38 protein-coding genes, 3 rRNA genes and 2 pseudogenes (1 of these 43 cut by a window edge) are annotated in these 57,671 nt (G+C 68.6%); 19 read left to right on the top strand and 24 right to left on the bottom strand.

Going from position 1 to position 57,671, the window contains the following annotated elements:
- Positions 1-151: 151 nt before the first annotated feature.
- The 11 genes from RV986_RS42955 to RV986_RS42905 all read right to left on the bottom strand — a co-directional run bounded on the left by RV986_RS42955 (position 152) and on the right by RV986_RS42905 (position 13,303).
- Positions 152-625 carry a bifunctional nuclease family protein gene (locus tag RV986_RS42955; protein WP_006123076.1) on the bottom strand — a complete coding sequence of 158 codons (474 nt, stop codon included), beginning with the start codon at positions 623-625 and terminating at the stop codon, positions 152-154.
- Positions 626-712: 87 nt separating this feature from the next.
- Positions 713-1,477: a transcriptional regulator FtsR gene (gene ftsR, locus RV986_RS42950; protein ID WP_475922560.1), complete on the bottom strand. Its 765-nt coding sequence runs from the start codon at positions 1,475-1,477 to the stop codon at positions 713-715.
- Positions 1,478-1,519: 42 nt separating this feature from the next.
- Positions 1,520-2,485 (bottom strand): FHA domain-containing protein, encoded by a 966-nt coding sequence (locus RV986_RS42945; protein ID WP_475922559.1) that lies wholly within the window; start codon positions 2,483-2,485, stop codon positions 1,520-1,522.
- A 61-nt stretch (positions 2,486-2,546) separates the two neighbouring features.
- Entirely contained in the window at positions 2,547-3,389 is an 843-nt protein-coding gene (locus tag RV986_RS42940) for a DUF881 domain-containing protein (RefSeq protein ID WP_475922558.1), read from the bottom strand.
- 5 nt (positions 3,390-3,394) lie between these two features.
- Positions 3,395-3,727, bottom strand: a complete 333-nt coding sequence (locus RV986_RS42935) for a small basic family protein (protein WP_003988855.1) — start codon at positions 3,725-3,727, stop codon at positions 3,395-3,397.
- Entirely contained in the window at positions 3,724-4,560 is an 837-nt protein-coding gene (locus RV986_RS42930; RefSeq protein WP_475924643.1) for a DUF881 domain-containing protein, read from the bottom strand. Before RV986_RS42930 ends, RV986_RS42935 begins: the two co-directional genes overlap by 4 nt.
- A 159-nt stretch (positions 4,561-4,719) precedes the next feature.
- Positions 4,720-7,215, bottom strand: a complete 2,496-nt coding sequence (locus RV986_RS42925; RefSeq protein WP_475922557.1) for a sugar phosphate nucleotidyltransferase — start codon at positions 7,213-7,215, stop codon at positions 4,720-4,722.
- Positions 7,216-7,331: 116 nt separating this feature from the next.
- A complete protein-coding gene (clsA, locus tag RV986_RS42920) occupies positions 7,332-7,940 on the bottom strand; it encodes a cardiolipin synthase ClsA (protein WP_475922556.1) in 609 nt (202 codons plus the stop codon).
- A 189-nt stretch (positions 7,941-8,129) separates the two neighbouring features.
- A 5S ribosomal RNA gene (rrf, locus tag RV986_RS42915) occupies positions 8,130-8,246 on the bottom strand.
- Positions 8,247-8,341: 95 nt separating this feature from the next.
- Positions 8,342-11,465 (bottom strand): 23S ribosomal RNA (locus tag RV986_RS42910).
- Between the two features lie 313 nt (positions 11,466-11,778).
- Positions 11,779-13,303: ribosomal RNA gene (locus RV986_RS42905) — 16S ribosomal RNA — on the bottom strand.
- Together the 16S, 23S and 5S rRNA genes form the textbook arrangement of a ribosomal RNA operon.
- A gap of 694 nt (positions 13,304-13,997) precedes the next feature.
- Between RV986_RS42905 and RV986_RS42900 the strand changes: the two genes are divergently transcribed.
- Both RV986_RS42900 and ptsP read left to right on the top strand, forming a co-directional pair.
- The gene (locus RV986_RS42900; RefSeq protein ID WP_475922555.1) at positions 13,998-14,447 is read left to right on the top strand and encodes a PTS sugar transporter subunit IIA; all 450 of its coding nucleotides are present in this window, start codon (positions 13,998-14,000) and stop codon (positions 14,445-14,447) included.
- 82 nt (positions 14,448-14,529) lie between these two features.
- On the top strand, positions 14,530-16,200 hold the full coding sequence (gene ptsP / locus RV986_RS42895) for a phosphoenolpyruvate--protein phosphotransferase (protein WP_475922554.1): 1,671 nt from the start codon (positions 14,530-14,532) through the stop codon (positions 16,198-16,200).
- A 69-nt stretch (positions 16,201-16,269) separates the two neighbouring features.
- On the opposite strand, the gene RV986_RS42890 is transcribed toward ptsP, so the two are convergent.
- Positions 16,270-17,163: a hypothetical protein gene (locus RV986_RS42890; RefSeq protein ID WP_475922553.1), complete on the bottom strand. Its 894-nt coding sequence runs from the start codon at positions 17,161-17,163 to the stop codon at positions 16,270-16,272.
- A gap of 22 nt (positions 17,164-17,185) precedes the next feature.
- The gene (locus RV986_RS42885) at positions 17,186-18,394 is read right to left on the bottom strand and encodes an MFS transporter (protein ID WP_475922552.1); all 1,209 of its coding nucleotides are present in this window, start codon (positions 18,392-18,394) and stop codon (positions 17,186-17,188) included.
- 111 nt (positions 18,395-18,505) lie between these two features.
- Here RV986_RS42885 and RV986_RS42880 point away from each other — a divergent pair, with 111 nt between their 5' ends.
- Positions 18,506-19,825, top strand: a complete 1,320-nt coding sequence (locus RV986_RS42880; protein ID WP_475922551.1) for an aminotransferase class I/II-fold pyridoxal phosphate-dependent enzyme — start codon at positions 18,506-18,508, stop codon at positions 19,823-19,825.
- Here RV986_RS42880 and RV986_RS42875 read toward each other — a convergent pair whose 3' ends face one another.
- The gene (locus RV986_RS42875) at positions 19,826-21,793 is read right to left on the bottom strand and encodes an acetoacetate--CoA ligase (protein ID WP_475922550.1); all 1,968 of its coding nucleotides are present in this window, start codon (positions 21,791-21,793) and stop codon (positions 19,826-19,828) included.
- 204 nt (positions 21,794-21,997) lie between these two features.
- Here RV986_RS42875 and RV986_RS42870 point away from each other — a divergent pair, with 204 nt between their 5' ends.
- Positions 21,998-24,364: a glycoside hydrolase family 31 protein gene (locus RV986_RS42870; protein WP_475922549.1), complete on the top strand. Its 2,367-nt coding sequence runs from the start codon at positions 21,998-22,000 to the stop codon at positions 24,362-24,364.
- Positions 24,365-24,404: 40 nt separating this feature from the next.
- Here the strand turns inward: RV986_RS42870 and RV986_RS42865 are convergent, their stop codons facing one another.
- Both RV986_RS42865 and RV986_RS42860 read right to left on the bottom strand, forming a co-directional pair.
- Entirely contained in the window at positions 24,405-24,941 is a 537-nt protein-coding gene (locus RV986_RS42865; protein WP_475922548.1) for an NUDIX domain-containing protein, read from the bottom strand.
- A gap of 124 nt (positions 24,942-25,065) precedes the next feature.
- Positions 25,066-25,875, bottom strand: a complete 810-nt coding sequence (locus RV986_RS42860; protein WP_475922547.1) for a M15 family metallopeptidase — start codon at positions 25,873-25,875, stop codon at positions 25,066-25,068.
- Between the two features lie 316 nt (positions 25,876-26,191).
- Here RV986_RS42860 and RV986_RS42855 point away from each other — a divergent pair, with 316 nt between their 5' ends.
- From RV986_RS42855 to glpK, 5 genes are all read left to right on the top strand, one after another.
- A complete protein-coding gene (locus RV986_RS42855) occupies positions 26,192-26,617 on the top strand; it encodes a Zn-ribbon domain-containing OB-fold protein (protein ID WP_475924642.1) in 426 nt (141 codons plus the stop codon).
- A gap of 31 nt (positions 26,618-26,648) precedes the next feature.
- Positions 26,649-27,839 carry a lipid-transfer protein gene (locus tag RV986_RS42850; RefSeq protein WP_475922546.1) on the top strand — a complete coding sequence of 397 codons (1,191 nt, stop codon included), beginning with the start codon at positions 26,649-26,651 and terminating at the stop codon, positions 27,837-27,839.
- Between the two features lie 172 nt (positions 27,840-28,011).
- On the top strand, positions 28,012-29,637 hold the full coding sequence (locus RV986_RS42845) for an EAL domain-containing protein (protein WP_475922545.1): 1,626 nt from the start codon (positions 28,012-28,014) through the stop codon (positions 29,635-29,637).
- Between the two features lie 584 nt (positions 29,638-30,221).
- The gene (locus RV986_RS42840; protein WP_475922544.1) at positions 30,222-30,962 is read left to right on the top strand and encodes an MIP/aquaporin family protein; all 741 of its coding nucleotides are present in this window, start codon (positions 30,222-30,224) and stop codon (positions 30,960-30,962) included.
- 42 nt (positions 30,963-31,004) lie between these two features.
- Positions 31,005-32,525, top strand: coding sequence for a glycerol kinase GlpK (gene glpK, locus RV986_RS42835; RefSeq protein WP_475922543.1), 1,521 nt, complete (start codon positions 31,005-31,007; stop codon positions 32,523-32,525).
- Between the two features lie 133 nt (positions 32,526-32,658).
- On the opposite strand, the gene RV986_RS42830 is transcribed toward glpK, so the two are convergent.
- From RV986_RS42830 to RV986_RS42810, 5 genes and pseudogenes are all read right to left on the bottom strand, one after another.
- Positions 32,659-33,264: a GTP-binding protein gene (locus RV986_RS42830; protein WP_475922542.1), complete on the bottom strand. Its 606-nt coding sequence runs from the start codon at positions 33,262-33,264 to the stop codon at positions 32,659-32,661.
- Positions 33,245-36,875 (bottom strand): annotated as a pseudogene (locus RV986_RS42825) (hydantoinase B/oxoprolinase family protein). The gene RV986_RS42830 and the pseudogene RV986_RS42825 overlap by 20 nt, the downstream one beginning before the upstream one ends.
- A gap of 24 nt (positions 36,876-36,899) precedes the next feature.
- Positions 36,900-37,295, bottom strand: a complete 396-nt coding sequence (locus RV986_RS42820) for a DUF742 domain-containing protein (protein ID WP_475922541.1) — start codon at positions 37,293-37,295, stop codon at positions 36,900-36,902.
- Between the two features lie 9 nt (positions 37,296-37,304).
- Entirely contained in the window at positions 37,305-37,745 is a 441-nt protein-coding gene (locus tag RV986_RS42815; RefSeq protein ID WP_475922540.1) for a roadblock/LC7 domain-containing protein, read from the bottom strand.
- Positions 37,742-40,702, bottom strand: coding sequence for a nitrate- and nitrite sensing domain-containing protein (locus tag RV986_RS42810; RefSeq protein ID WP_475922539.1), 2,961 nt, complete (start codon positions 40,700-40,702; stop codon positions 37,742-37,744). Before RV986_RS42810 ends, RV986_RS42815 begins: the two co-directional genes overlap by 4 nt.
- Before the next feature lie 747 nt (positions 40,703-41,449).
- On the opposite strand from RV986_RS42810, the gene RV986_RS42805 reads away from it, so the two are divergent.
- Entirely contained in the window at positions 41,450-42,115 is a 666-nt protein-coding gene (locus RV986_RS42805) for a hypothetical protein (RefSeq protein ID WP_475924641.1), read from the top strand.
- A gap of 90 nt (positions 42,116-42,205) precedes the next feature.
- On the opposite strand, the gene RV986_RS42800 is transcribed toward RV986_RS42805, so the two are convergent.
- Both RV986_RS42800 and RV986_RS42795 read right to left on the bottom strand, forming a co-directional pair.
- The gene (locus RV986_RS42800; protein ID WP_475922538.1) at positions 42,206-43,465 is read right to left on the bottom strand and encodes an NAD(P)/FAD-dependent oxidoreductase; all 1,260 of its coding nucleotides are present in this window, start codon (positions 43,463-43,465) and stop codon (positions 42,206-42,208) included.
- The gene (locus RV986_RS42795) at positions 43,462-43,821 is read right to left on the bottom strand and encodes a bifunctional 3-phenylpropionate/cinnamic acid dioxygenase ferredoxin subunit (RefSeq protein WP_475922537.1); all 360 of its coding nucleotides are present in this window, start codon (positions 43,819-43,821) and stop codon (positions 43,462-43,464) included. The genes RV986_RS42800 and RV986_RS42795 overlap by 4 nt, the downstream gene beginning before the upstream one ends.
- Before the next feature lie 215 nt (positions 43,822-44,036).
- On the opposite strand from RV986_RS42795, the gene RV986_RS42790 reads away from it, so the two are divergent.
- From RV986_RS42790 to RV986_RS42750, 9 genes and pseudogenes are all read left to right on the top strand, one after another.
- Positions 44,037-44,864 (top strand): IclR family transcriptional regulator, encoded by an 828-nt coding sequence (locus tag RV986_RS42790; RefSeq protein WP_475922536.1) that lies wholly within the window; start codon positions 44,037-44,039, stop codon positions 44,862-44,864.
- A gap of 317 nt (positions 44,865-45,181) precedes the next feature.
- Positions 45,182-46,267: an S-(hydroxymethyl)mycothiol dehydrogenase gene (locus RV986_RS42785; RefSeq protein ID WP_475922535.1), complete on the top strand. Its 1,086-nt coding sequence runs from the start codon at positions 45,182-45,184 to the stop codon at positions 46,265-46,267.
- Entirely contained in the window at positions 46,264-46,692 is a 429-nt protein-coding gene (locus tag RV986_RS42780; protein WP_475922534.1) for an MBL fold metallo-hydrolase, read from the top strand. Before RV986_RS42785 ends, RV986_RS42780 begins: the two co-directional genes overlap by 4 nt.
- 40 nt (positions 46,693-46,732) lie before the next feature.
- Positions 46,733-49,261, top strand: a complete 2,529-nt coding sequence (locus RV986_RS42775; protein WP_475922533.1) for a GcvT family protein — start codon at positions 46,733-46,735, stop codon at positions 49,259-49,261.
- A 56-nt stretch (positions 49,262-49,317) separates the two neighbouring features.
- Positions 49,318-50,472 carry an N-methyl-L-tryptophan oxidase gene (gene solA, locus RV986_RS42770; RefSeq protein ID WP_475922532.1) on the top strand — a complete coding sequence of 385 codons (1,155 nt, stop codon included), beginning with the start codon at positions 49,318-49,320 and terminating at the stop codon, positions 50,470-50,472.
- A gap of 11 nt (positions 50,473-50,483) precedes the next feature.
- Entirely contained in the window at positions 50,484-51,629 is a 1,146-nt protein-coding gene (locus RV986_RS42765; RefSeq protein ID WP_475922531.1) for an aromatic ring-hydroxylating oxygenase subunit alpha, read from the top strand.
- A gap of 26 nt (positions 51,630-51,655) precedes the next feature.
- On the top strand, positions 51,656-53,122 hold the full coding sequence (locus RV986_RS42760) for an aldehyde dehydrogenase family protein (RefSeq protein WP_475922530.1): 1,467 nt from the start codon (positions 51,656-51,658) through the stop codon (positions 53,120-53,122).
- Positions 53,123-53,226: 104 nt separating this feature from the next.
- Positions 53,227-54,786: an APC family permease gene (locus RV986_RS42755; RefSeq protein ID WP_475922529.1), complete on the top strand. Its 1,560-nt coding sequence runs from the start codon at positions 53,227-53,229 to the stop codon at positions 54,784-54,786.
- 52 nt (positions 54,787-54,838) lie between these two features.
- Positions 54,839-56,388, top strand: a pseudogene (locus RV986_RS42750) (GMC family oxidoreductase).
- On the opposite strand, the gene RV986_RS42745 reads toward RV986_RS42750, so the two are convergent.
- Positions 56,385-57,671 carry the 3' portion of a hypothetical protein gene (locus RV986_RS42745; RefSeq protein ID WP_475922528.1) on the bottom strand. The gene runs 3,447 nt beyond the window's last position, so the window shows 1,287 of its 4,734 coding nt (coding positions 3,448-4,734); its start codon lies beyond the right edge, outside the window; its stop codon occupies positions 56,385-56,387. The pseudogene RV986_RS42750 and the gene RV986_RS42745 overlap by 4 nt on opposite strands.

Below are 57,671 nucleotides of genomic sequence, written 5' to 3'. Positions count from 1 at the left end.
TCGAAACCCCTCCGCTCCGAGGGTCTCTCACGGGGCGGTGCCACGCCTTCGACGACCCCGGATCCTCAATGGTCCTCGGTCCTCGAAGAACCCCGGAGTCCGATCGCCCACCCGGTGGACGACCGGTCCCGTCACGGGCCGACCGGCCCCTTCACTGGCTGTTGGTCCCGAAGTCCTCGGGCGAGATCTGGTCGAGGAACTCGCGGAACTTCTCCACCTCGTCCTCCTGCTCGTCCGGGATCGCGATGCCCGCGTCGTCGAGTACCCCGTCGCTGCCGTAGATCGGCGTTCCGGTGCGCAGCGCCAGCGCTATGGCATCGGACGGGCGGGCACTGACCTCGACCCCGCTGGCGAACACCAGCTCCGCGTAGAAGACGCCCTCGCGCAGATCGGTGATGCGCACTTCGGTGAGCTCCTGGCCGACGGCTTCCAGCACGTCCTTGAAAAGGTCGTGGGTCAGCGGTCGCGCGGGGGCCATGCCCTGCTGGGCGAAGGCGATCGCCGTCGCCTCCCCCGGTCCGATCCAGATGGGGAGGTAACGGTCGCCTCCCACTTCACGCAGGAGCACGATCGGTTGGTTGGAGGGCATCTCGACCCGGACACCTACGACATCGAGCTCGTTCACACAGCAACCCTAGGCCGTGCCCGGGACGTTTGGGTAGTCGGGCACAGAACGGGTGGCCGATCCGGGCTCCCGACCGAGCGCTCGCGGTCAGGGCAGCCGCACGCCGAGCGCGGTCTGCACCAGGGCCGCGTGCAGCTTTACCGTGAGCCCCGCCAGTTCCTTCGTACGGGCTTCCGCATGCGCCCTGGTCTGCGGATTGCGGTGCCGCCGCAGCGGGGCCACCACCTGGTCCACGAGCCCCGCGTCCCGCTCGGCCGCGGCCTTCATCGCACACAGATGGCGCGGCTCGATCCCGAACCGCCCCAGCTCGACGACGAGCGCGGCGACCGTCACCGCCTCGGCGTCATACGCCCCGTCCGGCAGCGGGGCGACCAGCCCGTACGACTCCCACTCCTGAAGTTCCTGCTCACCGATCTCGGCGGCGGCCAGCAGCTCCGCACGGCCCACCCGGGCCGCGGTGGGCGCCTCCGGCTCCCCGAAGAGATCACCGAACGCGCCGAGCGGCTCTCCGTCGCCGGAGTCGCGCTGCCGCCCCACGGACGGCAGCCGCACCGGTTCCCCGCGTTCCAGGGCGTCCAGGTACTCACGGATCACCTTCAGCGGAAGATAGTGGTCCCGCTGCATCCTCAGTACGTGGCCGAGGCGCTCCACGTCGGCCGTGCTGAACTTGCGATACCCCGAGGGGGTCCGCTGCGGCTCGACGAGCCCCTCCGACTCCAGGAACCGAATCTTGGAGACCGTGACTTCGGGAAACTCGTCGCGCAGCGCGTTCAGCACCGCGCCGATGCTCATCAGCCCACTGTCCACTGCGGCGGTACCGCTCCCGGCACCGCCGCTCGGTGATCGAAGCATGGACCTTCCTGGGGGTCCCCCCGGACGGAGTCCGGGGGAGGGTCAGATACCCCGCTGGCTCGCGTAGAAGACCAGCCGGTACTTACCGATCTGCACCTCGTCGCCGTTCGACAGCGGGACCGAGTCGATCCGCTCCCGATTGACGTACGTGCCGTTCAGGCTGCCCACGTCGGCGACCGTGAACGAGCCGTCCGCGGCGCGACGGAACTCCACATGGCGGCGCGACACGGTCACGTCGTCCAGGAAGATGTCGCTCTGCGGATGACGCCCGGCCGTGGTCAGCTCGCCGTCCAGCAGGAAGCGGCTGCCCGAGTTCGGACCGCGGCGCACCACCAGGAGCGCCGAGCCGAGCGGCAGCGCGTCGACGGCCGCCTGTGCCTCCGGAGAGAGCGTCGGCATCTGCGTCTGGCCGGTGATCTCGGCATCGTAGGCCTCAAGGCCGGAAATGGAGATCGTGGACGTCGTCTCGGACGCACGCTCCGGTACCGCTCCGGGCCGCAGCGGCGCGCCGCAGTTGGAGCAGAAGCGGCTGTTCTCCGCGTTGCGGTTACCGCACCTCGTACACACCAGGGCCGACATGGACGGATCCTCCTGCCGCGGCTGCCCTCCAGGGGCATGGGACGCATACGGGTCGGAGGCGAACCCTCCACCCGTACTTGAGGTTGACGGTTCCCCGAAACCTATGCGTCCGGACTGGGCAGGGTCAACAGACGGCGCGCCCTGACCACCGGAAATGTCTCCGACCTGGTCCCTGAACAGCGGGCGCTCGCCGCTCTGGCCCTCGGCGTCTCCATGGCGTGGTGCACGGTGTCGAGCAGTCGCGTTGTCGCTGCCCTCTCCTCGTGCGCTCTTGCCGAACAACTTCGCAAACAACTTCACGGGCGATTCCCCTTGACCGAAACAGACCCGCCCGTGGGGCAGGACGAACCCTGATTGAACACACCGGTCGACCCGGACATCCTCACAACGTCCGTATCCACCAGACAGTTTCCACCACGCACCACCCATTCGGTGCGCCGACCCCCCGCAACCTCATGCCCTCGCCGGGCGGCCCCCATGCACCCCCGGTTCACCGGGAGGACGACCGAGCGTAGTCAGGCTGCTCTGCCGCTCGCAAGGCATCCACAATGATCTTCGTCGCACGCTCCACCGTGACGGTGGCCTGCTCCTTCTCAAGAGTCTGCACCACCCCTCCGGGGATGTTGAGTGCCGGCTCCAGGTCCTGCGGCTTGCCGATGACCTTGAAACGATAGGGCTGGGTGATCTTGTTCCCATCCACGCTCACGCCCTTGCCGGAGTCGCTCAGATAGGTGCTGGCGACAACCCGTACGCCGTTCACCTGGATCGCCTCCGCGCCGGCCGCGCGCAGCTCCTGGATCGCGTCAAGCAGCATGTCCGCCTTGACCGTCCCCTTCGTGTCGTTGATCGTCAGCGTGATGCCGGGTCCCTGCGCCGCCACCGTGCCCGCCAGAATGCCGAGTTGCCTCTCCTTCTCGACCGTCTGCTTGCGCGCCTCGGCAGCCTGGTTCGAGCTGTTCTCCAGCTCGGTGCGCTGATCTTCGAGACCCTGCTTCTCGTCTTCTAGACGCTGCGTACGGTTGTCGAGTTCATCGAGGATGCGTACGAGATCTTCCTGACGTGCACCGCGCAGGGCACTGCCGCTGTCACTGTTGGAGGCCACCTGGACGGCCAGACCGAAGCCCAGGCCGAACAGGAGCAGCGCGACGATGAGTTGCGCCCGTGTCACCCGCGGCGGCCACACGCCCTTCGCGAGCCGCTGCCGCCCGGTCAGCGAGGGCTCGCCCGGCGCTTCCTCCTGCTCGGATCCGGAATTCTCGGGAGCCGCGGCCGGAACCTCTTCGGGAAGTTCCTTGCGCAGCCGGTTCTCGGGTGTCTCGTCCTCGCTGCTCATCGGCCTCACGCCCGGAACACGTGCCGGCGGATCGCCGCGGCATTGGAGAAGATGCGGATACCGAGGACGACCACGACGCCGGTGGAGAGCTGGGCACCCACACCCAACTTGTCGCCCAGGAAGACGATCAGCGCGGCGACGACCACGTTCGACAGGAAGGAGACCACGAAGACCTTGTCGTCGAAGATGCCGTCGAGCATCGCCCGCAGGCCTCCGAAGACGGCGTCGAGCGCCGCCACCACGGCGATCGGAAGATAAGGCTCGACGACCGCCGGAACCTCGGGCCGGACCAACAATCCAGCCACGACTCCCACGACGAGGCCCAGTACGGCGATCACGATGTGCCCTTCCCTGTGCTCGGCTGCGCTGTACGTACGATCACACTCGGTGCTGCGGACAACCGGACGTCGTCCTCGACGGAAATGGCGGTCCGGATGCCGAAGTTCTCCTGCAGGGCGTGCAGATACAGCCCGTCGGCACTGTTCTGGAACCTGGTGCTGAGCCGCTTGCCGTCCCCCACCGCCAGCACCGTGTAGGGCGGCACGAGCGGCTTGTTGTCGACCAGTATCGCGTCACCCGCGGCCCGGATCGCCGACAGCGCCGTCAGCCGCTGTCCGTTGATCGAGACGGCCTCCGCACCGGACTCCCAGAGCCCGTTGACGACACGCTGCATGTCACGGTCGCGGACCCGTCCGGTGTCGGAGAAATCACTGGTCTCGCGGGGATCGCCGTCACCGCCCTGGGTGGCTTCCTTGGCGTCGTTCACGACGAGTTTCACCCCGGGCCCATGCACGGCGACGGCACCCGACAGAATGTCCACCAGGTCGGCCTGGTCGCCGCCCCCCTGTTTCTTCAGCGCCTCGCGCTGCCGGGCGCTCACGTCGGCGCGCAGGGTGTCGACCCCGCCCTCCAGCTTGTCCGCGGACGCGGTCTCCCGCTCGATGCGGTCGATGAGCTCCTGACGCTCCTTGGCCACGACCGGGGCCGAGATCCGTGCGTTCGCCGCTCCCACGGTCACCACCAGCGCCGCGAGGACGAGACCGACCGCGAGACCGAGCTTCGCCCGCACCGTCTTCGGCATGCCGCCGGTGCCCTCGGCCTCCTTGCGGGCGGCCGCCTCGGCATATCCGTCGTCGAGGCTGTGGTCCATGACGTTGGTGAGCAGCGACATGGAGGCGTCCGGGCGCGAGGGGCGCGGAAGTGTGCTCCGAATGGGGGGCTGCTGCGGCATGCCGCACATCGTCGCACGTGGCGGGCCCTACCTCCGAATGGCCCCACCGACGTGCCGGACAGGCCCCCTTGGGGGCACTTGTCCGGCACGCGCGCGTGGCTAGCGCCCGGCGCTGTCCACGACAGCCGCCCACTCGTCGAGCAGCGCCTCCGCGGAAGCGTCGTCAGGGCCTTCGGCCCACAGATGCGTCACCGCCTCGGCGGGGTCGGGCAGCACCATCACCCAGCGCCCGTCGGTCTCCACAACCCGTACGCCGTCGGTCGTGTCCACGAAACGGTCCCCGGCCGCCTCCACGACCCGGCGCATCACCAGTCCCTTGACGGCCCACGGAGTGGCGAGATCACGCTTCAGGACATGCGCCCTCGGAATCCGCGCGTCGATCTGGCTGAGCGTGAGCTGCGTCCGCGCCACCAGCCCGATCAGTCGTACGAATGCCGCCGAGCCGTCGAAGACGCTGCTGAATTCCGGAATGATGAACCCGCCGCGCCCGTCACCGCCGAAGATCGTCGACTCGTCGCGCCCGACCCGCGTCAGGTCGTCCGGCGACGTCGTCGTCCACTCCACCTGGGTCCCGTGGTACGCCGCCACCTGCTCGGCGATCCGCGTGGTGGTCACCGGCAGCGCCACCCGCCCGCTGCGCCGCTCCGCGGCCACCAGGTCGAGCATGACGAGCAGGGCCCGGTCGTCCTCGACGATCCGCCCTTTCTCGTCGACCAGCGAGAGCCGCTCGCCCACCGGGTCGAAACGGACCCCGAACGCGGCCCGCGCGGACGCCACGATCTCACCGAGCCGCACCAGACCGGCCCGCCGCGTGTCCGCCGTCTCCGTGGGCCTCGACTCGTCGAGACCGGGATTGATGGTCAGCGAGTCCACCCCGAGCTTGCCCAACAAACTGGGCAGCACGAGCCCGGCACTCCCGTTCGAGGCATCCACGACCACCTTGAGCCCGGATTCGGCGATGCCCGTGGTGTCGACATTCCGCAGCAGCGACCCGGTGTACGAGTCGAAGACGCTGGCCGGGAAGTGCAGATCCCCGATCTCGCCCGGGAACGCGCGCCGGTACTCCTGCCGCGCGAACACCCGGTCCAGCTTCCGCTGTCCCCCCTGCGACAGATCGGCGCCCTGACCGTCGAAGAACATGATGTCGACCGAGTCCGGCACTCCGGGGGACGTCCGGATCATGATCCCGCCGGCGCTTCCCCTGGCGGTCTGCTGTCGCGCCACGGGCAGCGGTACGTTCTCCAGGTCACGTACCTCGATGGCACTGGCCTGCAGCGCCGAGATGACCGCCCGCTTCAGCGCGCGGGCGCCACGGGAGTGATCGCGGGCCGTCGTGACGGTGGACCCCTTCTTGAGCGTCGTCGCGTACGCCCCCGCGAGGCGCACGGCGAGCTCCGGAGTGATCTCCACATTCAGGATCCCGGAAACGCCACGGGCACCAAAGAGATGCGCCTGACCGCGCGACTCCCAGATCACCGAGGTGTTGACGAAGGCGCCGGCCTCGATGGTCTTGAACGGATAGACGCGTACGTTTCCCTGAATGATCGATTCTTCACCGACGAGACATTCGTCGCCGATGACAGCGCCGTCCTCGATCCGCGCGGCCCGCATGATGTCGGTGTTCTTCCCGATCACGCAACCGCGCAAATTGCTGTGCTGCCCGATGTACACGTTGTCGTGCACCACGGCCCGGTGCAGGAAGGCACCGGTCTTGACGACGACATTGGAGCCGACGACGGTGTGCTCGCGGATTTCGGCGTCCGCCTCGACCTTGGCGTAGTCGCCGATGTAGAGAGGACCCCGCAGCACGGCATCGGGGTGTACTTCGGCGCCTTCGGCGACCCACACTCCCGGAGAGATCTCGAACCCGTCGATCTCGACGTCGACCTTGCCCTCCAGGACGTCTGCCTGGGCCTTCACATAGCTCTCGTGGGTGCCGACGTCCTCCCAATAGCCCTCGGCGATATAGCCGAAGACCGGCTTGCCTTCCTTCATCAACTGAGGGAAGACATCGCCGGACCAGTCGACGGAGACATCGGCCTCGACATAGTCGAAGACCTCGGGCTCCATGACGTAGATACCCGTGTTCACCGTGTCCGAGAAAACCTGGCCCCAGGTCGGCTTCTCCAGGAAGCGCTCGACCTTGCCCTCTTCGTCCACGATGGTAATGCCGAATTCGAGGGGGTTCGGTACACGCGTCAAACAGACGGTGACCAGTGCACCCTTTTCTTTGTGGAAATTGATGAGATCGGTGAGATCGAAGTCGGTCAGGGCATCACCGGAGATCACGAGGAAGGTGTCGTCCTTCAACGCCTCCTCGGCGTTCTTGACGCTCCCGGCGGTACCGAGTGGCTTCTCCTCATTGGCATAGGTGAGCTCCATGCCGAGCTCCTCGCCATCACCGAAGTAGTTCTTGACCAATGAGGCCAAGAACTGGACAGTAACGACGGTCTCGTTGAGCCCATGCCTTTTGAGCAGCCGTAGCACGTGCTCCATGATCGGGCGGTTGACCACGGGTAGGAGCGGCTTGGGCATGCTTGAGGTCATGGGACGAAGGCGTGTGCCTTCGCCTCCGGCCATCACGACGGCCTTCATGTCGGAAGCGTCCTCCTTGAAGAGACGACGGTCTAGCCGACTTCACCCGCCTTCATTGTCCCGCAGCTTTCGAGCGCGGGCCATCGGGGCACTTCAGCCGCCCAATCGGGCCGAGCTCAATCGGCCATGGCGTCCGCCCTGAGAAGCCGGCGGACCTGCACCACGTAGAGGACTCCTGCCCACCAATAGAGGGTTGTACCCCATCCGGCGAACGCCCATCCGAAAATCGCAGCAAGTGACGCAAGCCATCCACTTCCGTCACTGAGCAGCAAGAGCGGAAAGGCGTACATCAGGTTGAAGGTGGCCGCCTTCCCAAGGAAGTTGACCTGCAGGGGCGGATAGCCGTGGCGCCGGAGGACGGCCACCACAACCAGCAGCATCAGCTCGCGCGCCAGAAGTGCAGCCGTCAACCACAGCGGAAGAATCTCGCGCCAGGTGAGGCCCACGAGGGTGGACAGAATGTAGAGCCGGTCGGCCGCGGGGTCGAGCAGCCGGCCGAGGCTGCTGATCTGGTTCCAGCGACGTGCGAGCTTTCCGTCCAGGTAGTCGCTGATGCCGCTCAGCATGAGCACGAGCAGCGCCCAGCCGTCGCTCTTGGGACCGCCGAACTCCGGCCTGAGGATCAGCCACAGGAAGATGGGCACGCCGACCAGGCGCGCCATGCTGAGGATGTTCGGGATGGTGAGGACCCGGTCCGTCTGGACACGGGTCTCCTGGACCTCCACCCGGGGGCCTCCTGTGGGAAACGAGCCAACGATGCCCCCTGACCTTACCCGCAGCTCTCACACCGCGGCGCGGAGGGGTGCGACCGCAACCGGGAAACAATCCTGGAGCCAAACTCACGAGGCTGTCGGTGAAAACAAAAAAGCTCCGGCTCTCGGGCTGTATGCCCAAGAGCCGGAGCTCTAAAAGAAGTTCGGCGGCGTCCTACTCTCCCACAGGGTCCCCCCTGCAGTACCATCGGCGCTGTAAGGCTTAGCTTCCGGGTTCGGAATGTAACCGGGCGTTTCCCTCACGCTATGACCACCGAAACACTATGAAACTGTAACTACCGCACCATACCCAGTGGCCCCGGGGCATGGGGTTGTTCGTGGTTTCAGAACCAACACAGTGGACGCGAGCAACTGAGGACAAGCCCTCGGCCTATTAGTACCAGTCACCTCCACACCTTACGGTGCTTCCAGATCTGGCCTATCAACCCAGTCGTCTACTGGGAGCCTTAACCCCTCAAAGGGGGTGGGAATACTCATCTCGAAGCAGGCTTCCCGCTTAGATGCTTTCAGCGGTTATCCCTCCCGAACGTAGCCAACCAGCCATGCCCTTGGCAGGACAACTGGCACACCAGAGGTTCGTCCGTCCCGGTCCTCTCGTACTAGGGACAGCCCTTCTCAATATTCCTACGCGCACAGCGGATAGGGACCGAACTGTCTCACGACGTTCTAAACCCAGCTCGCGTACCGCTTTAATGGGCGAACAGCCCAACCCTTGGGACCGACTCCAGCCCCAGGATGCGACGAGCCGACATCGAGGTGCCAAACCATCCCGTCGATATGGACTCTTGGGGAAGATCAGCCTGTTATCCCCGGGGTACCTTTTATCCGTTGAGCGACGGCGCTTCCACAAGCCACCGCCGGATCACTAGTCCCGACTTTCGTCCCTGCTCGACCCGTCGGTCTCACAGTCAAGCTCCCTTGTGCACTTACACTCAACACCTGATTACCAACCAGGCTGAGGGAACCTTTGGGCGCCTCCGTTACTCTTTAGGAGGCAACCGCCCCAGTTAAACTACCCATCAGACACTGTCCCTGATCCGGATCACGGACCCAGGTTAGACATCCAGCACGACCAGAGTGGTATTTCAACGACGACTCCCACACGGCTGGCGCCGCGCTTTCAAAGTCTCCCACCTATCCTACACAAGCCGAACCGAACACCAATATCAAACTGTAGTAAAGGTCCCGGGGTCTTTCCGTCCTGCTGCGCGAAACGAGCATCTTTACTCGTAGTGCAATTTCACCGGGCCTATGGTTGAGACAGTCGAGAAGTCGTTACGCCATTCGTGCAGGTCGGAACTTACCCGACAAGGAATTTCGCTACCTTAGGATGGTTATAGTTACCACCGCCGTTTACTGGCGCTTAAGTTCTCAGCTTCGCCAAGACGAATCTTGACTAACCGGTCCCCTTAACGTTCCAGCACCGGGCAGGCGTCAGTCCGTATACATCGCCTTACGGCTTCGCACGGACCTGTGTTTTTAGTAAACAGTCGCTTCTCGCTGGTCTCTGCGGCCACCCCCAGCTCAAGGAGTAAATCCTCTCACCAGTGATGGCCCCCCTTCTCCCGAAGTTACGGGGGCATTTTGCCGAGTTCCTTAACCATAGTTCACCCGAACGCCTCGGTATTCTCTACCTGACCACCTGAGTCGGTTTAGGGTACGGGCCGCCATGAAACTCGCTAGAGGCTTTTCTCGACAGCATAGGATCATCCACTTCACCACAATCGGCTCGGCATCAGGTCTCAGCCTCAATGTGCAACGGATTTACCTATCACACGGCCTACACCCTTACCCCGGGACAACCACCGCCCGGGATGGACTACCTTCCTGCGTCACCCCATCACTCACCTACTACAGGTCTGGACCGTCGGCTCCACCACTTTCCATTCCCCGAAGGGTCCGGAACGGCTTCACGGACTTAGCATCGCCTGGTTCAATGTTTGACGCTTCACAGCGGGTACCGGAATATCAACCGGTTATCCATCGACTACGCCTGTCGGCCTCGCCTTAGGTCCCGACTTACCCTGGGCAGATCAGCTTGACCCAGGAACCCTTAGTCAATCGGCGCACACGTTTCTCACGTGTGTATCGCTACTCATGCCTGCATTCTCACTCGTGAACCGTCCACCACTGCCTTCCGGCGCGGCTTCACCCGGCACACGACGCTCCCCTACCCATCCATACAGGCGTTGGCCCTATTGTATGAATGACACGACTTCGGCGGTACGCTTGAGCCCCGCTACATTGTCGGCGCGGAATCACTAGACCAGTGAGCTATTACGCACTCTTTCAAGGGTGGCTGCTTCTAAGCCAACCTCCTGGTTGTCTCTGCGACTCCACATCCTTTCCCACTTAGCGTACGCTTAGGGGCCTTAGTCGATGCTCTGGGCTGTTTCCCTCTCGACCATGGAGCTTATCCCCCACAGTCTCACTGCCGCGCTCTCACTTACCGGCATTCGGAGTTTGGCTAAGGTCAGTAACCCGGTAGGGCCCATCGCCTATCCAGTGCTCTACCTCCGGCAAGAAACACACGACGCTGCACCTAAATGCATTTCGGGGAGAACCAGCTATCACGGAGTTTGATTGGCCTTTCACCCCTAACCACAGGTCATCCCCCAGGTTTTCAACCCTGGTGGGTTCGGTCCTCCACGACCTCTTACAGCCGCTTCAACCTGCCCATGGCTAGATCACTCCGCTTCGGGTCTTGAGCGCGCTACTAAAACGCCCTATTCGGACTCGCTTTCGCTACGGCTTCCCCACACGGGTTAACCTCGCAACACACCGCAAACTCGCAGGCTCATTCTTCAAAAGGCACGCAGTCACGACGCACCGAGTAAACTCGATGCGCGACGCTCCCACGGCTTGTAGGCACACGGTTTCAGGTACTATTTCACTCCGCTCCCGCGGTACTTTTCACCATTCCCTCACGGTACTATCCGCTATCGGTCACCAGGGAATATTTAGGCTTAGCGGGTGGTCCCGCCAGATTCACACGGGATTTCTCGGGCCCCGTGCTACTTGGGTGTTTCTCAAACGAGCCGTTGACATTTCGACTACGGGGGTCTTACCCTCTACGCCGGACCTTTCGCATGTCCTTCGCCTACATCAACGGTTTCTGACTCGTCTCACGGCCGGCAGACCGTAAAAGAGAAATCCCACAACCCCACATACGCAACCCCTGCCGGGTCTCACACGCATATGGTTTAGCCTCATCCAGTTTCGCTCGCCACTACTCCCGGAATCACGGTTGTTTTCTCTTCCTGCGGGTACTGAGATGTTTCACTTCCCCGCGTTCCCTCCACATACCCTATGTGTTCAGGTATGGGTGACAGCCCATGACGACTGCCGGGTTTCCCCATTCGGAAACCCCCGGATCAAAGCCTGGTTGACGACTCCCCGGGTACTATCGTGGCCTCCCACGTCCTTCATCGGTTCCTGGTACCAAGGCATCCACCGTGCGCCCTTAAAAACTTGGCCACAGATGCTCGCGTCCACTGTGCAGTTCTCAAACAACGACCAACCACCCACCACCCTGCCGCACACGGCAAGTTCACTGGGGCGGCACTGAAGGCAGCCATGATCGGCCGAACCCTCAGACACCCAACAGCGTGCCCGGCACCCCTGCCGCTTCCCTCATTCGTTCCACGCCCCGAAGAGCAGTACTGGAAGGAGAAGACAGTCAAGTGCACCGAATAATCAACGTTCCACCCATGAGCAACCACCGTCGAACATCTGCCGACGTAATGGCCCTGGACCACCGGGCAAGCCCGGCAGCCTAGATGCTCCTTAGAAAGGAGGTGATCCAGCCGCACCTTCCGGTACGGCTACCTTGTTACGACTTCGTCCCAATCGCCAGTCCCACCTTCGACAGCTCCCTCCCACAAGGGGTTGGGCCACCGGCTTCGGGTGTTACCGACTTTCGTGACGTGACGGGCGGTGTGTACAAGGCCCGGGAACGTATTCACCGCAGCAATGCTGATCTGCGATTACTAGCAACTCCGACTTCATGGGGTCGAGTTGCAGACCCCAATCCGAACTGAGACAGGCTTTTTGAGATTCGCTCCGCCTCACGGCTTCGCAGCTCATTGTACCTGCCATTGTAGCACGTGTGCAGCCCAAGACATAAGGGGCATGATGACTTGACGTCGTCCCCACCTTCCTCCGAGTTGACCCCGGCAGTCTCCTGTGAGTCCCCATCACCCCGAAGGGCATGCTGGCAACACAGAACAAGGGTTGCGCTCGTTGCGGGACTTAACCCAACATCTCACGACACGAGCTGACGACAGCCATGCACCACCTGTACACCGACCACAAGGGGGCGACCATCTCTGGCCGTTTCCGGTGTATGTCAAGCCTTGGTAAGGTTCTTCGCGTTGCGTCGAATTAAGCCACATGCTCCGCTGCTTGTGCGGGCCCCCGTCAATTCCTTTGAGTTTTAGCCTTGCGGCCGTACTCCCCAGGCGGGGAACTTAATGCGTTAGCTGCGGCACCGACGACGTGGAATGTCGCCAACACCTAGTTCCCACCGTTTACGGCGTGGACTACCAGGGTATCTAATCCTGTTCGCTCCCCACGCTTTCGCTCCTCAGCGTCAGTAATGGCCCAGAGATCCGCCTTCGCCACCGGTGTTCCTCCTGATATCTGCGCATTTCACCGCTACACCAGGAATTCCGATCTCCCCTACCACACTCTAGCCTGCCCGTATCGACTGCAGACCCGGGGTTAAGCCCCGGGCTTTCACAACCGACGCGACAAGCCGCCTACGAGCTCTTTACGCCCAATAATTCCGGACAACGCTTGCGCCCTACGTATTACCGCGGCTGCTGGCACGTAGTTAGCGGCGCTTCTTCTGCAGGTACCGTCACTTGCGCTTCTTCCCTGCTGAAAGAGGTTTACAACCCGAAGGCCGTCATCCCTCACGCGGCGTCGCTGCATCAGGCTTTCGCCCATTGTGCAATATTCCCCACTGCTGCCTCCCGTAGGAGTCTGGGCCGTGTCTCAGTCCCAGTGTGGCCGGTCGCCCTCTCAGGCCGGCTACCCGTCGTCGCCTTGGTGAGCCACTACCTCACCAACAAGCTGATAGGCCGCGGGCTCATCCTTCACCGCCGGAGCTTTCAACCCACCCAGATGCCCAGGCAGGTATTATCCGGTATTAGACCCCGTTTCCAGGGCTTGTCCCAGAGTGAAGGGCAGATTGCCCACGTGTTACTCACCCGTTCGCCACTAATCCACCCCGAAAGGCTTCATCGTTCGACTTGCATGTGTTAAGCACGCCGCCAGCGTTCGTCCTGAGCCAGGATCAAACTCTCCGTGAATGTTTTCCCGTAATCGGGACGACACCACGAGAGCGGAACCCCCCGAGGAATAATCGGAAGGTTCACAGCGTCCTCGCTGTGCGCCTACCGGACAATGCCCGGCAGGACTTTTTCAAAGGAACCACGCCCCGACCGATCGGCCGGAGACGGGGTATCAACATATCTGGCGTTGATTTTTGGCACGCTGTTGAGTTCTCAAGGAACGGACGCTTCCTTTGTACTCACCCGAGAGAATCTCTCAGGCTTTCCTCCGGGCGCTTCCCTTCGGTCTTACTGTCTTGCTTTGTTCTTGCGTTTCCGACTCTATCAGACCGTTTCCCGACCCGATTTCCTCGGTGCTTTCCAGGTTCCCGCTTTCGCGTTTCCCTTTCCGGCGGTTCCAAACACTATCAGCGATTTTCCGTCTCTCTGACCATGGCCCTGCGAACATGCAGAACCAGACCCCGAGATAGGATCTGACAAGTTGGGTGCTGCCAGGCCACGACACTTGATCGCGTCGCTCGGCCCCAGGCAGGGATACAACTGTACAGGGGGGTTTGGAGCGCGCGCAAATCGATTGCGCGGTGGTCCGGGGCCGCCAACCGGGTCCACTCGTGCGGAACCGGTAGTTCATATGACATACCCTGCTCAGCAGTGCGCCGTCCGGGACAGGCAGTGACGGCCCATATGTATCTCCACCCCTGGGAGGCTTCCCATGACCACCGTGACGTCCCCTCTTGCCGGACGCGCCATTGGACTCACCGCGGTACCGGACCCCGTCTTCTCCGGGGCGATGGTAGGCCCCGGCACGGCGATCGACCCCGTGCGTGAGCCCGCGGAGGCTGTTGCCCCTGTGGACGGAGTGATCGTCTCGCTTCACCCCCATGCCTTCGTCGTCGTCGACGGGCAGGGCCACGGCGTACTCACTCACCTGGGTATCGACACCGTGCAGCTCAACGGCGAGGGCTTCGAGCTGCTCGTCAACAAGGGGGACACCGTAACGCGCGGTCAGGCGGTCGTGCGCTGGAACCCGGCCGCCGTCGAGCAGGCCGGCAAGTCCCCGATCTGCCCGATCGTGGCACTTGAGGCGACCGCCGACTCTCTCTCCGATCTCCGCGAGGACGGCGATGTGAAGGCCGGCGACACGCTCTTCGGCTGGCAGTGACATCAGCAGCACTGCCGTCGTAGACAGCAGGTTCGAAACCACCGCGGCGGCGGGACCCGCCGCACTATCGGAGACGGGTGAAATGGAGACAACGTTGCGAGGCGTCGGCGTGAGCCACGGTGTGGCGATCGGCGAGGTTCGGCACATGGGAACGGCGGTTCTTGAGCCGCCTGCCAAGCAGATCCCGGCGGAGGACGCGGAGCGCGAACAGGGGCGCGCCCGCAAGGCCGTCGAGGCTGTGGCGGCCGACCTGATGGCGCGCGGCAACCTGGCCGGGGGCGAAGCCCAGGCGGTGCTCGAGGCTCAGGCCATGATGGCCCAGGACCCCGAACTGATGGCGGACGTGGATCGGCGTATCGCCGTCGGCAGCACCGCCGAGCGTGCGGTCTACGACGCTTTCGCCTCGTACCGCGCGTTGCTGGCGGGTGCGGGTGAGTACCTCGCCGGTCGTGTGGCCGACCTCGACGACGTGCGGAACCGTATCGTCGCCCGGCTGCTCGGGGTGCCCATGCCGGGTGTCCCGGACAGCGATGAGCCGTACGTCCTTATTGCTCGTGACCTCGCGCCCGCGGACACGGCGCTGCTCGACCCCACGCTCGTCCTCGGTTTTGTCACCGAGGAGGGCGGCCCGACCAGCCACAGCGCGATCCTGGCGCGGGCACTCGGTGTGCCCGCCGTCGTCGCGCTCCCCGGCGCCGGTGAACTCGCCGAGGGCACGGTGGTCGCCGTGGACGGCAGCACCGGTGAGATCTTCGTGGAGCCGAGCGCCGAGAAGAAGGCACAGCTGGAGGCCGCGGCGGCGGAGCGGAAGGCGGCGCTGTCGGCCTCGACCGGTCCGGGTGCCACCTCCGACGGGCACAAGGTGCCGCTGCTGGCCAACGTCGGCGGGCCCGCCGATGTACCGGCCGCCGTGGAGGCCGGGGCCGAGGGTGTGGGTCTCTTCCGCACCGAGTTCCTCTTCCTGGACGACAGCAAGCAGGCACCGTCCGAGGAGAAGCAGGTCGAGACGTACCGGAAGGTGCTCGAAGCGTTCCCCGAGGGGCGCGTCGTGGTGCGTGTGCTGGACGCGGGCGCCGACAAACCGCTCGACTTCCTCACTCCCGCCGACGAGCCGAACCCGGCACTGGGTGTGCGGGGTCTGCGCACCCTGCTCGACCACCCCGACGTACTGCGCACCCAGCTGACGGCGCTCGCGAAGGCCGCGGAGGGGCTGCCGGTCTACCTCGAGGTCATGGCTCCGATGGTCGCGGACCGTACCGACGCCAAGGCGTTCGCGGACGCGTGCCGTGCCGCCGGTCTGAAGGCGAAGTTCGGCGCGATGGTGGAGATTCCGTCGGCCGCGCTGCGGGCTCGGTCGATCCTGCAGGAGGTCGAGTTCCTGTCCCTCGGGACCAACGACCTCGCTCAGTACACCTTCGCCGCCGACCGGCAGGTGGGCGCGGTGTCCCGGCTGCAGGATCCGTGGCAGCCCGCGCTGCTCGACCTGGTTGCCCTGTCCGCCGAGGCGGCGAAGGCCGAGGGCAAGAGCTGTGGTGTGTGCGGCGAGGCCGCGTCCGACCCGCTGCTCGCGTGTGTGCTGACCGGTCTGGGGATCACCTCCCTGTCCATGGGTGCCGCGTCGATTCCCTATGTCCGGGCGACGCTCGCCAAGTACACGCTGGCGCAGTGCGAGCGGGCGGCCGCGGCCGCCCGTGCCGTGGACACGGCCGAGGAGGCACGCACGGCGGCTCAGGCGGTGCTGTCCGGCGAATAACCGAGACAGCTCGTCGATCGACGAGTGCGGAGGGGCGCTCCACCTGCGGGTGGGGCGCCCCTTTGGTGTTCAGTGCGTGTGCCCCGGCGTCTCCCCTTCGGTTCCGAGATCGGGTGGTGCGCAGTAGTCGACGCCTGATTCCGGGGAGACGAGGTCTCCGGACTCGACATCGGTGCAGTAGGCGTCGAAGACCTCGCCCGCGGTGAGGGGGGCGAGGCCTTCTCCTCGCAGCCGCCATCCGTAGACGCGGTCGGTCGCATCAGGAGCGGTGGTGCGCATGACGAGTCCTCCGGCACTGCCCGTGGCGATGCCGAGGGCGAGGACGGTGGTGAATTCGAGGGCTTCTGCCTCGTCGAGGCGGGTGGTGCCTTCGGCGTCGTCGTCGGCTCGCAGCACGGCGACGAGTGTTTCCGGCGTCGCCGAGACGCTGCACACAAGATGGCGCTCGCCGGGGCTCGCGGTGTCGAGGACGCGGGTGAGCAGGTGGGAGGCGTGGGCGAAGGACGCGCGGCCGATGTCCTCTCCGCAGGACGCGCAGTTGCCGATGCGGGCCAGGAGCGTGGTCGCGTACTCCCAGGTCGCTTTGCGGACGGCTTCGTCGACGAGGTCCGGGACGAGCTCCGCGAGGGGCTGTCCCTCGTACGGAACGGTGGGGCCCGTGGCTGCGAGTTCGGCGGTGAAGCGCGTACGGCTGGCGGCGGCGTCGGGTTCCAGGCCGCTGTGGGCGCAGAACTCCGCGTATTCCTCGGGATCGAAGAGTGCCACGGTCGTGTGGCTGCCCTGGGCCGCCAGGGTCCGGAGCAGGGATTCCACCTGTTGGAGATAGGTCATGTGGTCGTCGAAGGTGAACGTGCGGTAGCGCCGCATCACCGTGAAGTCGTGCTCGTCGGTCAGCAGACCGATGGTGCCGGCGATTTCGCGGCGCAGGACGCGCCGCATGGTCTGGTGCTCGGTGTGCGCCATGTTTCCCCCTGTGCGCAGTCGATCAGTGCTCACTCACAGTAACTGGCGGCACTGACAATGCCGTGCGGGCAAGGTGGTCGCGCACCAGTCGGTGCTGGAACAGGCTGGTCACGGCGATGGTGGCGCCGAAGGCGGTCCAGCCGAGGGGGCCTGTCGCGATGGCCGCGGTGACGGCGAGTGGCCCGATGCTGCGTTGGGCGGACTGGGCGAGTCCGTGGACGCCGAGATGGGCGCCCTGGGCCGTGTCGGGTGCGAGGGTGACGGAAAGTTCCCAGGAGACGGTGGCGTGGAGCATCTCCGCCACCGTGAAGGCCGCCGCGGAGGCGGTGAGGAACAAAGTCGCGGCGACGGCTCCGCCGGTGGCCGAGAGCGCCATGGTGACGCCTCCCAGGGCGAAGACGACCGAGAGGGGGAGCAGCAGGTTGCGTGCCGCCGTGGTCGTGGCGCCGAGGCGGGCGAGGGGAACCTGGAGGGCTACGACCATGACGTTGTTGAGGACCATCAGCAGCGGGGCGAGGCCGTGCGGTGCGTGGGCGGAGTGGGCGATCCACAGGGGCAGGCCGACCTTGAACACGGCGTCGTCGAGGAAGAGGACCGTCTCCGTGGCGACGTACGCGAGATAGGTGCGGTCACGCCAGGGGCCTGCCGGTCTCGACGTGGGTGCGGGGTCCTTCGATGTGGCGATCACGCGGTTCAGGGACGGCGGTTCGGCGCAGCGCACCGTGAGGAGTGCGGCGGCGGCGAAGGAGACGGCGTCTCCTGCCAGGAGCCACTGGTAGGCCGTGGTGGTGCCGATGGTGAGGGCCGCCGCGGCGGCGAGGCCGCCCAGTGCCCAGCCGGCGTTGGCGACCGTCCTGTTGGCGGCCTGGTAGCGGACGCGGTCCGGTCCGGAGACGCGGGTGGCGTACAGCTTGGTGAGGACGTTGGCCGCGCGGTCGCCGAGGCTGCCGACCGCGGAGAAGGCCAGCAGCAGGGCGTAGTTGTGGGTGGTGAGCAGTGCGAGGGTGGCCAGGGCGCGCAGGATCTGCAGGGCGATCAGGACGCGGGTGAGGGGCAGGCGGTCGGCGATACGGCCGCCGAGTGGTGCTCCGGCGATTCCGATGGCTCCCGAGATCGCGGCGAGGGTGCCGACCTGGGCCAGGGACAGCCCTGTGACGTAGGTGAAGTATAGGACGGAGACGGACGCCCACAGACCGCTGCCGATCCGGTCGACGAGGGCGATCCAGAGCATTCTTCGGCCGTCGGAGCCTCCTGGGATACGTATCGACCATGCGGCTGCGCGGCGGATGGGTCCCACCGTTCCCCCTTGCTTCCATTTATGTATTGATACATATTTGGCAACGTGGCAACACAATATGGGATCAGTGGTACGACGGCCAAGGGGATTGCCTCGTCCGTCGAACGGGGCGTGGCCGAAGGGGCATTGGGGCCGGGAGCGGCGCTGCCTCCGGTACGCAGGCTCGCCGACGAGCTCGGCGTGAGCCCTGGGACGGTCGCGACGGCGTACAAGGAACTGCGACGGCGCGGGATCGTCGTGACACGCGGGCGCGGCGGGACCGTGGTCGCGGCGGCGCCCGCGGTGGCGTCGCGGCGCCCCCCGAAAGTGCCGGACGGACTGCGCGACTTGGCGGGGGGCCACCCGGACTCGGAACTGCTGCCGCACGTGGTGCCGCCTTCACGGCTCTCCCCCGGCGCGCGGTCGCATCGCAGCGCGCCCCGTCTGGCACGGCTGGAGGAGGCGGTGCGCGACTGGCTGGGGCCGGACGAAGTTCCGGCGGACCATGTGACGTTCGCGCACGGCGCGCTGGATCTCATCGGGCGGCTGTTGTCGGTGGAGCTGCGCCCCGGGGACGCCGTCGCCATGGAGGACCCTGGTTACCACCATCTGCTGGATCTGGTCACGGCCCTGGGATTGCGTACGGTCCCGGTCGCCGTGGATGACGAAGGGATGCGCCCCGAGGCGCTACGAGATGCCTTGCGGGCAGGTGTACGAGCGGTGGTGTGCAGTCCGCGCGCGCAGAATCCGTACGGCGGATGCTTCTCGGCAGCGCGCCGGGACGCGCTGGTCGACGTGCTCCAGAAGGAGGCCGATGTCCTGGTCGTGGAGAACGACCACGCGTCCGCCGTCGCCGATGCGCCTCTTCATACGCTCACCGCGGGCGGCCTGGCGCGCTGGGTGCATGTGCGGACGGTGAGCAAGTTCCTGGGGACCGATCTGCGGTGGGCGGCGGCGGCCTGCGATCCGACGACTCTGGGCCGGCACGACGGCCGGATGCTGCTCACCTCCGGATGGGTCAGTCATCTGCTCCAGGAGACGGTGTTCGGGCTGCTGACCGACGACGGCACGCGCGCGTTGGTCGTACGTGCCCAGGACACGTACGCGCTGCGGCGGAACACGCTCCGCCGCGAGCTCGTGGAGCGGGGCATCGAGGCCCACGCCGTGAGCGGAATGAACGTCTGGGTACCGGTGCGGGACGAGTCGGCCGTCGTGAACGGGTTGCGGTCGTACGGATGGTGGGTCGCGGCGGGTGCGCGGTTCCGGCTCGCTTCCGGGCCCGGTGTCCGGATCTCGGTCGCGGAGCTCGGACCCGCCGACGCGGTACGCCTGGCCTCGGACTTCGCTGCCGTGCTCGGCGAGTCCGAGGCCACCTACGGGGGTTGATCAGCTGCGCTCGCGGGCCAGGTCTTCGTAGAAGCGCAGTAGCTCCACGTTGTCCACGGAGCCGACGTTGACCGCCTTCTCCAAAGGTGCCCCCTGGAGCAGGCGTTTGACGGGGACCTCGATGCGCTTGCCCGTGAGGGTGTGGGGTACACCCGGGACCTCGATGACCTCGTCGGGGACGTGACGCGGGGAGAGCTGTTCGCGGATGGTCTGCTTGATGCGGTTCAGAAGGGCCTCGTCGAGCGCGGCTCCGGGGGCGAGGTGGACGAAGAGGGGCATCCAGTAGCCGCCGTCGGGCTGTTCGATGCCGATGACGAGCGACTCCTTGATCTCGGGGAGGCGTTCGACGGCTTCGTAGATGTCGGCCGATCCCATGCGCACGCCCTGGCGGTTGAGCGTCGAGTCGGAGCGGCCGTGGATGACGACGGAACCCCGCGAGGTGACGGTGATCCAGTCGCCGTGCCGCCACACTCCGGGATACGTGTCGAAGTAGCTGTCGTGGTAGCGGCTGCCGTCGGGGTCGTTCCAGAAGTGGATGGGCATGGACGGCATCGGGTTGGTGACCACCAGCTCACCGACTTCGTCGGTGAGGGGCTTGCCGCTCGGGTCCCAGGACTGGAGGTCGGTGCCGAGGCCGGCCGCCTGGAGTTCGCCGACGTACACCGGGAGCGTGGGCACGGCGCCCGCGAAGCAGGAGCACACATCGGTGCCACCGCTGACGGAGGCGATCCACAGGTCGTCGCGGACCTCGTCGTGCAACCAGCGGAAGCCGTCGGGCGGCAGGGGTGAGCCGGTGGTCGCGACGCACTGGACGCGCGTGAGATCGAAGTCGCGGGAGGGGTGGACGCCCGCCTTGCGGCATGCCATGACGTACGCGGCGGACGTGCCGAAGAGGGTGGCTCCCGTGCGTTCGGCGATGCGCCACTGGGCGCCTGTGTCGGGATGGCCGGGGCTGCCGTCGTACAGGACGATCGTGGTGCCCGTGAGCAGGCCGGAAATGAGGAAGTTCCACATCATCCAGCCGGTGGACGTGTACCAGAAGAAGCGGTCCTCGGGGCCCAGGTCGCAGTGCAGGCCCAGCTGTTTGAGGTGCTCGACGAGAATGCCGCCCTGCGACTGGACGATGGCCTTGGGGAGGCCGGTCGTGCCGGAGGAGTAGAGCACCCACAAGGGGTGGTCGAAAGGCACCTGTTCGAAGACGGGCGGCACGTCCGCCGCGATCAGGGCCGACCAGTCCAGGGTGCCTTCGGGGGCCTCGGTGCCGAGCAGCGGGATGTGTACGACGGCGCGCAGGGTGGGCAGTTCGCGGCGCAGCTCGGCGACCACGTCGCGGCGGTCGTGCTCCTTGCCGCCGTAGCGGTAGCCGTCGACCGTGAAGAGCACGACGGGTTCGACCTGCTGGAAGCGGTCGAGGACGCTGCGTGCGCCGAAATCGGGGGCGCAGGACGTCCACACGGCTCCCACGGCGGCCGTGGCGAGCAGGGCGACCACGGCCTGCGGAACGTTCGGGAGATAGCCGCTGACGCGGTCTCCCGGACGTACGCCCAGGGCGCGCAGCTCGGCGGTCAGGGAGCCGACCTGGCGGCGCAGCTCGGACCAGCTCACCGGGGTCGGCTCGTGGGTCTCGTCGACATACAGGAGTGCTGGTTCGTCCGTGCGGGTCTCGGCCGCGCGCAGGGCGTGTTCGGCGTAGTTCAGTGTCGCCCCGGGAAACCATGCGGCGCCGGGCATCGAGCGGTCGCCGAGCACGCGCGCGTAGGGGGTCGAAAACCGTACGTCGAACCATTCGGTGACGGCTTTCCAGAAGGTGTCCAATTCGTCCACCGACCAGCGGTGCAGCGCCGCGTAGCCGCCGTAGGACGGTGCTCCGTGGTGCTCGGCCGCCCAGGCCTGGAACTTCGTGATCTGCGCCTGGGCGACGCGTTCCTCGGCGGGCTGCCAGAGCGGCGAGGGGTTCGCGGTGGACATGAAGCGGCTCCCGGACTGTGGGCGTCGGTCGCGCACGAGCTGGGGTGTGCGCGTCACGCGGCTGACACGGACGATGCCATGTGATCGACTTCCGCACCAGGGTGCGCCATAGATCGTCGCGGGGGTGAAGAAGTACCCCCGCCACGGGTGAACGGGAGTTGAACGACTCACTCATTTGGCGCAGGCAATGGCAGGGTGAGCAGCATGAACGGTCGTGACCTGGTGCGTTCGATGAAGACGGTCGGTTCGACGGGGGCGGCCCAGGGGTTGCGTACCGTGCGGGCCGCATGGCGAAGGAGGCGTGCCGACGCCGTCGGTCTGCCGCGGCGTGGTGCCGAGCGCGCGCGGGTACCGGGCCCCGTGCAGGGTGTCGAGCCGGGGCCGGGGGGCGGTCTCGTGCGGTTCGCCCGGTCCGAGCTGCGGATCACGGTCGCGGTGAGCGGAGCGGTGTTCTGGGGCTGGGACGGAGCGGGTCCGGAGCCGTCGTACGCGCTCGCGGGCCGTTGTCCGGAGCCGGACCCGCGGGCCGTCCTGGAGCCCGACAAGGACGGTGGCTGGCGGGTCGTGGCCGAACGGGTGACGGTCGTCGTCTCGCGGCACGGCTCGGTCGAGGTGCGTACGCCCGGGGGTGTGATGCTGCGCCGCGATCTCCCGCCCCGCTGGTGGGAGCCGGTCGAGGGAGGCGGCGCACGCTGGATGCAGCGCTCCGAAGTGGGCGCCGACGCACGGTTCTTCGGCCTGGGCGGGCGCGCGGCGGGCCCCAGGCTGCGCGACGGGACGTACCGGCTGTGGAACACGGATCCCGGGCACGCCTTCACACCGGGTGACGATCCGCTGTACATCACGATGCCCGTGCAGATGGTGGTCGCCGACGCGGGCACACACCTTGTGTTCCACGACACCTCGTGGGACGGCACGGTGGCCCTGCGCGGGGGCGAGGAGGGCGCGGGCTCGGGGCACGACCGGGCCGGGACGTGTGAGCTGCGGATGGACGGCGGCCCGCTGCGCTGCTGGGTGGTGGTGGGCACCCCCGCGCGCGTGCTGCACGCCTGGGCCTCGCTCACGGGGGCGCCCGCGCTGCCGCCCGCCTGGGCCCTGGGGCACCATCACGCGCGCTGGGGCTTCGGCAGCGAGCAGGAGGTGCGGCGGATCGTCGCGGGCTATCAGGAGCGCGGTCTGCCGCTCGACGCCGTCCATCTGGACATCGACCACTACGACGCCCACCAGGTGTTCACGGTCGACCGGGAGCACTTCCCGAAGCTGCCGGCGCTCGCCGAGGAGCTGCGCCGCGACGGTGTCCGGCTGGTGTCGATCGTGGACCCGGCGGTCAAGGCCGAGCCGGGCAACGCGGTGTACGACAGTGGCCTCGCCGAGGACGCCTTCGTGCAAGACGCTTCGGGACGGCTGGTACGGGGTGTCGTGTGGCCCGGGGAGTCGGTCTATCCGGACTTCACCAGCGCACGCGCGCGTGCGTGGTGGGGGCGTCTCTACGAGGAGCGGCTGGCGCAGGGGTTCGCGGGGTTCTGGCACGACATGAACGAGCCCACGTCGTTCACGGCGTTCGGGGAGTCGACGCTGCCGCGGTCGGCGCGGCACTCCCTTGAGGGACGCGGCGGTGATCATCGCGAGGCGCACAACGTGTACGCCCTGGGCATGGCCCGGGCGGCGTACGAAGGCCTGCGTGAACTGGCCCCCCAGGAGCGGCCGTTCCTCTTCTCGCGCTCCGGGTGGGCCGGGATGCAGCGCTACGGAGGGACCTGGTCCGGGGACGTGGCAACGGGCTGGCCCGGACTGCGGGCGTCGCTGTCGCTGGTGATGGGGCTCGGGCTGTGCGGGGTGCCGTATTCGGGTCCGGACGTGGGCGGTTTCGACGGAAGCCCCTCGCCCGAGCTGTATCTGCGGTGGTTCCAGCTGGGCGCGTATTTGCCGCTGTTCCGTACGCACGCGAGTCTGCGGGCCGGGCGCAGGGAGCCGTGGGAGTTCGGCGACGACGTCCTGGGGCACGCGCGCGTGGCGCTCCTTGAGCGGAAACGGCTGCTTCCGTACTTCATGACGCTGGCGCATCTCGCGCGCCGCACCGGTGCGCCGTATGTGCGGCCCGTGTGGTGGGGCGCGCCCGAGGACCGGGCGCTGCGCGACTGCGAGGACACCTTCATGCTCGGCGACTGTCTCCTTGTGGCGCCTGTGCTGGATCACGGGGCGGACCGGCGCGCGGTGCAACTGCCACGGGGGCGTTGGTACGACACGCTCACGGAGGAGGCGTACGAGGGGCCTGCCCAGGTGTTGATCGACGCCCCCTTGTCGCGGATTCCGGTGCTGGCCCGCGCGGGTGCGGTGCTGCCCGTCAGGGGCGACGACGGCGGTCTGGAGCTGGAGGTGTGGGCTCCGGCGCGCGGGCGGGTCGGGGGCGGGCTCGCCGTCGCGGACTCGGGTGACGGCTGGAACGAGCCGGAGGTCGAACGCTATGTGGCGCGCTGGGAGGGGCAGCGCGTGGTCGTACGACGGAACGGAGAGGGCGGCCCGAGCGAGCCTGCCTATCCGGTCCGGGTGCGAGGGCTCGGGGCGTCGTGACGAGGCTCTGAGGACGGCTACGGGCTCCCTCGGGCTCTCCTCAGACGTACCGTCCCCCGAACCAGGCCCGCACCGCCAGGGTGTGCAGCGGGAAGGCGAGTTCGGCCGGCCTGCGCAGCAGCTGCCAGCCCTCGGTCTCGTCCGTCGCGACGGACGGCGGCAGTTCGGCGGCCGGGCGCTCCGGGAGGAGCCCGAAGAGCAGCAGGTGGCCGGCGGGCGAGCTCATCGCGTCGGCGAGCCGCACCTCGCGGCTCGCCACGTCGATACCGGTCTCCTCCTTGAGTTCCCGGACGACGGCGTGCCGCCAGTCCTCCCGGTGGTCGATGAAACCTCCGGGCAGCGCGACGCCCCCGCGCGCGGGGGCGATGGTCCGGGTGATGACCACCAGGGCCGCGCCCCTGGCGTCGTACACGGGCTGCAGGGCCACCGCGACCGGCAGCGGATTGCGGTAGGCCACGGTGCCACAGACGGCGCAGGTGCGGGGCCAGCCGGAGATGCCCTCTCCGTAGAGGGCTCCGCAGCTCGAACAGTGCGAGTCCGGCGCGAAGTCGGCGGGTGGATGTGGGGTTGCGGACACGCCGCGGACTGTAGCCGATCACTCCGGGGGAGTCTTCAGGTGTGTCATCACGAACGTCTTCGTATGGGGCCCGCCCGTCTCATGTGAAGGCCCGCCCCGTCGTCACGGGGCGGGCCGGCCCGTGTCAGGGGGACGAAGTCAGTGACGCCCTGGACACCGGGAAGTCGAAGTAGGTGTCCGGATACGGCTCGGGCTTGTACGTGTAGTGCCACCACTCCTCGGCGAGGTTCACGAATCCGAGGTTTTCGAGGGTGCTCTTCAGGAGCAGCCGGTTGGCGAGCTGCACGCCCTGTACGCGCGGGTCCAGGGTGTGGGCGAGGGTGTCGAAGCAGTCGAAGCCGGTGCCCATGTCCACGGAGTTGTCGGGGAAGCGCTCGCCCTGGGGCGCGAAGCAGGGCACAAGGGGCTCTCCGGGGACGTACGGCCTGGTCGGCTTCGCCGGAAGCCTGACGATCGTGAGGTCCATCGTCGAGCCGCGGCTGTGTCCGGACTTCTCCGCGATGTAACCGTCCTCGAACAGACGGGTCTTGTCCACCTGCGGATAGAACTCGGGCTTCATCGTCTGGTCGTCGAGGTCCTCGGCCCAGCGGACGAAGTGGTCGACGGCGCGCTGCGGCCGGTAGCAGTCGTACACCTTGAGCGTGTAGCCCTCGTGCACCAGCGCTGTTTGAGCCTTGTGGAGCGCTTCGGCGGCGGGCCGGGTCAGGATGCAGATCGGCTGCTGGTAGCCGTCGATGCGCTCCCCCACGAAGTTGTGGGGCGTGAAGTAGCGCATCTCCTGGATGATCGTGGGGTCCACGGAGCTCAGGGCCACGAAGTCCTCGGGGGCCTTCGGCTCGGGCGTCGCGGTGGCGGTGGCCGAGGCGGCGGTCAGGGCCAGTAAGGCGGCGAGCGTGGTCACCAGGGCACGCGCGGCGGTGGAGAGTCGTGTCATGTCCTGGTGACTATCAGGTGCGCGGTCCGTCTGGGAAGGGATCACATACGGTCGGGCGCCATGGAGTGACGAAGGTCGACGATGTCCCTGAAGGGACGGGCGAGAACCTTACCCGTGGGGATCCAGGAGTGGCTGCCGCGGAGGTACGGCCGGAACCACCCCCGTGGGCCCCGGCCGTACCTCCCGATACTCCGACGCCCAGGAGGCCTGTGCGGTTCTCGCCATCGCGCTGCCTATTTTCCGATGCCCGTGGCACACTTCTGACGTTCCGTCAGATCCGGGTCATGGAGGGGTCTTGTCGCGTACACGCACACCTGTGGTCACCGGATGGTTCGCCGGGGAAGGAGGCGAATTCCATCTCCTCGGCACACGCTGCTCGGCGTGCGCCTCGGTCTTCTTCCCCCGCGAGGACGCCTTCTGCCGCAATCCGGGCTGCCGGGGCGGTGAACTCACCGAGGTCCCCCTGTCCCGGCGCGGCCGCGTCTGGTCGTACACGGACAGCAGATACCGGCCACCGTCACCGTATGTGACCGACCCGGAACTCTCCTGGGAGCCCTACGCGTTGATCGCGGTGGAGCTGGAATCCGAACGGATCGTCGTACTGGGCCAGACGGTTCCCGGGATCACCGTCACCGATCTGACGGTGGGCATGGAGGTGGAGGTCGTCCCCGGTGTGCTCAACGAGGACGAGGAGACGACCTGGACGACGTGGCACTGGCGGCCGACGGGGGTGCCGGCGTGAAGGGCATGGGACGCACGGGAGGGGTGACGTCATGAGCGGCGACGTGGCGGTGCTCGGTGCGGGCATGCACCCATGGGGCAAGTGGGGGCGCGGCTTCGTCGAGTACGGGATCGTGGCGGCGCGCGCGGCGCTGGCCGACGCGGGGGTCGACTGGAGGGATGTCGGATCCGTCGTCGGCGCCGACACCGTGCGCGGCGGCTATCCCGGGTATGTGGCGGGAGCGACGTTCGCGAAGGCCCTGGGCTGGCAGGGAGCCCGGGTCACGAGCGTGTACGCGGCGTGCGCGTCGGGGGCACAGGCCATCGGTACGGCGCGGGCGCAGATCCTCTCGGGCCTCGCGGACGTGGTGCTCGTGGTGGGCGCGGACGCGGCGCCCAAGGGGTTCTTCCGCCCGGCGGGCGGGGACCGGCCGGACGATCCCGACTGGTTGCGGTTCCGGGTCCTCGGGGCGACGAATCCGACGTACTTCGGGCTGTACGCGCGGCGGCGGATGGCCGTGCACGGGGACACCCCGGAGGACTTCGCACAGGTCAAGGTGAAAAACGCCGCCCTGGGGGCACTGAATCCGAACGCGCGCTACCGCAAGAGGGTCACCGCCGAGGAGGTGGCGGGCTCCGCTGTCGTCGCCGATCCGCTGCGACTGCTGGACATCTGCGCGACCTCCGACGGCGGCGCCGCCCTGGTGCTGTCGAGCATGGAGTTCGCGCGACGGCACGCAGCCGCGGACCCCGTACGGATCCGCGCGGTCTCCACGGTGACGCCGCGCTACCCCAACACCGTGCTCGATCTGCCCGACATCGCCACGGACTCCGCGGTCTCGGTGGAGCCCGCGGCCGACACCTTCCGGGCCTCGATCGCGCGGGCGGCGTACGAGGAGGCGGGCATCGGTCCCGAGGACCTCTCGCTCGCCGAGGTGTACGACCTCTCCACGGCGCTGGAGCTGCAGTGGTACGAGGACCTGGCGCTGTGCGGGGAGGGCGAGGCCGCGAAGCTGCTGAGGGAGGGCGCAACGGCACTCGGCGGGCGCATACCGGTGAACGTCAGCGGCGGACTGGCCTCCTTCGGAGAGGCGGTTCCGGCGCAGGCCATAGCCCAGGTGTGCGAGCTGACATGGCAGCTTCGGGGCACCGCGGGTGACCGGCAGGTCGCGGACGCGCGCGTGGGGATCACGGCGAACCAGGGACTGTTCGGTCACGGGTCGTCGGTCATCGCCGTCCACTGAGGCGGCAGCCGGTCGCGTGCAGTGGGTGAACAGCCGTCGCGCACCCCGGCGATCGCCCTCCGCGGACGCTCGCCCCGGAGGCGGTCCGTACTCGGTGTGACGAGCTCGGAATGGTGCGTGAACAGCTTATGAATCGCGCCCGGGCGTACGCGGGTGGCGCCAGTATGCTTCCGTGCCCTCCTGGACGGATACTGTCCGCTTCGCCTTCCAACCGGTCGTCAATCTGACGACCGGAGGGGTCGCGGCGCTGGAGATACTCGCCCGTCCGGAGTCCGGTGACATCCTCGCGCAGGCCCGCCGCGATCCCGAACTCGACGGCCGACTGGCGGCGTTGGCGATCCGCGCGGCGGTCCGCAGGGAGACGATGCTGCCGCTGCACGTGAATGTGTTCGCCGGAACGCTGGCCGATCTCGGCGGGCTCACCGCACTGCGCGAGGCGGTCCGCGCGGCCGGACGGCTGCCGTGGGAGGTGACCGTCGACATCGGTCCGCCGTACACCCATGTGCCGCAGCACGCACTGCTGGAGGCCGTGACCACCATACGGAGCGAGGGCTTTCGGATCTGTGCGGACGGGGTGGGCGACGGTGACATACCCCTGCGGTTGCTCACGGATCTGGCGCCCGAGTTGGTGAAGCTCGACGTGTCCCTGCTGGCCAGGCCCGCGGCGGTGCGGGCGATGCGAACGCTGTGCGAGCAGTTGGGCGCGCTGCTGTCCGTGGAGGGCGTGGAGACGGAACTGCAGTGTGCTGCGGCGGTGTCGGCGGGTGCGCAGTTGGCACAGGGCGAGTTGTTCGCACCACCCGCTCGGCGGCCCGTGGCGGACGTATACGTTCCGGCCCTCCCTCCCGGCGTCGCGGCGACGCCCCTTTCGGGGCCGTCGGTACGGCAGTTCGTGCGGCCCGCCGCGCTGCTGCCCGCGACCGCGTCCGCGGGTCAGGTACGCGCGCTGCTCACCGGATCCCCCGACGTGTCGGGGGTGCTGCTCGTGGACCCCTCCGGGATCCCGGTCCGGTCGATGCACCGGTCACGGTTCCTGCTGGCCATGTCGGGGCCGTACGGGCACGCCCTGTACGCCGACCGGCCGGCCGCCAAGCTGGGTGATCCGCCGCGTACGGTCGGCGTCGACGCCACGGCGTGGGAGGTTCTCGACGTGGTGGCGGACGGCGAGCGTGACCGTACGTCCGACGATGTGGCGGTCGTCGACCACTTCGGGCGGTGCGTGGGCGTCGTACGCCTGGCCGATCTCGTACGGGCGCTCTCCGACAGCCGGGTCGAGGAGGCGGCGGGTCTCAATCCGCTGACGCGGCTGCCCGGGTCGGACGCTATCACCGCGGAGGTGGACCGGCGGATCGCGGACGGCCGGATGTTCGCGCTCAGTTGGCTCGATGTCGACCACTTCAAGCAGGTCAACGACGGAGCGGGGTTCGCGGCGGGCGACGAACTGATCCGCGCGGTCGGGCGGACGCTGCAGCACGCGGCGTACGGGACGACCCGGGTGGGGCACATCGGCGGCGACGACTTCCTGGTCCTCGCGGACCCGGACGCCCTCGACCCGCTGGCGAGCTCGGTGCTCGACATACCGTGGTCGGCGGGCGGGCGGATCGTCACGCTGTCGCTGGCCACGGTCCTGTGCGCGCCGGGCAGCGTGACCGACCACCGACAGGCGGCCGCCTGTCTGGCGCCGCTCAAACAGGCCGCGAAGGCTCTGCACGGGGCGAGTTGGGTGTTGGGGCGGGCGGGGCTGCCCGGCCATGAGGTCCGGCGTGGTTCGGGGGCGCCGCGGGCGCAGGCGGGCTGAGCGGCGGCATTCAGCGAAGAGCAGCGAGGAGCGCGGGGCCTGAGCGCGGACGACACCGACGTTCGCCGTCGATCCGAACCGAGGCGACCACCGGGACGCCGCAGGCCCCCAGAGGGCCGCACAGGGCGCCTGCCGACGGCCCGGCCGACCAGCGGGACGGACAGGACTCCGCCCGAGACGCGCGATCCCCGACAACCGTGTGACGGGCGGGGCGCGAGGGGCGGCCGACTGAGACCCGCGGCCATACGGACCCGCACCGTGGCCCGCACCGTGCACCGATCTTGGCCTGTTCACGGCCCCCAAACCATTGCCGTCGCCGACCTTGACGCCCCCTGGGTGCCGGTGAACACTTCCCGGTGTCAGTCGGCATCGCCGCATTCGGGCGTCTTCAGGCACCGCGCCGCTCGGGTTTCCGACCTGTTCCAAGGGCTGTGCCCCACGGGCGATTCCGCTGCGACGGCACGCTCGTCACGGACGCCGGGCGGGGCTCGGGACCTCCCTGCCTTCGGCTGAAGTAGCCATGGGAAACGCACCCCGCACGGTGGCCCGGAGCGGTCCGCTCCGGGCGAGGCCTAGGAGCCGCCATGAGCAACGGCGACATTTTTGTCGGCGAGTTGATCGGCACTGCGATTCTGATTCTGTTCGGCGCGGGCGTCTGCGCCGCCGTAACCCTCAACAAGTCCAAGGCGCAGGGCGCCGGCTGGGTCGTCATCGCGTTCGGGTGGGGTTTCGGCGTGCTCGCCGGTGCCTACACCGCGGCGCCACTGTCCGGCGGTCAGATCAACCCTGCCGTGACGATCGGTTTCGCCATCGAAGGCTCGACGAAGTGGGAGGACGTGCCCTTCTACATCCTGGGCCAGTTCGCCGGCGCCATCGTCGGAGCCACGCTCTGCTGGCTGCTGTACCTCGGCCAGTTCAACCTCAACGCCGACGAGGAGAACGCCATTGAGACCCTGGGCATCTTCTCGACCCGGCCCGAGATCGACAATCCCGTGCAGAACCTGATCACCGAGGTCATCGCCACCGCCGGCCTCATGCTGCCCATTCTGGCCATGGTCGGCGGCCACAAACACGTGGCGGGGATCGGCGACGCGGGGCTGCCCGTCCAACTCATCGCGTTCCTCGTCGTCGGCATCGGTCTCTCGCTGGGCGGCCCCACCGGGTACGCCATCAATCCGGCCCGCGACCTGGGGCCGCGCCTCACCCACGCTTTGCTGCCGATTCCCAACAAGGGCACTTCGGAGTGGAGCTACTCCTGGATCCCGGTGGTCGGCCCGATCGCCGGCGCCGCCATCGGAGCCGCGATCTACAACGCGGCCTTCTGACGAGCACGCAGCCTTCTGACGCAGAGGACACAAGGGGACGTCATGACGGAGAACGCCGAGAAGTACGTCGCCGCAATCGACCAGGGCACCACCTCAAGCCGCTGCATCATCTTCGACCGGGGCGGCGCGATCGTCGCCGTCGACCAGCGTGAGCACCGCCAGATCTTCCCCAAGCCCGGCTGGGTGGAACACGACGCCACCGAGATCTGGTCCAAGGTGCAGGCGGTCGTCGCGGGCGCGATCGCCAAGGCCGGGCTGCGCGCCGGCCAGCTGAGCGCGCTCGGCATCACCAACCAGCGCGAGACGACGGTCCTGTGGGACCGCGCCACCGGCAAGCCCGTGCACAACGCGATCGTCTGGCAGGACACCCGGACCTCCGCGCTCTGCAACGAGCTGGGCGGCACGGACGGCCAGGACCGTTTCCGCGAGCAGACGGGGCTGCCGCTGGCCAGTTACTTCTCCGGCCCCAAGGCGGCCTGGCTGCTCGACAACGTGCCGGGCCTGCGCGCGCGTGCCGAGCGCGGCGAGATCGCCTTCGGCACCATCGACTCCTGGCTGATCTGGAACCTGACGGGCGGCACGGACGGCGGGCGGCACGTCACCGACGTCACCAACGCCGGGCGCACCATGCTGATGAATCTGGAAACCCTCCAGTGGGACCAGTCCATCCTCTCCGCGATGAACGTCCCCGAGGCGGTGCTGCCCGAGATCAAATCGTCGGCCGAGGTGTACGGCACCGCCGTGGGCCAGCTCGCGGGTGTCCCCGTCGCATCGGCCCTCGGCGACCAGCAGGCGGCCGTCTTCGGGCAGGCCTGCTACGACGTGGGCACGGCCAAGAACACCTACGGCACCGGCAGCTTCCTGCTGCTGAACACCGGCAACCGGCCCGTTCCGTCGAAGAACGGGCTGCTCACGACCATGGGCTACAAGATCGGCAGCGAGGCTCCCGTCTACTGCCTCGAAGGGTCGATCGCGATCACCGGCGCCCTGGTGCAGTGGTTCCGCGACCAACTCGGCATCATCCGCAGCGCCGACGAGATCGAAACACTGGCGGCGAGTGTCGACGACAACGGCGGCGCGTACATCGTGCCCGCGTTCTCGGGCCTGTTCGCCCCCTACTGGCGCTCGGACGCGCGCGGTGTCGTCACCGGGCTCACGCGATACGTCACGAAGGCGCACCTCGCCCGCGCGGTCCTGGAGGCGACGAGCTGGCAGACCCGTGAGGTCGTGGACGCCATGTTCCAGGACTCCGGGGTGCAGATCACCACCCTGAAGGTGGACGGCGGCATGACCAAGAACCATCTGCTGATGCAGCACCAGGCGGACGTTCTCGGGGTGCCGGTGATCCGTCCCCGGGTGTCCGAGACGACATGTCTGGGCGCGGCCTACGCGGCGGGGCTCGCGACCGGCGTGTGGAACGACCTCGACGAGCTGAAGTCGCACTGGCGGAAGGACGTCGAGTGGACGCCGTCCATGGAGGCCTCCGTACGCGACCGCGAGTACCACAACTGGCGCAAGGCGGTGGAGAAGAGCTTCGGCTGGCACGCGGACGACGTCAGCTGAGAGACGTCAGCTGAAAAAGGGCTCCACGCGCGCGTGGCTCATGTGATAGCTACGCGCGTGTGGCACGGCTGCGGCCCGTACCCCGGTCGGCGGGGGTACGGGCCGTATGCGTGGCACGAACCGTAGGCGTGGCTCAGGTGGTGACCGGTTCGCGTCGGCCGGCTCCGTACTCCATCGCGTGCTGGACCACCTCGATGAGGACCTCCTTGGCCGACTCCCGGTTCCGGGCGTCGCACAGGACGACCGGCACGTCGTCGTCGAGGTCGAGGGCCCGGCGGACGTCGTCGGTCGGGTAACGGGACGATCCTTCGAAGCAGTTGACGCCAATCACGAACGGTATGGAGCGCCGCTCGAAGTAGTCGACGGCAGCGAAGCAGTCCTCCAGGCGACGGGTGTCGGCGAGCACGACGGCACCGAGGGAGCCGGAGGCGAGCTCGTCCCACAGGAACCAGAAACGATCCTGCCCGGGTGTCCCGAAAAGGTAGAGCACCAGGTCCTCGCGGAGTGTGATGCGGCCGAAGTCCATGGCGACGGTGGTGGTGTGCTTGTCCTCCACACCGCTGGTGTCGTCGACGGGTCGGCCCGCCTCGGTGAGCACCTCCTCGGTGCGCAGCGGTTTGATCTCGCTGACCGCGCCGACCAGGGTCGTCTTGCCCACACCGAAGCCACCGGCCACCAGGATCTTGAGCGTGACGGGCTCGACCGGGGGCTTGCCGCGTTCAGAACGCCCGAAGATCATCGATCTCTACTCCTGCTTGATGGGGTGTCGTGCGGCGGGGGACCGTAGCCCCCACCGCCGGGGGTTTCGATGACGAGTACGTCGCCGGGGCCGACATCCGTCGTATCACTTCCGCCAAGTTCGGTGACCGTGCCGTCCGCGCGTTCCACCCGGTTGGCACCGAGCGCCCCGGGCTCTCCGCCGGCCATGCCGTAGGGCGGGACCCTGCGGTGCTGGGAGAGCGTGGAGACGGTCATGGGCTCGTGGAAACGGATGCGGCGCACGGCACCGTCCCCGCCGCTCCAGCGCCCCGCCCCGCCGCTGCCGGGCCGGACCGCGAACTCGTCGAGCCGGACCGGCAGTCGCCACTCCAGGATCTCGGGGTCGGTGAGCCGCGAGTTGGTCATATGGGTCTGCACGACGGACGCGCCGGGGAAGCCGTCACCCGCGCCGGATCCGGAGGCGACGGTCTCGTAGTACTGGTACCGCTCATTGCCGAAGGTGACGTTGTTCATCGTGCCGGACCCCTCGGCCTGTACGCCCAGGGCTCCGTACAGCGCGCCGGTGATCGCCTGGGAGGTCTCCACGTTGCCCGCGACCACGGCGGCCGGGGCCTCCGGAGCGAGCATCGAGCCGTGCGGCACCACGATGTCGAGCGGGCGCAGACAGCCGTCGTTGAGCGGGATGTCGTCGGCGACCAGAGTACGGAAGACGTACAGGACGGCGGCGTTTACCACCGAGAAGGGCGCGTTGAAGTTGGTGGTGAGCTGCGCAGACGTACCGGTGAAGTCGACCGTGGCGGAGCGTTTTCCGCGGTCCACGCGGACGCGGACGCGAATGACGGCCCCGGCGTCGGTCTCGTAGGCGAACTCACCGTCTTCCAGGGCGTCGATGACGCGGCGTACCGCTTCCTCGGCGTTGTCCTGTACGTGTCGCATGTAGGCCTGGACGACGTCGAGCCCGAAGTTCTCGATCATGCGGGCGACTTCGTCGACGCCCTTCTGGTTGGCGGCGATCTGGGCGCGCAGGTCGGCGAGGTTGGTCGTCGGGTTGCGTGAGGGGTAGGGCGCCTCGGTGAGCAGACGGAGCGTCTCGGCCTCGCGGAAGCGGCCGTCCTCGGCGAGCAGCCAGTTGTCGAAGAGGATGCCCTCTTCCTCGATGGTGCGGCTGTTCGCCGGCATGGAGCCCGGGGCGATGCCGCCGATCTCGGCGTGATGGCCGCGTGAGGCGACGTAGAACAGGATGTGCTCACCCTCCGTGTCGAAGACCGGGGTGATCACGGTGACGTCGGGGAGATGGGTGCCGCCGTGGTACGGGTCGTTGACCGCGTAGGTGTCGCCCGGCCGCATCGTGTCGCCGCGCCGCCGGACGACCTCCTGGACGCTCGTACCCATCGATCCCAGGTGGACGGGGATATGGGGGGCGTTGGCGACGAGACTGCCGTCGGGGTCGAAGAGGGCACAGGAGAAGTCGAGGCGCTCTTTGATGTTGACCGACTGGGCGGTGGACTCCAGGCGGGCGCCCATCTGTTCGGCGATGGACATGAACAGGTTGTTGAAGACCTCAAGGAGAACCGGGTCCGCTTCCGTGCCGAGATCGGAACTCTGCGTAACCGCCACGCGTTCCATGAGCAGATGCCCGTCGTCGGTCGTCGCGGCCCGCCAGCCGTCGTCGACGACGGTCGTCGCGCCGGCCTCGGTGATGATCGCGGGGCCGGTGACCGTTTCGCCGGGGGGCAGTTCCTCGCGGCGGTGCAGGGGTACGTCGCGCCAGGCACCGCCCGTGTGGAGGCTGACCGTTTCCGGGGTGGCCGAGCGGCCTTCGAAAGAGGCCAGGGCGGAGAGGTCGGGGGGGTCGGTGAGACCGGTGGCTTCCACGGAGAGTGCTTCCACGACGACCGGACGATCGAGGATGAAGGAGTAGGTGGCGCGATGGCGTTCTTCGAAGGCGTGGGCCATGGTGTCGGGCTCGGTGAGCTCGACCGTGAGCGCCGTGTCCGTGCCGTCGTAGCGGAGTTGTGCCCGCCGGGTCACCCGGACACGGTCCTCGGGTACGTCCTCGCCGAGGAGTTCGGCACGGGCGGTGCCTTCCAGGGCGTCGGCGATCTTGAGGATGCCCGGCATCGCGGAGGCCTCCAGAGGCACCTCCACGGACTGCTCACGCATGGCTGTCGTGTCGGCGAGCCCGATGCCGAGAGCGGAGAGCACACCGGCCATCGGCGGGACGAGGACGGTGCGGATGCCGAGCGAGTCGGCGACCATGCACGCGTGCTGACCGCCCGCGCCGCCGAAGGTGGTCAGCGCGTACCGGGTGACGTCGTGGCCCTTCTGGACCGAGATCCGCTTGACGGCGTTGGCGATGTTGGCCACGGCGATCTGCAGGTAGCCCTCCGCGACCTGCTCCGGTGTGCGGTCGTCACCGGTCTGCTCGCGGATCTCGCGGGCGAGCACGACGAAGCGGTCGCGGACGAGTGCGCCGTCGAGCGGCTGATCGCCGTCGGGGCCGAACACACACGGGAAGTGGGCCGGCTGGATGCGGCCGAGCGCGACGTTGGCGTCGGTGACGGTGAGCGGGCCGCCACCGCGGTAGCAGGCGGGTCCGGGGTCGGCGCCGGCCGAGTCGGGGCCCACCCGGTAGCGGGAGCCGTCGAAGTGGAGCACCGAGCCGCCGCCCGCGGCGACGGTGTGGATGTCCAGCATGGGCGCGCGCAGCCGGACCCCGGCGAGCTGCGTGGTGAAGACCCGCTCGTACTCGCCCGCGAAGTGCGAGACGTCCGTGGACGTGCCGCCCATGTCGAAGCCGATGACGCGGTCGAAGCCGGCGAGCTGCGACATCCGGGCCATGCCGACGATGCCACCCGCGGGCCCGGAGAGGATGGCGTCCTTGCCGCGGAACTGACCGGCTTCGGCAAGGCCGCCGTTGGACTGCATGAACATCAACCGCACGCCCTGGAGTTCATCGGCGACGTGCTGGACGTAGCGGCGCAGCACGGGCGACAGGTAGGCGTCGACGACGGCCGTGTCGCCCCGTGGGACGAGCTTCATGAGTGGACTGACCTCGCTGGACAGCGAGATCTGTGGGAAGCCGATCCGCTCGGCCAGCTCCCCGACGGCCTGTTCGTGGGCGGAGTGGAGATGGCTGTGCATACAGACGACGGCGACGGCGCGGAATCCGGAGTCGTACGCCGCCTGGAGAGGCCCGGCGAGTGCCTCCAGGTCGGGGGCGCGCAGGACCGTGCCGTCGGCGGCGATCCGCTCGTCCACCTCGATCACGCGCTCGTACAGCAGCTCGGGCAGTTCGATGGCGCGGGCGAAGATGTGGGGGCGGTTCTGGTAGGCGATGCGCAGGGCGTCGCGGAAGCCGCGGGTGACGACGAGGAGGGTGCGCTCCCCCTTGCGCTCCAGGAGGGCGTTGGTCGCCACTGTGGTGCCCATACGGACCGCATCGATATGCGCTTCCTGGGCTTCCTGGGCGCCGCCGAGAAGTTCGCGTACGCCCGCCACAGCCGCGTCGGCGTACCGCCCCGGGTTCTCGGACAGCAGTTTGTGCGTAAGCAGACGGCCGTCCGGGCGTCGCGCGACGATATCGGTGAAGGTGCCGCCTCGGTCGACCCAGAACTGCCAGCCTGTCACGTCTGTTCCCCGCTTCCGCCCAGATCAGAGCACCCGGAGGCCATTGATCACGTCGCGCAGAATACTCTCGTCCGGCAGTTCGGCAGGGGGTACGGGACGTGTCACACGAACCATTTCCTCGGTCACGAGGTCCCCGATGAGGACGCGGACCACCCCGATGGGGAGATCGAGTTCGGCCGCGAGTTCGGCGACCGACTGGGGGGTGTCACGGCAGAGTTCGACGATGTCCACGTGCTCCGGGGACAGCGAATGATCCTCTTCGGGGTCGTCCGCGTGGGGCTCCGTGACGACCACCGCGATCAGATCGAGGCGATGCTGGGCCGGACTGGTGGTGCGGCCGCGTGTCATGGCATAGGGACGGACCACCGGCCCGGCATCGTCGTCGAACCAGTGGCGTTTTCCCCGACCGTCTCCGCTCATGCCATCCCACTACCCACCCGAGGGCAGATCGGTGCGCGGAGCGGCGGCCAGATGTACGCCGACCCGCTTCACCAGGAGCGTCATCTCGTAGGCGACCTGTCCGACATCGGAGTCGGCGTCGGAGAGCACGGCCAGGCAGCTGCCGTCACCGGCGGCGGTGACGAAGAGGAAGGCCTCTTCGAGCTCGACGACGGTCTGCCGGACACCGCCCGCCTCGAAGTGGCGGCCGACACCCTTGGCAAGGCTGTGGAAGCCGGAGGCGACGGCGGCCAGATGCTCGCTGTCCTCCCGGCTCAGATCCTTGGAGGCCCCGGTGGCAAGGCCGTCGCCGGAGAGCACGATCGCCTTGCGGATACTGGCGACACGGTCCACCAGGTCGTCGAGGAGCCAGTTCAGCTCGCCCGACGTGTTGCTGCTCGCGCTGGGTCCTTCGGCCTTCGGTGCGGTCATCGACCGTCCCCCTTTTCCGTTCCTGGTGCTGTGCCGCCCTGGGCCCCGTCGCCCGCGGCGTTCTCCTCACGGCCGCGCTGCCAGCCCCGTTGGAGCGAGGCCATCCGGCTGCGTACCTCGTCGGCGTCGCGATCGGCGACGCCCGCCGCGTTCCCGGTGCGGGCCCTGTCGCGCTCGGCACGCCGTGCGGGTCCGTCCTTCAGTTGCGGGGCCAGATTGGCCTGCCGGACACGGCGGGGCAGTGGGCTCGTACCTGATTGTGCCCCTTGCGTCGCGGCGACGGAGTCCGGGGTGGCGTCGGCCGTTCCGGATGACGAGGTGGTACGGCGGATGCGTTGGGGGAGAGCGGGGGCTTCTCGGAGGCCGGACGCCTCGGATCGAGAACCGGGCGTCTCGGGTCGTAGGCCCTGGGTCTCGGACCGGACGCCGGACGCCTCGAATCGGCGACCGGGGTTCTCGGAGCGGTCGATGCCGCGGCGTATCGGGGCCTCGGTGCGCTCGATGCGTTCGGCGCGCCGGGCGAGCGGTGGCTTTGCGCCGTCCCGCTCCGCCACCCCGATCCGGTCCACCGGTTCGAGGACCGGATCGAAACCCTCCACCGACTCCGGCGCCGCCGAGGGCTCTTGGCCCGTCTCGCCACGTCGGGGCCTCGTGCGGGTCACCGGACGACCGTGCGAGCTGACCAGCTTGGGTGCTCCGCGGCGCGGCAGCGGGACCGGAGCGTCCGGGTGCTCGTCACCGGAGCGGGCCGCCGCCTCACTACCGCCTCCGCGGGCCTGCTGGTGCGGTGGGTGCTGCTCGACGGGCACACCGGCGATGGAGCGGCGTGGCCGGAACAGACCGTCCTGCTCGGCGTCCCCGTCGTTGAGAGCGTTCGCGAAACCGCCGAGGGCGTCCAGGTCGACCGGGGCTTCCAGCTCGACCGGCCCGTCCAGGATCGAGGCGGGCATTCCGGGGAGCCGCACCGGGACCTCGGAGAGCGCCGCCTTGCGGTCCTCCTCGATCTTGCCCTCCTTCGAGGGCAGCGCGCGGTCGAGGCGGAAGCCGATGCCGTTGGTGTCCGGGACGTCGTCGGAGAGCAGTGCGTCGGGAATGAAGACGACAGCGGTGGTACCGCCGTACGGGGACGGTTGGAGGGAGACCCGGGCGTTCTGCCGCTGGGCGAGCCGGCTGACCACGAAGAGACCGAGCCGGTCGGTGTCGGACAGCTCGAACTCAGGAGTCTCGGCGAGCCGCAGGTTGGCGTCGAGGAGCGCTTCGGCCGCCATGCCCAGGCCGCGGTCGTGGATCTCCAGGGTGAAGCCGTTGGCGACGCGCTCACCGATGACCTGTACGGCCGTGTGCGGGGGCGAGAACACCGTGGCGTTCTCCAGGAGTTCGGCCACCAGGTGGGTGAGGTCGGCGACCGCGGGCCCGGTGACCGCGACGCGGGGCAGTCGGCGCACCTCGATGCGTTCATAGTCCTCGACCTCGGCGACGGCGGCGCGGACGATGTCCATGAGCTGGACCGGCTTGCGCCACTGCCGGGACGGGGCTGCGCCGGACAGGATGACCAGGCCCTCGGCGTGTCGGCGCATACGCGTGGTCAGGTGGTCGAGGCGGAACAGATCGGCGAGTTCGTCGGTGTCCTCGGTCCTGCGCTCCATGGTGTCGAGGAGGGTGAGCTGCTTGTGGAGCAGGACCTGGCTGCGGCGGGCGAGGTTGACGAAGACCTCGGAGACGCCGGCGCGCAGCTCGGACTGCTTGACGGCGGCCTCGACGGCGGCACGCTGCAGGGTGTTGAGGGCCTGGCCGACCTCGCCGATCTCGTTCTTGTCGTACTCCAGTCGCGGCGCTTCGGTCTCGACGTCGACCTGTTCGCCCGCGGAGAGCCGGCGCATGACGCTGGGCAGCCGGACGCCGGACGCCTCGTGGGCCTCCAGACGCAGTCGGCGCAGGTCACGGATGAGGCTCCGGCCGATGCGTACGGACATGACGAGTGAGACCAGCAGGGCGATGAGTCCGAGGACACCCGCGATGACCGCCTTGACGATGACGCCCGTGGCCACGGGCCGGACCCGGTCCTGATAGCGGTCGCCGGCCGTGTCGTCGAGATCGCCGAGTTCGTCGAGCACATGCCCGGCCACCTGGTCCCAGCTCTTCGCGGTGACGCCGTGGGGCGGGCCGGCCGGAGAGGTGACGACGGCCTGCTCGGCCACCCGCAGGGGCGCTGTGTCGGCGTTTCTCCAGTAGCGCTGGAACCGGTCGCGGTCCGAGGAGGGCAGCAGCGGCAGGCTGATGTCGTAGAGCAGGGTGCGCTGGGCCACGAGGTCGGAGATGTCGCGGATCTCGTCGCCGGTGACGCGGCCCGCGACCAGCGCGGAGCCGAGGAGGGCGTCCTCGCGGGAGAGCAGTTCACGGGCGGTGTCGACATTGACGAGGGCGCGGCCCTGCTTGTCCATCTCCACGTTGTCGACCACGTGGAGGTTGGTCACCAGGGTGTAGCAGGGGTCCACGAGACGGTTGTAGAGGTCGAGGGCCTGGGCACGGTTGACGGTGCCGTCCTCGACGCTGCGGCGCAACGAGTCGATGCCGTCGAGGGCGTCCAGGATGGAGGTGAGGCGCTGTGAGGTGCCCTCGTTCATTTCCTCCCGTACGTCTTCGTCCGTGGCGTTCTTGCGGACCTTCGCCACGGCCCGGTCGGTCGCGGTCCGACTGCGCCTCAGCTCCGCGAGCGCGTCGGAGGCACGGGGGTCGGCGAGATAGACGAGTGTCTGACGGCGTTCCTGCTGGAGGACACGGACGGTGTCCTCGGTGGGGTAGCCGATTTTCTCGACGATGTCCGTCACATTGAACAGCTGGTTGGCCTCGCGCCCGGTGAGTACCGTCGCGAAGGCCCAGATCCCCGTCAGGGAGAGGAGCGGCACGAGGAGCAGCGCCACGATCTTCCGGCGGATGGACTTCCCGCGAAAGCGCATGGCCTCCCCCAGCTCGGCCCCCTCCGGCCCGGGGCACACCTGTGTGTCAACAAACGGCGTGAGCCTACTACTGACGCATAGGTAACTCGAAGGCCTGTCCGGGCGCACGCCCGGCGCGAAGGAGGTGCGACACGGGCGCTCAGAGGAACTGAAGATGGGCAGTTGTCCGTTCATTGGGGGAGATTGCCTCCCTGAATCCGGCATGTGGAACCGGAACGCATCGGACCGGCGAACTTGGTCAGTTGGCCGGAATTTTTCCCCAGTTGGGAATCTTCGGGACACACCGTTCGTCCTTCACTACGGGAAATGGGGGCGGAATCGGCCGTAGGAGCCGCATGCCGCGCCCAGGCGGCGTAAAACAGCGCAAGCCGGGCAACCACTGGGGAGCCGGGGTCACATGACACCCGTGCGAGGGTCTGCTGGGCGGTGGGGAGTGACGAGTTGATGGGCACGGCGGAGCGGGGTGGGGCGCCCGGGATCGGCGTTGCGGCGCCCGTGAGGACGCGAGCGGCCGCTCAGACACCGGATCGCGACATTCCGGTGGACGGGCGCGACCGGTCGCATGGGGACGATCGGACGCGCGGGCGGCTCGCGACGACGGACGGACTCGACGAAGTGAACGGACAGGGCGTCGTCACGGACGAGCGCGACCGGTCGAGCGGGCAGGGCGTTGCCGGGGACGGAAGCGACCGGAAGAGCGGGCGGGCGGTCGCCATGGACGAAAGCGAGCCGGTGAGCGCGCAGGCCGTGGTCGGTGGCGGGCACGAACAGAGGGACACGCGGGGCACCTCCACGGCCGGACAGCAGGCCGACGGACCGGCGGGTGACACCGGGGGGTACGAGCGCGTGGATCGGCAGGACATCACTGCCGGTGGGCGCCAACACCCCGACGGACAGGGCGTTGCCGCCGGTGGGCACCAGCACCTCGGCGGACGGGCCGGGACAGCCGTCGGCCGCCGCCATGTCGGCGAGCGGGCCGAGGCAGCCGTTGGCTATACGGACGTGCGCGAAGAGCAGGCGTACTACCGGCCGTTGTGGATCGAGGAGCCCGCGCGTCGGCGTCGGCTGCCCGACCCGGTGCGTACGGCGGCCGTCCGGGCGGTGCTCATCATCGCCGTGACCCTGATCCAGGCGGTGATCGCTTTCCTGTGCACACTGGCCGAATCCTGGCTGGCCTTCCCGATGGTCCTGAGCGGCGTGGCCAGCACGGTCGTGGCCACCTGGGCCGCCCTCGACGTATGGGTCACCCGCCAGGTGTGGAATCAGCGCAACGGAGTGGTGTCCGAGCCGAGCAGCACCGCACGGACCCTGCGGCGTGAGCGGCGCCGGGCCCGCCGGCAGGCCCGTACGGCGGCGCGTGCGCAGGAGCGAATACGGCGACAGGGCGGCGCCGGGCAGTTGTCGCACCCCTGACCACGGGGCTGCCCGTACCCACACGGCTCACTCGTGCCTGAGACTCACCCGTCGGCCCCCCAGGGGGCCGTCAGGTGGTCCGAGGTGCCGTCAGACGGTCGCGGCGTCGGCCGGCTCCGCCGGGCCCTCGCTGCGGGCAAGTTCACGACGGGCCTTCATGAACGGGCGCGGGCGGTCGATGGAGAGCACAGCCGTCGTACGGCCGTCGCGTTCGTACCGCGCGAGGAAGCCGCCTTCGGCGGGTGCACCGTCGCCGAGGGCGCCCTCGGCGATACGGACGGTGTCCGCCCGCTGCCGACGCCCTGCGAACTGGATCCGCGCGCCGTACTGGTCGGACCAGAAGTAGGGCAGCGACCGTACGGTCTCCAGGGTGCGGCCGGCGAGCAGGTTGCCCACCGCGACACGGGGTTGTTCGGTGGCGGAGGTCCAGTGCTCGGCACGGGCGCCTGCGACCCGGGCGACGTCGCCGACAGCGACCACCTGCGGCAGTCCGGTCACACACCCGTCGTCGCACAGCACACCGTCGTGCAGAGCGAGTGTCGAACCGGCGAGCCAGCCGGTGTTGGGGGTGGCGCCGATCCCCACGATCACGACGTCGGCGGGCAGGATCCGGCCGCCCGAGAGCTCCACACCGGTGACGGAGCTGCGCGCCACGCCGTCCCGGGGGCGCCCCGGACCGGCCGCGTCGCTGCCGCGTCCCTCTGTGACACCACTCCCCCGCAGCCCCGCGACACCCGTGCCGGTCACGAGGCCGACGCCGCCGCGGCGGTGCAGTGCGGCGCACACGGCGGCCATCTCGGGGCCGAGTTGGGGAACGAGCGGCAGCGGGGCGGCCTCGACGACGGTGACATCGTGACCGAGTCCGGCGCAGGAGGAGGCGGTCTCGGCGCCGATGAAGCCACCGCCGATGACGACGACCCGGCGCGGGCCCCGGGAGAGCTCGTCACGCAGGGCGCGGGCGTCGTCGAGGGTGCGCAGGGTGTGCACGCCCGCGAGGTGGTCGCCCGGGAGACGGCGGGCCGAGGCACCGGTGGCGATGACCACGCCGTCCGTGGAGACGGTGCGCCCGTCGTCGAGAAGCACGGTGCGACCGCGCGGGTCGAGGCCGCGGGCGCGGACGCCGAGCAGCCACTCGGCGTCGAGTTCGGCGCTCTCCTCGGCATCGGTGAGGGCGAGTTGGGTCTCGTCGGCGCGGCCGGTGAGGAAGTCCTTGGAGAGAGGCGGGCGGTCGTACGGACGGTGGGGTTCGTCCCCGACGATCACCAGACGCCCGTCGAACCCCTGGGCCCGGAGCTCTCGGGCGGCGTACAGCCCGGAGAGGGAGGCACCGACGACGGTCACGGTCCTCATGAGGCGCGTTCTTCGTCGCACACGGTCACAGCGTTCATGCGGCGGGTGCCCTCCTCCGCGGCCAGGTGCACGTGGATGATTCCGTCGTCGACGGTGACGCGGTGGGTGCGGACGGGGCGGCGTGCGGGGAGGCACGTCGGCCGACCCGTACGGAGATCGAATGAGGCGGCGTGCAACGGGCACTCGACCAGACAGCCCTCCAGCCAGCCCTCCGAGAGGGAGGCGTCCTGGTGGGTGCAGGTGTCGTCGATGGCGTACAGCTCGCCGTCGGCGTTGAACACCGCGATGGGCGGCGTGGTGTCGACACGGACGGATCCGCCCGCGGGGAGGTCGTCGAGGCGGCAGACGGGAATCATGGGCCCCCCTCTCGGTCCTGGACTCTTCGTCCGGGACCTCCTGGTCCAGGTGGGTCCGGAGACCTTTCGGGTTCCGGACGCTTCGGTAACATGATGTTTCGCATGGCGCACGAGGGAGCGCTATGCGCAACAGAATCCGCGCGGGGGTCCCGTCACGTCAAGGGCTTCCCGCATTTGCGGCCCGAACAGGACCGCCAGGTGGTGAGAGTTGAGCTATGACCCGCACGCAGAAGCAGGCTGAGCACACGCACACCGAGGAGACTCCCGAGAAGCAGAACGGCAGGGGGACGGGCAGCGCCGTCCAGTCGGTGGACCGCGCCGTGAGCGTGCTGGAGATCCTCGCCCGGCTCGGCGAGGCCGGGGTCACCGAGATCGCCGACGAGCTGGATGTGCACAAGTCCACCGCCTTCCGCCTGCTCGGCGTCCTGGAGAACCGCGGTCTGGTGGCCCAGGCCAAGGACCGCGGGAAGTACTACCTGGGGGCCGCCGTACTGCGCCTGGCGGGAGCGGCGGCGGTGCGCCTCGACATCTCCCAGGAGGGCGTCCCGGTCTGCCGCGAACTCGCCGACGAGCTGGGCGAGACCGTCAATATCGCGGTCCTCGACGACGACGCGGCGGTCAACATCATGCAGGCCCGCGGCACGGCGTCGGTCACGGCGCAGAACTGGCTGGGCAGGCGCACCCCGCTGCATGCCACCTCCAGCGGAAAGGTGCTGCTCGCGCACATGCCGCCCACCCTGCGCGAAGGCCTGCTCGCGCGTTCGTTGGCACGGTTCACCGAGCGCACGATCACCGGCACGGCCATGCTGCGCGCCGAGTTGGAGGCGGTGATCGAGCAGGGCTACGGGGTCACCATCGAGGAGCTGGAGCTCGGCCTCACCGCGGTGGCCGCGCCGATCCGGGCGCACGACGGCAAGGTCATCGCGGCGATCAGTGTGTCGGGGCCGGTGTACCGGCTGAACTCCGATCGGCTGCCGGAGCTGGCGAAGCGGACGGTGGCGGCGGGGGCCGAGCTGTCGCGACGGATGGGGTACGGCTTCTGAGAGCCGCCGAGTGCGTCGGTGAGCTTCACCGCCGGCCGGGACCGCCGCCGACGGAGGCCGACGGAGGCCGACAAGCGTATCGGCCGTCCGTGAACTGCGGGCCGCATGTGGCTGGTCGCGCGGTTCCCCGCGCCCCTGTGGGGGCGGGCCCGGGATTTTCCAGGGCCCGCCCCCTTTGTATGTCCGGCACGTTTCGGGCGCCCGGTTCCTTTTGCCAAGGGTTAACGCCCACCCCTTGACGGCTCCATGACGGCGTTCTCAATATGTTCCTCATCGCGCAACCCATCGTGCATTGCGCAACAGCAGAGGAGCTTGTCGTGCCACACGAGGTCCGTGCCGTAGTCGCCGTCGAGAAGGGCGCACCCGTCGAGGTGCAGACGATCGTCGTTCCCGACCCGGGCCCCGGTGAGGTGCTCGTCAACGTCCAGGCCTGCGGGGTCTGCCACACGGATCTGCACTACCGGGAGGGCGCGATCAACGACGGCTTCCCCTTCCTGCTCGGCCATGAGGCGGCCGGCACGATCGAGGCGGTCGGCACCGGCGTCACCGATCTGGTCCCCGGTGACTACGTGGTCCTCGCCTGGCGGGCGCCCTGCGGCACCTGTCGTTCCTGTCGTCGCGGCCGCCCCTGGTACTGCTTCGACTCGCGCAACGCCACCCAGCCGATGACCCTCCTCGACGGCACCCCGCTCAGCAACGCCCTGGGCATCGGCGCCTTCGCCGAGAAGACCCTGGTCGCGGCCGGGCAGGCGGTGAAGATCGACCCCGCCGCCCGCCCCGAGGCCGCGGGCCTGATCGGCTGCGGTGTGATGGCCGGATACGGCGCCGCGGTCAACACCGGGAACGTCGGGCGCGGCGACACCGTCGCCGTCATCGGCTGCGGAGGCGTCGGCAACGCGGCGATCGCGGGTGCCTGTCTCAACGGTGCCATGAAGGTCATCGCCGTCGACATCGACGACAAGAAGCTGGACCAGGCGGAGAAGTTCGGCGCCACCCACACGGTGAACTCGCGCGGCACGGACCCGGTCGAGGCCGTCCGCGCGCTGACCGACGGTTTCGGGGTCGACATCGCCATCGACGCGGTGGGCCGCCCGGAGACGTACAAACAGGCCTTCTACATGCGCGACCACGCGGGTGTGCTCGTCCAGGTCGGCGTCCCTGACCCCGAGATGAAGATCGACCTCCCGCTGATCGACCTGTTCTCGCGCGGCGGCGCCCTGAAGTCCTCCTGGTACGGCGACTGCCTGCCGAGCCGCGACTTCCCGTTCCTCATCGACCAGTACCTGTACGGGCTGCTCGACCTCAACGCCTTCGTCAGCGAGACCATCTCCCTCGACCAGGTCGAGGAGGCGTTCGCGAAGATGCGCCGGGGCGAGGTGCTCCGCTCGGTGGTGGTCCTGTGAGCGCCGAGGAGGTGCTCGTCGACGCCGCCCCCACGCTCGCGGAACTCACCGGCGCGCCCCTCCTGCCGTACCCCGCGGACCACGGCATGTGGGCCGCTACGCATCCCGGCCGCAAACCCGACGGTGAGTTGACGGACGGCCGGCGCAAACCCGCAGTCGGGATCGAACACCAGGTGATCCACAACCCGGGCCGCACCTGGGGCAGTTGCTCGCTCCACGTCCCGTTCCCGGACACGGTCCGTGCCGGGGACACTCTCTTCCACGGCGGACCCGGCGCGACCGGGCGCTCGTACTCCGACCGACCCACCATCGAGGCCTCCCTCCACAAGCGGCTGCTCACGCTCCCCGGCAACACGGTCGTACGGACCGGGCACGGCGCGGACACCACCGTCGCCGCCGAGCGCCCGAACGTTCCCGCTCACTGACTCCTCAGCGCGTTCACTCCCCACCCCGGCAAGGAGGGGCATGTCCAGCACGCCCGCACCCCATCCCCGTGTCGTCGTCATCGGCGCCGGCATCGTCGGCTGCTCCCTCGCCGACGAGCTGACCGCCCGCGGCTGGACCGACGTCACCGTTCTCGAACAGGGACCGCTGCCCGCCCCGGGCGGCTCCACCTCGCACGCGCCGGGCCTGGTGTTCCAGACCAGCCCGTCCAAGACGCTCACCGCGTTCGCCCGGTACACCGTGGAGAAGTTCAACACCCTCCGGGTCGACGGCGTCCCCTGCTTCAACCCGGTCGGCGGTCTGGAGCTCGCGACCACCCCCGAGCGCCTCGCCGACCTGCACCGCAAGGCCGGTTACGCCGCCTCCTGGGGCATACGCGGCGAGATCGTCAGCGCCGCCCGCTGCAAGGAACTGTGGCCGCTCATCGACCAGTCGGCCGTCCTCGGCGGCTTCCACACCCCCGACGACGGCCTGGCCCGCGCCGTGCTCGCGGCCCGCGCCCAGCGGGAACGCGCCACCGAGAGGGGCGCCCGCTTCCTGGACCGCCACACCGTCACCGGCATCGAACAGGAGGACGGCAAGGTCACCGCCGTCGTCACCGACCGCGGCACGTTCCCCGCCGACCACGTCGTCTCCGCGGCCGGCTTCTGGGGCCCGGTCATCGGCCGCATGGCCGGGGTCGACGTACCCCTGCAGCCACTCGCACACCAGTACGCGAAGACCAAGCAGCTCCCCGAACTGGCCGAAGCCACCTCCGAAACCACCTCGGACGGCACCTCCGAAGCCACCTCGGAAGCCACCTCCGAAGGCACCGCCCCCACCTCCACCGACGCCTCGAAGCCCATCCTCCGCTTCCAGGACCGCGACCTCTACTTCCGCGAGCACCACGACCGCATCGGCATCGGCAGCTACGCCCACAAGCCCCTCCCCGTCGATCCGTTCGGGATCCTCCCCTACGACGAGGCGCGCGCGAACGACATGGAGATGCCGTCCTCGTACCCCTTCACCGAGGAGGACTGGGCGCCGAGCTGGGACGACTGCCGCTGGTTGATGCCCGCCCTGCGCGAGACGGAGATCGAGGAGGGCTTCAACGGAGTCTTCTCCTTCACCCCCGACGGCATGCCGGTGCTCGGGGAATCGCGCGGGCTGCGCGGTTTCTGGCTGGCCGAGGCCGTCTGGGTCACCCACTCCGCGGGCGTCGCCAAGGCGGTCGCCGAGTGGATGGTCGACGGGCGCGCCTCCATCGACCTGCACGAATGCGACCTCGCCCGGTTCGAGGACGCGCAGCGCTCACCGTCGTACGTCCGCGAACGCGGTGCGCGGCAGTTCGTCGAGGTGTACGACGTCCTGCACCCCCTCCAGCCGATGGAACAGCCCCGTCCGCTGCGCGTCAGCCCCTTCTACGCCCGGCAGCAGGAACTCGGCGCGTACTTCCTGGAGGGCGGCGGCTGGGAACGCCCGCACTGGTACGAGGCGAACGCGCCGCTCGTCGACACGCTCGGCCCCCTTCCCGAGCGCGACGCCTGGTCGGCCCGTTACTGGTCGCCCGTCGCGGCCGCCGAGGCGAAGGCGACCCGCGAGAAGGTCGCGCTGTACGACATGACGCCGCTGCGCCGACTCGAAGTGACCGGCCCCGGCGCCCTCGACTTCCTCCAGCGCATGACCACCAACAACCTCCGCAAGAAGCCCGGCGCGGTCACGTACACGCTGCTCCTGGACGAGACGGGCGGCATACGCTCCGACCTCACCGTCGCGCGCCTCGCCCGCGACCGCTTCCAGATCGGCGCCAACTCCCCCACCGACCTGGACCGGCTGACCCGGCACGCACCGGACGACGTGCGGATCAGGGACATCACCTCCGGCACCTGCTGCATCGGCGTCTGGGGCCCGCTCGCCCGCGCTCTCGTGCAACCGCTGACCCGCGACGACTTCTCGCACGGGGGCTTCGGCTATTTCCGCGCCAAGGAGGCGTACCTCGGGCACGTCCCGGTGACGGCCATGCGGCTGTCGTACGTCGGCGAGCTGGGCTGGGAGTTGTATACGTCCGCCGATCTGGGGCTCAGGCTCTGGGACACACTGTGGACCGCGGGTCAGGAGCACGGCGTGATCGCGGCCGGGCGCTCCGCCTTCAACAGTCTGCGGCTGGAGAAGGGCTATCGCGCCTGGGGCGTGGACATGACCGACGAGCACAACCCGTTCGAGGCGGGGGTCGGCTTCGCGGTCCGGATGGAGAAGGACGGGTTCGTCGGCCAGGAGGCGCTGCAGGGCCTCGACACGGAGGAACCCGCACGCAGGCTCACCCCGCTCCTCCTCGACGACCCCGTCTCCGTCGTGCTCGGCAAGGAGCCCGTCTACGTCGACGGCGCCCCGGCCGGCTATGTGACCAGCGCCTCGTACGGCTACACGCTGGGCCGCTGTGTCGCGTACGCCTGGCTGCCGACGCTGCCGACCGGCACGGGCGTGCACATCGAGTACTTCGGCGAGAAGGTCGCCGCGACCGTCGCCGAGGAACCCCTCTTCGACCCCAGGATGAACCGAATCCGCTGCTGAATCCGATCAATAGACATGAGCCCGGCCAAAAGGCCACAAGCCATGAGGAGGCCCCTGTGTCCCCCACGTACGACGTGATCGTGATCGGTCTCGGCGGTATGGGCAGCGCCGCCGCCCACCACCTGTCCGCGCGCGGCGTCCGCGTGCTCGGCCTGGAGAAGTTCGGTCCGGTGCACAACCGCGGCTCAAGCCACGGCGGTTCGCGCATCACCCGCCAGTCCTACTTCGAGGACCCGGCATACGTCCCGCTGCTGCTGCGCTCGTACGAGCTGTACGAGGACCTGGAGCGGGCGACGGGCCGGGAGATCGCCACCCTGTGCGGCGGTGTGATGGTCGGGCGCCCGGAATCGCGGACCGTCTCCGGCTCCCTGCTCTCCGCCGAGCAGTGGGACCTGCCCCACGAGATGCTGGACGCCTCCGAGATCCGCCGCCGCTTCCCGACCCTGAACCCCCAGGACGACGAGGTCGCGCTGTACGAGGCACGGGCCGGGCTCGTCCGCCCCGAGAACACCGTCGCCGCGCACCTCCAGCTCGCCACCCGGCAGGGCGCGGACCTGCAGTTCGAAGAACCGATGACCCGCTGGGAGCCGTACAGGGACGGAGTGCGCGTCCACACCGCGGAGAACACCTACACGGCGTCCCAGCTGGTGATCTGCCCGGGCGCGTGGGCGCCGCAGCTGCTCACCGATCTCGGGGTGCCGTTCACGATCGAGCGACAGGTCATGTACTGGTTCCAGCCGAAGGGCGGGGTCCAGCCGTTCCTGCCCGAGAACCACCCCATCTACATCTGGGAGGACGCGGCCGGCGTCCAGGCGTACGGCTTCCCGTCCATCGACGGGCCGGAGCTCGGCGCCAAGGTCGCCTTCTTCCGCAAGGGGGTCGTGACCACCCCGGAGACCATCGACCGGACGGTCCACGAGGGCGAGATCCGGGCCATGGCCGATCACATGGCCCGGCACATCCCGGACCTGCCGGGCGCCTTCCTCAAGGCCGCCACCTGCATGTACTCCAACACCCCCGACGAACACTTCGTGATCGCCCGTCATCCCGCACACCCGGACTCCGTGACCGTGGCCTGCGGTTTCTCCGGGCACGGCTTCAAGTTCGTGCCGGTCGTCGGCGAGATCCTCGCCGACCTGGCCATGACCGGCGCCACCGATCACCCGATCGGCCTGTTCGACCCCCACCGCCTCGCCGCCGCGCCCGCCTGAGGAGTACGCACGTGACGACGACCCCCGTCCCCCCGTCCCCCCTCTCCCCCAGCCTGATCGCCACGCTCCCCGGGCACTACTACACCGACCCGGAGATCTTCCGGCAGGAGCAGGAATCCCTGTTCGAGTCGATGTGGTTCTGTGCCGTCCGCTCCGCGGATCTCGCCGGGCCCGGCGCCTTCCGCACCGTCCAGGTGGGCCGGGAGAGCGTCCTGATCACCCGCTCGCGCACAGGTGAGCTGCGTGCCTTCCTTAACATCTGCCGTCACCGCGGGGCCCGGCTGTGCACCGAGGAGTCCGGCGAGGTCCGGCGCAATCTGCAGTGCCCGTATCACGCCTGGACCTACGACCTCGACGGCAAGCTGGTCGCCGCGCCGAACCTGATCAAGATGCCGGACGTCGACCGCGTCGAGTACGGCCTGGTCAAGGTCGCGCTGCGCGAGTGGCTCGGCTATGCCTGGGTGTGCCTGGCCGACGAGCCGCCCTCCTTCGAGGAGACGGTGCTGGGCGCGGCCGTGGAGCGGCTGGGCGACGCGGCCGCCATCGAGCACTACGGCACCGAGGAGCTGGCGCTGGGCAAGCGCATCACCTACGACGTGAAGGCGAACTGGAAGCTGATCGTCGAGAACTTCATGGAGTGCTACCACTGCGCGACGATCCACCCCGAGCTCGTCGACGTCCTCCCGGAGTTCGCCGACGGCTATGCCGCCCAGTACTACGTCGGGCACGGCGCCGAGTTCGGCGAGGACATCCAGGGCTTCACCGTCGACGGCAGCGAGGGGTTCGGCCGGCTGCCGGACCTGGCGGACGACCAGGACCGTCGCTACTACGCGATCACCGTGAAGCCGACGGTCTTCGTCAATCTGGTCCCGGACCACGTCATCCTGCACCGCATGTTCCCGCTCGCCGAGGACCGCACGATCGTGGAGTGCGACTGGCTCTACGCACCGGAGGTCGTGGAGTCCGGCGCGGACGTGACCAAGTCGGTCGAGCTCTTCCACCGGGTCAACGAACAGGATTTTGAGGCCTGTGAACGTACGCAGCCCGCCATGACCTCGCGGGCGTACCGGAAGGGTGGTGTCCTGGTGCCCACCGAGCACCACATCGGGATCTTCCACGCGTGGCTGATCCAGCAGCTGGGAGGTCACGGTGCCTGAGGCACACGACCGACTGGGAGGCCTCCGTGCCTGACCTGTTCATTGACGGTACATGGCGGGGCGCTCTCGACGAGCGCACCCGCGAGATCCGCTGCCCGGCGGACGGCTCCCTGGTCGGCGTCGTCGACGAGGCGGGCGGCAAGGACACCGTCGAGGCGATCGCCGCCGCGCGCCGCGCCTTCGACGAGGGCCCCTGGCCCACGACACCGGCCGCGGACCGCGGTGACCTGCTGCTGCGCGTCGCCGACCTCCTCCTGCGGGACAAGGACGCGCTCGCCCGCGCCGAGTCGCTCGACACGGGCAAGCGGCTCGTCGAGAGCGAGTACGACATCGACGACATCGCCAACTGCTTCCGCTACTTCGGGCGGGCGGCCGCCGCCGAGACGGGCCGGGTGGTCGAGACCGGTACGGCGAGCGTCGACAGCCGTGTCGTCTACGAGCCCGTCGGGGTGTGCGCGCTGATCACCCCCTGGAACTATCCGCTCCTGCAGACGGCCTGGAAGGTCGCCCCGGCGCTCGCCGCGGGCAACACCTTCGTCCTCAAACCGAGCGAGCTGACCCCGCACTCGGCGATCCATCTGATGCGGCTGCTGGAGGAGGCGGAGCTGCCGGCCGGAGTGGCCAACCTCGTCCTCGGCGCGGGCCCCGAAGCGGGGGCCCCGCTCGCCGATCATCCGGACGTCGACCTGGTCTCCTTCACCGGCGGGCTCCAGACCGGGCGGCGGCTGATGGCCGCCGCGGCCGGGACGGTGAAGAAGGTCGCCCTGGAGCTCGGCGGCAAGAATCCCAACATCGTCTTCGCCGACGCCGACTTCGAGACGGCGGTCGACATGGCGCTGACCGCCGTATTCCTGCACTCCGGGCAGGTCTGCTCGGCCGGGGCTCGGCTGCTGGTCGAGGACTCGCTGCACGACCGGTTCGTCGACGAGGCCGTCCGGCGGGCTTCGCGGATCCGGCTCGGGGGCCCGTTCGACGAGCGGGCACAGAGCGGGCCGCTGGTCTCGGCGGCGCATCGCGCCAAGGTCGAGGCCTATGTCGCCAAGGGTCTGGAGGACGGTGCGGTGCTGCGATGCGGTGGCGCGCGCCCGTCCGGCCCCGAGTTCGAGGCGGGCTTCTACTATCTGCCGACCGTGCTGGACGAGTGCTCCTCCGACATGTCCGTGGTGCAGGACGAGTCCTTCGGGCCGGTGCTGACCGTGGAGCGCTTCAGCGGCGAGGCGGAGGCCTTGCGGCTCGCCAACGACACGATCTACGGGCTCGCGGGCGCCGTCTTCACCACCGACGAGGCCAAGGCCCAGCGCGTGGCGGCCCGGCTGCGGCTCGGCACGGTGTGGATCAACGATTACCACCCCTACGTCCCCCAGGCCGAATGGGGCGGTTTCAAGCAGTCCGGCTTCGGGCGCGAGCTGGGACCCTCCGGCCTTGCCGAGTACCGCGAGGCGAAGCACATCTGGCGCAACACCGACCCGTCCCCACAGGGGTGGTTCGCGTAACCCCCTGATGATCCCCCGGTGACGTCCGGATGATCTGATCCCCTGACTCCCCCCACCCCACCCGCACGAGCCGCGCCCCTCTCCCCCGATCCAGGAGGCCGCTCATGACCACCCGTCCACCCGCGACCGAGCAGAACGACGACGCCGAACTCTCCGAGTTCGGCTACAAGCCCGAACTCAAGCGCACCCTCGGCAACTTCCACACCTTCGCCGCCGGCATCAGCTACATCTCCATCCTCACCGGCACCTTCCAGCTCTTCTACTTCGGCTACGGCAGTGGTGGTCCGGCCTACTGGTGGTCGTGGCCCATGGTGTTCATCGGCCAGTTCATGGTCGCGCTCTGCTTCGCCGAGCTGGCCGCCCGCTATCCCGTGGCCGGCTCCGTCTACAACTGGTCGAAGAAGGTGGGCAATCCGCACATAGGCTGGCTCGCGGGCTGGATGATGCTGCTCGCGTCGATCGTGTCGATCTCGGCCGTGGCACTCGCCTATCAGTTGACGCTTCCCCAGATCTCCTCCACCTTCCAGTTCGTGGGCGACGGCACGGGCAAGTACGACGTCGCCACCAACGCCGTACTGCTGGCGGCCGTCCTCATCTTCTTCACCACCCTGATCAACGCGTTCGGTGTGAAGCTGATGGCCACCATCAACACCGCGGGCGTCTTCATCGAGCTCATCGCCACCGTCGTACTGATCATCCTGTTCGCGGTGCACATCACCCGCGGCCCCCAGGTCGTCATGGACACCCAGGGCACCGGGAACGGACAGTCGTTCGGCTACCTCGGCGCGTTCCTGGTGGCCTCGCTGGCCTCCGCGTATGTGATGTACGGATTCGACACCGCCTCGTCGCTCGGCGAGGAGTGCCTCGACCCGTCGCGCAACGCGCCGCGCGCCATCATCCGCGCGATCGTCGCCTCGTTCGTCCTGGGCGGGCTCGTGCTGCTGCTCGCGCTGATGAGCGTCTCCAGCCTGAAGGGCGACAAGCTCTCCACGGACGGTCTGCAGTACATCGTCCTCGACGTGCTCGGTCCGACGGCCGGCAAGGCCATGCTGTGGTGTGTGCTGATCGCGGTCACGGTGTGCGCCCTGGCCGTGCACACGGCGGCGATCCGGCTGGCCTTCGCGATGGCCCGGGACAACAACCTGCCCGCCTCCTCGAAGCTGGCCAAGGTCAACCCGCGCTTCCAGACCCCGGTGCTGCCGACCGTGATCATCGGCGTCCTCGCACTGGCGATCCTGGTGGTCAACATCCGTCAGCCGCAGATCTTCACGGTGGTCACCAGCATCGGCATCATCATGATCTACCTGGCGTATCTGCTGGTCACCGGCCCGATGCTGGTGGCGAGGCTGCGTGGCACATGGCAGCCGGCGGGTGACGGCAAGTTCTCGCTCGGCCGCTGGGGACTGCTCGTCAACATCGTCGCCGTGCTGTGGGGCGCGGCCATGACGGTCAACCTCATCTGGCCGCGCTCCGCGGTCTACAACGCGAGCGCCCCGTACCACTGGTATCTGCGCTGGGGCGCCGTCCTGTTCGTGGGCATCGTCGCGGGCGGCGGCTTCGCCTACTACTGGTTCGTGCAGCGGCACCGGACCGGGGTGCTCGCCGAGCACCAGCTCACGGCCTCGGCCGCGCCGACTGCCGTCGCGACTCCCCTGACCGACTGAAGGACACCGTCACACGACCGACTGAAGAGCAACTCAAGGAGGTCAACTCCCCATGAATGCCGATGAGTTCGACTATGTCGTGGTCGGCGGCGGCACCGCGGGCAACGTGGTCGCGGCCCGGCTCTCGCAGGACCCGTCCGTCACCGTGTGCGTCCTGGAGGCGGGCCCCAGCGATGTCGGCGACGAGGACATCCTCAAGCTGGAGCGCTGGATGGGGCTGCTGGAATCCGGCTACGACTGGGACTACCCGGTCGAGCCGCAGGCCAGCGGCAACAGCTTTATGCGGCACGCCCGCGCCAAGGTGCTCGGCGGCTGCTCCTCGCACAACTCCTGTATCGCCTTCTGGGCACCCGCGGAGGACCTGGACGACTGGGCCGCCGCGGGCTGTACGGGGTGGAGCTCGGCCGAACTCTTCCCACTCTACCAGCGGTTGGAGTCGAACGACGCTCCCGGCGACCACCACGGCCGCACCGGCCCGGTGAAACTGCGCACGCTGAAGGGCGAGGACCCGTGCGGCACCGCCCTGTTGGAGGCGTGCGCGCAGGCGGGCACCCGACCACCGCGTTCAACACCGGCAGCACCGTGGTCCGTGGCGCCAACTGGTTCCAGATCAACTCCGACGAGAACAACATCCGTCAGTCCTCGTCGGTCGCGTATCTGCATCCGGTCATGGGCAAGCGCCCGAACCTGGAGGTGCGCACCGGGGTGCGGGCCAAGAAGCTGGTGCTCGACGGCCGCCGCTGCGTGGGCGCGGAGTATCTGGACCCGGACCTGATCCACACCCGGACGGTACGCGCCCGCCGCGAGGTGATCGTGTCCTGCGGGTCCATCGACACGCCCAAGCTGCTGATGCTGTCCGGCATCGGGCCCGCCGCGCATCTGCGCGAGGTGGGGGTCGAGGTGGTGGTGGACTCGGCGGGCGTAGGCGAGAACCTCCAGGACCACCCCGAGGGCGTCATCATGTGGGAGGCCGAGCAGCCCATGACCACCACGTCCAGCCAGTGGTGGGAGGCGGGCATCTTCTACGACACCGAACCGGGCCTGGACCGGCCCGACCTGATGTACCACTACGGCTCGGTGCCGTTCGACATGAACACGGCGCGGCACGGGTTCCCCACCTCCGAGAACGCGTTCTGCCTCACGCCGAACGTCACACGCGCGAAGTCACGCGGCACGGTACGGCTGCGCACCCGGGACTACCGGGACAAGCCGATGGTCGATCCGCGTTACTTCACGCACGAGCACGACGTGCGTGTGATGACGTACGGACTGAAGCTGGCGCGGAAGATCGCGTCGCAGCCCGCGCTGAGCGGCTGGGCGGGCGCCGAGCTGGCCCCCGGTCCGGACGTCCGGACCGACGACGAGTTGCTCGACTACATCCACAAGACCCACAACACCGTCTACCACCCGTCCTGCACCGTGAAGATGGGCGCGGACGACGACACCTCGGCCCCGCTCGACGCGCGGCTGCGGGTCAAGGGGGTCGAGGGGCTGCGGGTCGCGGACGGTTCGGTGATGCCGGATCTGATCTCCGTCAACCCCTGCATCACGACGATGATGATCGGCGAGAAGTGTGCGGACCTTTTGAAGGAGGACCGCTAGGCCCCTTGAGGTGCAGGCCTCTTGAACATCCGCGTCGCCGTGATCTCCGTGTGCACGGCTTCCCCGGCGGGAGCCTCACGCGGGAGCCCCGGCCGGAGGTGTTCCTCGACGCTGATGTACTTCAGCCCGGCCCGCAGGTCGGCGTCGTTGCGCAGCCTGATGACGAGGGGGAACTCGGCGAGCGCGGTCGTGTCGAACAGGCCGGTGGTGTACAGGAGCTGGACGCCCAGCGCGTCCGAGACGGCCCTCTGCAACTCCAGCAGATACGTCGCGTTCGCACGCCCGATGGGGTTGTCGAGGAAGAGCGTGCCGGCGTGCCGCTGCTTGTCGCGGCCCCGGTCGTTGCTGCGCAGCGCGGCCATCGTGCAGTACAGCGCGATGGCCGCGGTGAGCAGCTGGCCACCGGAGAACACGTCGCCCATCTGCCCGACGGGGACCCGCTCGGCGCGCAGCACCGCGTCCGGCTTGAGGATCTCGACGGCGACACCCTTGGGCTGCAGTGCCGCGCCGACTCCGCGCAGCAGCAACGACATCCCGTCGCGTCGCATGTCGGAGTTCTTCTTGACCGCCGCGCGGGTGGCCTCGTCGACGACCTCGCCGAGCCGCTCGGTGAGCGTGGCCTGGTCGGGCTCCTCGAAGCGGATCCGCAGGAACTCCTGCCCGGACCACTCGCCGAGCCCCTCCGGCAGCCGGGACAGCCGCTGCGCCGACCGCAGGGTGGCGAGCGACGACTCCACCAGCCCACGCAGGCGGTCCACGATCGAGTCCCGGTTGCGTTCGAGCTGCGCCAGCTCGTCCGTCAGCACCCGCAGTCGGGGGGCGAAGGCGTCCGCCCACTTCTGGGCGTGCTCGGGCAGCGCGGACGCGGGCAGCTCACGGATCTGCTGCCGGGCGGGGGTGCGCACCTGCTCGTACCGGGTGGCGTTGGCATGCCGTACGAGGATGTCGCTCGCCTCGCGCACGGAGCCCTCGGCGGCGGAGAGCTCGGCGGCGCAGCCGCGCAGGGAGCGGCGGGTCTCGGCGGCGGCGTGCCGTGCCTCTTCGAGGGTGCCGGGGTAGGGCTCGGGCTCCTCCTGCTCCTCGTCGGAGTGCTCCCGCAGCAGGTCCCTGAGCAGGGCGGCGGTCTCGTCGAAGCCACCGGCCGCGTCCTCGGCGGCGCGGTGGGCGTCGAGCATTTCGGCGTGCGCCTCGCGGGCCTGCCCGAGCGCTTCGGTGCGGGAGGCGAGTTCGCCGGTGGCCGTGCGCAGCAGCGACTGCGCGTGCTCGGCGTCGCGCGGGATCAG

This window comes from Streptomyces sp. RLA012 (assembly GCF_056270325.1).
The sequence above is the reverse complement of the archived record's forward strand: the minus strand, read 5'-3'. Positions and strand labels throughout refer to the sequence as shown.

Coding starts and splice junctions, on each gene's coding strand:
- ftsR (WP_475922560.1), bottom strand. CDS start 1,477: ATGCTTCGATCACCGAGCGGCGGTGCCGGGAGCGGTACCGCCGCAGTG.
- RV986_RS42945 (WP_475922559.1), bottom strand. CDS start 2,485: ATGGGTGGTGCGTGGTGGAAACTGTCTGGTGGATACGGACGTTGTGAG.
- RV986_RS42940 (WP_475922558.1), bottom strand. CDS start 3,389: ATGAGCAGCGAGGACGAGACACCCGAGAACCGGCTGCGCAAGGAACTT.
- RV986_RS42930 (WP_475924643.1), bottom strand. CDS start 4,560: ATGTCGCTGCTCACCAACGTCATGGACCACAGCCTCGACGACGGATAT.
- RV986_RS42925 (WP_475922557.1), bottom strand. CDS start 7,215: ATGAAGGCCGTCGTGATGGCCGGAGGCGAAGGCACACGCCTTCGTCCC.
- RV986_RS42900 (WP_475922555.1), top strand. CDS start 13,998: ATGACCACCGTGACGTCCCCTCTTGCCGGACGCGCCATTGGACTCACC.
- ptsP (WP_475922554.1), top strand. CDS start 14,530: ATGGAGACAACGTTGCGAGGCGTCGGCGTGAGCCACGGTGTGGCGATC.
- RV986_RS42890 (WP_475922553.1), bottom strand. CDS start 17,163: ATGGCGCACACCGAGCACCAGACCATGCGGCGCGTCCTGCGCCGCGAA.
- RV986_RS42885 (WP_475922552.1), bottom strand. CDS start 18,394: ATGCTCTGGATCGCCCTCGTCGACCGGATCGGCAGCGGTCTGTGGGCG.
- RV986_RS42875 (WP_475922550.1), bottom strand. CDS start 21,793: ATGTCCACCGCGAACCCCTCGCCGCTCTGGCAGCCCGCCGAGGAACGC.
- RV986_RS42870 (WP_475922549.1), top strand. CDS start 21,998: ATGAACGGTCGTGACCTGGTGCGTTCGATGAAGACGGTCGGTTCGACG.
- RV986_RS42860 (WP_475922547.1), bottom strand. CDS start 25,875: ATGACACGACTCTCCACCGCCGCGCGTGCCCTGGTGACCACGCTCGCC.
- RV986_RS42850 (WP_475922546.1), top strand. CDS start 26,649: ATGAGCGGCGACGTGGCGGTGCTCGGTGCGGGCATGCACCCATGGGGC.
- RV986_RS42840 (WP_475922544.1), top strand. CDS start 30,222: ATGAGCAACGGCGACATTTTTGTCGGCGAGTTGATCGGCACTGCGATT.
- glpK (WP_475922543.1), top strand. CDS start 31,005: ATGACGGAGAACGCCGAGAAGTACGTCGCCGCAATCGACCAGGGCACC.
- RV986_RS42830 (WP_475922542.1), bottom strand. CDS start 33,264: ATGATCTTCGGGCGTTCTGAACGCGGCAAGCCCCCGGTCGAGCCCGTC.
- RV986_RS42820 (WP_475922541.1), bottom strand. CDS start 37,295: ATGAGCGGAGACGGTCGGGGAAAACGCCACTGGTTCGACGACGATGCC.
- RV986_RS42815 (WP_475922540.1), bottom strand. CDS start 37,745: ATGACCGCACCGAAGGCCGAAGGACCCAGCGCGAGCAGCAACACGTCG.
- RV986_RS42810 (WP_475922539.1), bottom strand. CDS start 40,702: ATGCGCTTTCGCGGGAAGTCCATCCGCCGGAAGATCGTGGCGCTGCTC.
- RV986_RS42800 (WP_475922538.1), bottom strand. CDS start 43,465: ATGAGGACCGTGACCGTCGTCGGTGCCTCCCTCTCCGGGCTGTACGCC.
- RV986_RS42795 (WP_475922537.1), bottom strand. CDS start 43,821: ATGATTCCCGTCTGCCGCCTCGACGACCTCCCCGCGGGCGGATCCGTC.
- RV986_RS42790 (WP_475922536.1), top strand. CDS start 44,037: ATGACCCGCACGCAGAAGCAGGCTGAGCACACGCACACCGAGGAGACT.
- RV986_RS42775 (WP_475922533.1), top strand. CDS start 46,733: ATGTCCAGCACGCCCGCACCCCATCCCCGTGTCGTCGTCATCGGCGCC.
- RV986_RS42755 (WP_475922529.1), top strand. CDS start 53,227: ATGACCACCCGTCCACCCGCGACCGAGCAGAACGACGACGCCGAACTC.